Genomic DNA, 56,152 nt, shown 5'->3' with positions numbered 1-56,152 from the left:
GCCAACGCGGCGTTTGCCCGCACGCTAAAAGATCCGTCGCTGGGTTACGTCAGCCGTTACGCCCTGGGGCGTGACTACCACAAACTTCTGCGTAACCGACTCAAAAAACTCGGTGAAACCATCCAGGAGCATTGTGGCTCGCTGAATTTTAGACCCTTTGTCGACTCTGCGCCTATTCTTGAGCGCCCAATCGCCGAAAAAGCAGGCCTCGGATGGACAGGTAAGCACTCACTTATCCTCAGCCGTGATGCGGGTTCATTCTTCTTTCTCGGCGAATTGCTGATCGATTTACCGCTGCCCGTTGATGGCCCGGTTGAAGAAGGTTGCGGGCGTTGCGTGGCCTGCATGACGATTTGCCCGACGGGTGCGATTGTTGAGCCTTACACCGTTGATGCACGTCGCTGCATCTCGTATCTCACTATCGAACTGGAAGGCGCAATTCCGGAAGCGTTTCGACCTCTTATCGGTAACCGAATTTACGGCTGCGATGATTGCCAGCTGATTTGCCCGTGGAATCGCTACTCGCAGCTGACTGATGAAGACGATTTCAGCCCACGAAAAGCCCTGCACGCGCCAAAGCTCATCGAGTTATTCGCCTGGGACGAAGCTTATTTCCTGCGGATAACGGAAGGGTCTGCGATTCGACGCATTGGTCATCTGCGCTGGCTGCGAAATATTGCCGTTGCATTAGGAAACGCCTCCTGGGATGAAGCGAATATTATGGCGCTGGAAAGTCGCAGAGGTGAGCACCCACTTCTCGATGAGCACATAGAATGGGCGATTGCGCAGCAAATCGAGAAGCGAAATGCCTGCGTGGTCGAGGTGCAATTACCGAAGAAACAGCGACTGGTCAGAGTGATCGAAAAAGGGCTTATCCGCGACGCCTGATATATTCACAGCCTGTGAATAAAATTACCAAGCCAGATACCATCAGGCTTTGCAAACAGGTCAAGTGATCTGGATAACATTTTGAAATGAAATTTTATTTATATTATTCATGCAGTTAAAAAATAACCCTTCACCCTGCGAAGCGTTTGGTCGTTTCGCTAAAGCGGTATTAACTGTGGATAACTCTGTTTACAAGAATATTTCAAATACAATAGAAAATGTCCCCAACGAAGGAATTCGCTGTGGATAATCTGGAGACTGGAGAAAAATTTGGAGCGGGAAACGAGACTCGAACTCGCGACCCCGACCTTGGCAAGGTCGTGCTCTACCAACTGAGCTATTCCCGCTTAATCTATGTCTTTTAAGCTGCCGTATGATAGCGACTTAAAATTCTTTGATTGGTTGGTACGTGCTTAAAAGCACTTTCAAATTTTGGAGCGGGAAACGAGACTCGAACTCGCGACCCCGACCTTGGCAAGGTCGTGCTCTACCAACTGAGCTATTCCCGCATAATCTATGTTTTTTAAGCTGCCGTATTATAGCGACTCAAAATTCTTCGATTGGTTGGTACGTGCTTAAAAAGCACTTTTCAAATTTTGGAGCGGGAAACGAGACTCGAACTCGCGACCCCGACCTTGGCAAGGTCGTGCTCTACCAACTGAGCTATTCCCGCAAATTTGCTACTGCTTTTGCTGCTGTCGTAACGCGTAATTCTCTGTCGTTACGGGAGGCGCATTATACGAGAAATCCTTTTAGCTGCAACCCCCCTGAAAGCGATTTTTTTAAAATCACGTTCAAGTGATTAATTAATCGGCAAGCTGGACAATTTAACGGCAAATACCCGGCCGCGCAAGCGTACCGGGCATAAAAATCAAAGCTTAATGAAATTCTCGCGGTAAAACGCCAGTTCGGCCACTGACTCGCGAATGTCGTCCATCGCCTGATGCGTTCCCTGCTTCTTAAAGCCGTCTAAAATTTCCGGCTTCCAGCGACGCGCCAACTCTTTCAACGTGCTCACGTCCAGATAACGGTAGTGGAAATACGCTTCCAGTTCCGGCATGTACTTAAACAGGAAGCGGCGGTCTTGCCCAATGCTGTTACCGCAAATCGGCGATTTGCCTGCTGGAATCCACTGTTTCAGGAACTCAATCGTTGCCAGCTCCGCTTCGCGATCGCCCTGGGTGCTGGCTTTCACTCGCTCCACCAGCCCGCTGCCGGTATGAGTCCGCACGTTCCAGTCATCCATCAGCGCCAGCTGCGCGTCGGACTGGTGCACCGCAATCGTCGGGCCTTCAGCCAGAATATTCAGGTTGGCATCGGTCACCAGCGTCGCGATCTCAATGATGCGATCGCGCTCGGGATCAAGGCCGGTCATTTCCAGATCGATCCAAATCAGGTTGTTTTCATCTGCGCTCATGTTATTTTCCACCCTTCTCGCATAACCGGCTGTAGCTGGTTAACTAGTATTAATTAGTGTGTATCATAGAGGTTTTGCCCGTTATGGGCGACCAGGAGCCAGCACGATTGAGTAAAAATAAACTCTCCAAAGGGCAACAGCGCCGCGTAAATGCCAACCATGAACGCCGTCTTAAAACCACTTCGGAGAAACCCGATTACGACGACAATCTGTTTGGCGAGCCCACTGAAGGCATGGTCATTAGCCGTTTCGGCATGCATGCTGACGTAGAAGCCGCCGACGGTGGCGTTCACCGCTGCAACATCCGCCGCACCATCCGATCGCTGGTGACCGGCGACCGCGTCGTTTGGCGACCTGGAAAAGCAGCCGCTGAAGGCGTCCGAGTAAAAGGAATCGTAGAAGCGGTTCATGAGCGCACATCGGTGCTTAATCGTCCTGATTTTTACGACGGTGTTAAACCTATCGCCGCCAACATCAATCAGATCGTGATTGTTTCTGCGATCTTACCCGAACTTTCACTCAATATTATCGACCGCTATCTTGTTGCCTGCGAAACGCTTGAAGTCGAGCCATTGATTGTTCTTAACAAAATCGATCTGCTCGACGACGAAGGCATGCGTTTTGTGAATGAGCAGATGGATATCTACCGTAAGATTGGCTATCGCGTGCTGATGGTGTCGAGCCATAAGAAAGATGGCCTGAAGCCGCTTGAAGAAGCGCTGACAGATCGTATCAGCATTTTTGCGGGTCAGTCTGGCGTGGGTAAATCCAGCCTGCTGAACAACCTGCTGGGGTTACAGGAAGAGATCCTCACTAACGATGTTTCGGACAACTCGGGTCTGGGCCAGCACACCACCACGGCTTCTCGCCTGTATCATTTCCCGCACGGCGGCGATGTGATCGACTCCCCCGGCGTACGTGAGTTTGGTCTGTGGCATCTTGAACCGGAACAAATCTTCAACGGATTTGTCGAATTCCATGAATATTTAGGCGCTTGCAAATACCGCGACTGCAAACACGACAATGACCCTGGCTGCGCCATTCGTCAGGCAGTTGAAGACGGCAAAATTGCGGAGACACGCTTTTACAACTATCACCACATTCTCGAAAGCATGGATCAGGTAAAAACACGTAAAAACTTTTCTGATTCTGATAACTGACAACTAAGCTAAGCGTCGCTAAAATCGTCCCCTTTTTTCAGGTTCCGGCTGCGTTAAGCCGGATCAGGAACGACAAAACAATGGCCTGGAGGCTACCTTGTTAAACTCATTTAAACTTTCGCTTCAATACATTCTGCCGAAACTATGGCTCACCCGCCTGGCGGGTTGGGGCGCGAGCAAACGAGCGGGTTGGTTAACGAAGCTGGTTATCGATCTGTTCGTTAAATACTACAAGGTCGATATGAAAGAAGCGCAGAAGCCGGATACTGCCAGCTATCGCTCCTTTAACGATTTTTTCGTGCGCCCACTGCGTGATGAAGTTCGCCCGCTGAATACCGATCCCAACGTGCTGGTGATGCCGGCTGACGGCGTTATCAGTCAGCTCGGCAAGATTGAAGAAGATAAAATCCTGCAGGCCAAAGGCCATGACTACAGCATGGAAGCCCTGCTGGCAGGAAACTATCTGATGGCGGATCTGTTCCGTAACGGCTCGTTTGTGACCACTTACTTGTCACCGCGTGACTATCACCGCGTACATATGCCATGCAACGGCATCCTGCGCGAGATGATCTATGTGCCGGGCGACCTGTTCTCCGTCAATCATCTGACCGCGCAAAATGTACCGAACCTGTTCGCCCGTAACGAGCGCGTCATCTGCCTGTTTGATACTGAATTCGGTCCGATGGCCCAGATTCTGGTAGGTGCGACGATTGTGGGCAGCATCGAAACCGTATGGGCTGGCACGATTACGCCACCGCGTGAAGGCGTCATCAAACGCTGGACCTGGCCGGCTGGAGAAAGCGAAGGGTCTGTCGCTCTGCTGAAAGGCCAGGAAATGGGTCGGTTCAAACTCGGTTCAACGGTGATTAACCTGTTCGCACCGGGCAAAGTTAACCTGGTGGAGTCGCTGAAAAGCCTGTCCGTGACTAAGATTGGTCAACCGCTGGCTATCTCTACCGAAACCTTCGTAACGCCGGAAGCAGAACCTGCACCGCTGGCAGAAGAAGAGATCAACGCTGAACACGACGCCAGCCCGCTGGTTGACGACAGTAAAGACCCAGTCTAAAACATACGCATACCCTTCAGGCTGCGCTGAGCCAATCGGCAGCCTGAAGTAAAAAATGTATGAAGGAATCGCTGACGTGCGCCTGATAATTATTTTTCTGATGGCCTGGTGCCTCAGTGTGGGGGCGTATGCAGCAACAGCCCCTGACGCCAAACAAATCACCCAAGAACTGGAACAGGCTAAAGCGGCAAAACCCGCTCAGCCCGAGACCGTTGAGTCGCTCCAGGCCGCCCTGAATGCGCTTGAAGAACGTAAAGGCTCTCTTGAGCGTGCGCAGCAGTATCAACAAGTTATTGATAACTTCCCTAAACTCTCGCAAACGTTGCGTTCGCAGCTGACTAATCTGCGCGACGAGCCGCGTGACGCCCCTTTGGGTATGACGTCCGATGCCCTGAATCAGGAAATCCTGCAGGTCAGCAGTCAGTTGCTGGAAAAAAGCCGTCAGGCCCAGCAGGAACAAGAGCGCGCCCGCGAAATCGCGGATTCCCTGAGCCAACTGCCGCAACAGCAAACCGATGCCCGTCGCCAGCTAAATGAAATTGAACGCCGGATCGGTGCGCAGCCAGGCAACACCCCGCAAAATCTCAGTTTGCAGGCAGAATCAGCCAAACTAAAAGCACAAGTTGATGAGCTCGAACTCGCCCAACTGTCGGCCAATAACCGTCAGGAACTGGCGCGTATGCGTTCAGAACTGGCGCAAAAGCAGAGCCAGCAGCTTGATGCCTATCTGCAAGCCCTGCGTAATCAGTTGAACAGTCAACGCCAGCGTGAAGCCGAGCGCGCGCTGGAGAGCACCGAACTGCTGGCTGAAAACAGCGAAAACCTGCCTGCGGGCATCGTCGATCAGTTCAAAATTAACCGTGAGCTGTCTGCCGCGCTCAACCAGCAGGCTCAGCGTATGGACCTGGTGGCTTCTCAGCAGCGCCAGGCCACCAATCAGACGTTACAGGTCCGACAGGCCCTGAACACGTTGCGCGAGCAATCGCAGTGGCTCGGCTCATCGAATTTACTCGGCGAAGCATTACGTGCGCAGGTTTCGCGTCTGCCGGAAATGCCAAAGCCGCAGCAGCTGGACACCGAAATGGCGCAATTGCGCGTTCAGCGCCTGCGTTTTGAAGATCTGCTCAACAAACAGCCGCAAATTCGCCAGCTTAAGCAGGCGGATGGTAAACCGTTGACCAGCGAGCAAAATCGCATTCTGGAAGCGCAACTGCGCACCCAACGCGAACTGCTGAACTCGCTGTTACAGGGCGGTGATACGCTCATTCTCGAACTGACCAAGCTGAAAGTTTCCAATAGCCAGCTTGAAGACGCGCTGAAAGAAGTCAACGAGGCGACGCATCGCTACCTGTTCTGGACCTCCGATGTTCGGCCCATGACCTTCTCCTGGCCAATTGATATCGTGCAGGATCTGCGTCGTTTGATTTCACTGGATACCTTTGGTCAGGTGGGCAAAGCCGGTGTCATGATTCTCACCAGCAAAGAGACCATCTTCCCGCTGCTGGGCGCACTGATCCTGGTTGGATTTAGTATTTACTCGCGCAGGCATTTCACACGGTTCCTGGAACGTTCCAGCTCCCGCGTCGGTAAAGTGACGCAGGACCACTTCTGGCTCACGCTGCGCACCGTTTTCTGGTCGATTCTGGTGGCGTCACCGCTGCCGGTTCTGTGGATGACGCTGGGATATGGCCTGCGAGAAGCGTGGCCATATCCGCTGGCCGTGGCGATTGGCGATGGCGTAACCGCCACGGTTCCGCTGCTATGGGTGGTGATGATTTGCGCCACCTTTGCTCGCCCCAATGGCCTGTTTATCGCCCACTTTGCCTGGCCGCGCCAGCGTGTGTCGCGCGCGATGCGCTATTACCTGATGAGCATCGGACTGATTGTGCCGCTGATTATGGCGCTGATTATGTTCGATAATCTGAACGACCGTGAATTTTCGGGCTCCCTCGGACGGCTGTGCTTTATGCTGATCTGCGGCGCGCTGGCGATGGTCACACTGAGTCTCAAGCGCGCGGGCATTCCGCTGTATGTCGATAAGACCGGCAGCGGCGACAACATGGTGAACCGCATGCTGTGGAACCTGCTGCTTAGCGCCCCGCTGGCGGCAATTCTGGCTGCCGCCGTGGGCTATCTCGCCACCGCGCAGGCGCTGCTGGCGCGTCTGGAAACGTCGGTCGCGATCTGGTTCCTGCTGTTGGTGGTGTATCACGTTATCCGTCGTTGGATGCTGATTCAGCGCCGCCGACTGGCTTTTGATCGTGCCAAGCATCGCCGAGCCGAAATTCTTGCCCAGCGTGCGCGCGGTGAAGAAGATCCGCATAGCACCAGCAGTACAGAAGGCAATATGGATGTCGATGAAGTCGAGCTGGATCTTGACGCCATCAGTACCCAGTCATTGCGCCTGGTGCGATCCATCCTGATGCTGATCGCGCTGTTGTCGGTCATCGTTCTGTGGTCGGAAATCCACTCGGCGTTTGGCTTCCTGGAGAACATTTCGCTGTGGGATGCCACCTCGACCGTTCAGGGTGTCGAAAGCATTGAACCGATAACCCTCGGTGCAGTGCTGATCGCGATTCTGGTCCTGATTATCACTACCCAACTGGTGCGAAACTTCCCAGCCCTGCTGGAACTGGCGCTGTTGCAGCATCTGGATTTGACCCCCGGCACCGGGTACGCCATCACCACGATCACTAAATATCTGATCTTGCTGTTTGGCGCGCTGATGGGCTTTTCGATGATAGGTATTGAATGGTCGAAGCTGCAATGGCTGGTCGCCGCGCTGGGTGTCGGGTTAGGCTTCGGCTTACAGGAGATATTCGCCAACTTTATCTCGGGTCTGATCATCTTGTTCGAGAAACCAATACGTATTGGCGACACCGTGACGATCCGCGATCTGACCGGCAGCATTACCAAGATCAACACCCGCGCTACGACGATCAGTGACTGGGACCGCAAAGAGATCATCGTGCCGAACAAAGCGTTTATCACCGAACAGTTTATCAACTGGTCCCTCTCCGACTCCGTGACGCGCGTGGTGCTCACCGTGCCTGCGCCGTCGGATGCCAACAGCGAAGAGGTGACGCAGATTCTGTACACGGCGGCGGAGCGCTGCTCGCTGGTGATTGATAATCCAGCGCCGGAAGTGTTTCTGGTGGATTTACAGCAGGGGATTCAGATTTTCGAGCTGCGTATCTACGCTGCTGAAATGGGACACCGTATGCCGCTGCGTCACGAAATCCATCAGCTTATTCTGGCGGGCTTCCGTGAACACGGGATTGATATGCCGTTCCCACCATTCCAGATGCGTCTGGAAACTCTCGATGGGCGTAAAACGGGTAGAACACTGTCGTCGGCAACGCGAAAACGCCCGGCAGGAAGTTTGTAAGGTGTGATGCGGGAAGGTCGGTGCGGTCTGATGCCGTCACACCGGTCATCTCTCACGGAAGAGAGAGAAGACACTAAAAACGGCAACTGAGTTGCCGTTTTGCTTTTGGCTTGTGCGGTCTGATGCCGTCACACTAGCCCTCTCCCACGGGAGAGGGAGAAAATACTAAAAACGGCAACTGAGTTGCCGTTTTGCTTTTGGCTTGTGCGGTCTGATGCCCTCACCCCAGCCCTCTCCCTCGGGAGAGGGAGAAACACTAAAAACGGCAACTGAGTTGCCGTTTTGCTTTTGGCTTGTGCGGTCTGATGCCGTCACACTAGCCCTCTCCCACGGGAGAGGGAGAAAATACTAAAAACGGCAACTGAGTTGCCGTTTTGCTTTTGGCTAGGCCCGATCGACCGTAAAGGCGATCACGTCCGCCAGTTGCTCAGCCCCCAGCGCCAGCATCACCAGACGATCGACGCCCAGAGCCACGCCGGAGCAATCCGGAAGCCCGGCTTTCAACGCTTCCAGTAAATTCGTATCAATAGGCTGCTGCGGCAATCCGCGTGCGGCGCGCTTGCGGTTATCCTGATCAAAACGCTGCTGCTGCTCTCGGGCATCCGTCAGTTCATGGAAACCATTCGCCAGCTCAATACCTTTGTAATACACCTCAAAACGCTCGGCGACGCGGTGATCTTCGGTGCTGATCTGCGCCAGCGACGCCTGGCTTGCCGGGAAGTGATAAACAAAAGTCGGGCGATCTTTGCCAATGTGCGGTTCAACGCCAAAAGCAAACAGCAGCTGCAATAAGGTATCGCGATCTTCTTCCGTGTCCGCGACGTTGCTGAGATCCAGCTTTGCTGCCGCTTCGCGCAGCTGCGTTTTATCTGCCGACAGCGGATCGATTTCCAGATGACGCTGGAAGACCTGCTGATACGACAGAGTTTCTGCTCCAGCGCAATCCAGCACCTGTTGCAGCAAGTCGTCCACTTCGTTCATCAGACGATACATGTCGTAATGCGGGCGATACCACTCCAGCATGGTAAATTCCGGATTGTGGTGACGCCCCATCTCTTCATTACGGAAGCTGCGACACAGCTGATAAACCGGCCCACAGCCCGCCGCCAGCAGGCGTTTCATGTGATATTCCGGGCTGGTCATCATGTAGAGGTTCATCCCCTGCGAGTGGCCAGGCCCCACGAAACGGGTTTCAAACGGCACCAGATGAATATCGGTTACCGTCGCCTGGCTCATGCACGGCGTTTCCACCTCCAGTACGCCACGGTCAGCAAAGAAACGACGGATTTCCGTCATAATTGCCGCGCGTTTTAACAGGTTTGGGATGGATGCGCTCGGCTGCCAGGTGGCCGTTTCGCTCATGAGACTTTCTCCGATTTCAGACAAGGGCACGAAGTCTACTCGTAAGCGTCGGGAGTGACAAATTTTGCACACTAAATTCTCTCGATTCAGCCGACCGCGTGATTTCGTGACGCATTTCATCAATCAAGATGATAAATCCGCGTACAGAACAGCAAAAAAATCGAACACGTCAAATTTCCCCGACATCCATACGGTTATACTGTTTTACCCATAAAGGAGCAGTGGAATCTCTTTCGCAATCGCCCTCGGGCAGGTGAACACCGTTAAGGCATTCGCGTTGCGGAATAACAAAAATCTGGAGGAATGTCGTGCACACTTTTCAAGCCGATCTGGTCGTTATAGGCGCTGGCGGTGCGGGATTACGCGCCGCTATTGCCGCAGCGCAGGCTAATCCGAATGCTAAAATTGCGCTGGTTTCAAAAGTCTATCCGATGCGCAGCCACACGGTTGCTGCAGAAGGAGGATCCGCCGCCGTTGCGCAGGATCATGACAGCTTCGAATACCATTTCCACGACACGGTGGCCGGTGGCGACTGGCTGTGCGAACAGGATGTCGTTGACTACTTCGTTCATCATTGTCCCACCGAAATGACGCAACTGGAACAGTGGGGATGCCCGTGGAGCCGCCGTGAAGATGGCAGCGTCAACGTTCGCCGTTTCGGCGGCATGAAAATCGAACGAACGTGGTTTGCCGCCGACAAAACCGGCTTCCACATGCTGCATACCCTGTTCCAGACATCCCTCCAGTTCCCACAAATTCAACGCTTCGATGAACACTTCGTCCTGGATATTCTGGTCGATGACGGTCATGCGCGCGGTCTGGTGGCGATGAACATGATGGAAGGCACCTTGATGCAAATCCGCGCGAACGCCGTGGTGATGGCAACCGGCGGTGCGGGTCGTGTTTACCGTTACAACACCAACGGCGGGATTGTGACGGGCGACGGAATGGGCATGGCGTTACGTCACGGCGTTCCGCTACGCGATATGGAATTTGTGCAGTATCACCCAACCGGTTTGCCGGGTTCCGGCATTCTGATGACGGAAGGCTGCCGCGGTGAAGGCGGGATTCTGGTCAATAAAGATGGCTATCGCTATCTGCAGGATTACGGCATGGGCCCCGAAACCCCGCTTGGCGAGCCGAAAAACAAATATATGGAACTCGGCCCACGCGACAAAGTGTCCCAGGCGTTCTGGCACGAGTGGCGCAAAGGCAACACCATTTCGACGCCGCGCGGCGATGTGGTTTACCTCGACCTGCGTCATCTTGGCGAGAAGAAATTGCTGGAGCGTCTGCCGTTCATTTGTGAACTGGCAAAAGCCTACGTCGGCGTCGATCCGGTAAAAGAGCCGATTCCTGTTCGTCCAACCGCGCACTACACCATGGGCGGTATCGAAACCAATCAGGAGTGCGAAACCCACATTAAAGGGCTGTTTGCCGTCGGCGAATGTTCTTCTGTCGGCCTGCACGGCGCGAACCGACTCGGATCTAACTCTCTGGCAGAGCTGGTCGTCTTTGGCCGCATGGCCGGTGAAAAAGCGATGGAACGTGCGGCAACAACCGGTGAGGCCAATAGCGCCGCGCTGGACGCACAGGTGGCTGATGTCGAGAAGCGCCTGAAAGCGCTGGTCAATCAGGAAGGTAACGAGAACTGGTCGAAGATCCGCGATGAAATGGGCCTGTCCATGGAAGAAGGCTGCGGTATCTACCGTACGCCAGAGCTGATGCAGAAAACCGTTGATAAGCTGGCAGAGCTGCAGGAGCGCTTCAAGCGCGTGCGTATTACCGATACCTCCAGCGTGTTCAATACCGATCTGCTCTACACCCTCGAGCTGGGCCACGGCCTGAACGTCGCCGAATGTATGGCGCACTCTGCGCTGGCTCGTAAAGAGTCGCGCGGCGCGCATCAACGTCTTGACGAAGGCTGCACCGAACGTGATGACGTCAATTTCCTCAAGCATACCCTCGCTTATCGCGACGCTGACGGCACAACTCGCCTGAGCTACAGCGATGTGAAGATCACCACGCTGCCGCCAGCAAAACGTGTTTACGGTGGAGAAGCGGAAGCAGCCGACAAAAAGGAGACGGCAAATGGCTGAGATGCAAACGCTGAAAATCGAAGTGGTGCGCTACAACCCGGAAGTCGACGCCGCACCGCACAGCGCGTTCTATGACGTACCTTATGACGAGCAAACGTCCCTGCTGGATGCGCTTGGGTACATCAAAGATAACCTGGCTCCGGACCTGAGCTATCGCTGGTCTTGCCGTATGGCAATCTGCGGTTCCTGCGGCATGATGGTCAACAAAGTGCCGAAGCTGGCGTGTAAAACGTTCCTGCGTGAATACACCAAAGGCATGAAGGTCGAAGCGCTGGGCAACTTCCCGATCGAGCGCGATCTGGTGGTCGATATGACCCACTTTATCGAAAGTCTGGAAGCGATTAAGCCGTACATTATCGGTAACCCGCGTACGCCGGATCAGGGTCCAAACACTCAGACGCCTGCGCAGATGGCGAAATACCATCAGTTTTCCGGCTGTATCAACTGTGGTCTGTGCTACGCGGCCTGCCCACAGTTCGGCCTGAATCCGGAGTTTATCGGTCCGGCTGCGATTACGCTGGCGCATCGTTACAACGAAGACAGCCGCGACCACGGTAAGAAAGAACGTATGGCGCAGTTGAACAGTCAGAACGGCGTGTGGAGCTGTACTTTCGTGGGCTACTGCTCCGAAGTGTGCCCGAAACATGTCGATCCGGCCGCCGCCATTCAGCAGGGTAAAGTGGAAAGCTCGAAAGACTTTCTTATCGCCACCCTGAAACCACGCTAAGGAGTGCATGATGACGACTAAACGCAAAGCCTACGTGCGGCCAATGCCGTCCACCTGGTGGAAAAAACTGCCGTTTTATCGCTTCTATATGCTGCGCGAAGGCACTGCGGTTCCGGCGGTCTGGTTCAGCCTTGAGCTGATGTATGGGGTATTCGCCCTTAAACACGGTCCGGAAACCTGGGCGGGTTTTGTGGGTTTCCTGCAAAATCCGGTGGTGGTGATCCTGAACCTGATCGTACTGGCGGCCGCGCTGCTGCATACCAAAACCTGGTTTGAGCTGGCACCAAAAGCCGCGAATATCATTGTTAAAGGCGAAAAAATGGGACCCGAGCCGGTCATTAAAGGGCTTTGGGCGGTGACGGCAGTCGTGACTGCGGTCGTTCTGTTTGTCGCACTGTTCTGGTAAGGAGGCCTGAGTGATTAATCCAAATCCAAAGCGCTCTGACGAGCCGGTATTCTGGGGTCTGTTTGGCGCAGGCGGAATGTGGAGCGCCATCGTCGCCCCGGTCATTATTCTGCTGGTTGCCATTTTGCTGCCGCTGGGGCTGTTCCCTGGCGAGGCACTGGGATACGAGCGTGTACTGGCATTCGCGAGCAGTTTTATTGGTCGCGTGTTTATCTTCCTGATGATTGTTCTGCCGCTGTGGCTGGGACTGCACCGTATTCATCACGCCATGCATGATTTAAAAATCCACGTACCCAACGGTAAATGGGTATTTTACGGTCTGGCGACGATCCTGACCGTGGTAACTTTGGTGGCTATCGTCACTATCTGATATTGTGGTTCTTCATCCGGCCCGCCCTTCCCGGCGGGCTTTTTTATGGAAGAGAATCAGATGAAAAAATCCCTTTGCGCCGTGCTGCTGCTTACCGCTTCATGCTCTGCGCTTGCCGCGCCTCAAACTGAAAAACAGATCGCTGATACCGTCAATCGCATCATGACCCCGCTCATGAAAGAACAGGCGATTCCGGGCATGGCCGTCGCCGTGATTTATCAGGGAAAGACGCACTATTTTGTCTACGGCAAAGCAGATATCGCCGCGAATCAGCCCGTCACTCAGCACACCTTGTTTGAGCTGGGCTCCGTGAGCAAAACCTTTACCGGCGTTCTGGGCGGCGAAGCCATCGCACGCGGTGAAATCAGGCTTGACGATCCCGCCAGCAAATACTGGCCTGCGCTGACGGGTAAACAATGGAAAGGCATTACTCTGATGCATCTGGCTACTTACACCGCAGGCGGTTTGCCGCTGCAAGTGCCGGATGAGGTAACCGATCAGGCGGCGCTTCTGCATTTCTACCAAAACTGGCAACCGCAGTGGACGCCGGGCGCAAAACGCCTGTACGCCAACGCCAGTATCGGTTTGTTCGGCATGCTGGCGGTCAAGCCATCAGGGATGGATTTTGAACAGGCGATGGCCACACGCGTGTTCCAGCCGCTGGAACTCAATCACACCTGGATTAACGTCCCGGCAGCAGAGGAGAAGCATTACGCCTGGGGCTATCGTGACGGTAAACCGGTGCACGTTTCGCCCGGCATGCTTGATGCGGAATCTTACGGCGTCAAAACGACCATTGAAGATATGGCGAGCTGGGTTCGGGCCAATATGAATCCTGCGGGCGTTAAAGATGAAATGCTTAAGCAAGGAATCGAACTGGCACAGTCACGTTACTGGCGTATCGGGGAGATGTATCAGGGCTTAGGCTGGGAAATGCTGAACTGGCCGGTGAAAGCAAAAACCGTCGTCGACGGCAGCGATAACAAAATCGCACTGGCATCGCTGACGGCCGTCGAAGTGAATCCTCCCGCGCCCGCAGTTAAAGCCTCGTGGGTGCACAAGACGGGTTCAACCGGCGGATTTGGGAGCTACGTCGCCTTTATTCCTGAAAAGAACATCGGCATCGTGATGCTGGCGAATAAAAGCTATCCTAACCCTGCGCGTGTCGATGCGGCGTATCGTATCCTGGACACGTTGAAATAACCGATTTACCCCCATTTTCCTTGCTGTCATCTACACTTATCAAAAAAACAGCAAGGAAATGGCTATGCGTATTTTGCCTGTTATCGCCGCGGTGACAGCCGCGTTTCTCGTTGTTGCCTGTAGCTCCCCGACGCCACCTCCGGGCGTCACCGTTGTCACCCCTTTCGATTCGCAACGTTATCTTGGCAAATGGTATGAAATCGCCCGGTTTGACCACCGTTTTGAGCGCGGATTACAGCGCGTGACGGCAACCTACAGTTCCATGGATGATGGCGGAATTCAGGTGGTGAACCGAGGATATAACCCTGAACGCGGAATGTGGCAGCAGGTGGTTGGCCAGGCCTACTTTACCGGCGACCCAAGCAGAGCGGCCCTGAAAGTGTCCTTCTTCGGGCCATTCTATGGTGGCTATAACGTCATCGCGCTGGACAAAGAATATCGCCATGCGCTGGTATGCGGGCCAGATCGCGACTATTTGTGGATACTCTCTCGCACCCCGACCATTTCAGACGAAATGAAACAGCAGATGCTTGATGTCGCGACCCGGCAAGGGTTTGATGCATCGAAATTAATGTGGATTGAACAGCCGCATTAGTGCGTGCTGATTTTTAACCCGATGATCCCTGCAACGATTAACGCGAGGCTGGCGATACGCGCCGGGCTCGCGGACTCACCCAGCAGCAGAATGCCGGTGATCGCCGCACCGACCGCACCGATCCCTGTCCAGACAGCATAAGCGGTCCCTACGGGCAGCGTTCGCATCGCCCACGAGAGCAGCGCAATGCTGACAATCATCGCCGTCACCGTAATGATGCTCGGCGTTAAACGGGTAAAACCGTGGGTGTATTTCAGGCCAATCGCCCACACCACTTCAAGCAAACCGGCAATCAAAAGAATAATCCAGGACATATCAGGCTCCTTAACTTAAATAACAGTATGGGGCCGTCCCCGATGTTCGAAGCGCTTGCAGGTCGTCCCGCAAGGCATAAGCAGAGTGTGTATTTTCCGCAGAAAGCGAATTTATTTCAATCCATTTCTAAAAGACAGGTAATAGCCGGAAATAGCCGCGGTATGTAACGGAGTTCGCTCCTTTATCACTCATCGGACTTGTTTAAGATAGGGGCCTTTCTGATGACAGTCAGCTTATCCCTTTGCCTGATGCGAAAACGACATGTTTAAAATTCTTTTGATTGACCGTTGTCACTTCACCCGTTCAGGGCTTGAAGCATGGCTCAATCATTCAGGTTTGTTCACCGGCGATTTTACGATAACGGGTGTGAATAACCTTTTCCTGGCAAGAGAACATATTCTCCACTGGAAACCGACGCTGGTCATCGCTGATTTAAATAGTTTTATGCAGGATATGAATGATGCGCAGCAATTATCTTCGCTGCTTAACGCGAGCGAGAGGCTGCCGTTTATATTACTGCAATCCAGCGAACAGACAGATATGTCAGGGTATATTAAGCAATACCCGCTGTGGGCCACTCTCTGCAAAAGTGCTCGACTGGAATTGCTGGCGAAAGTCATTAACGAAGCATTAAGCACTCGTGCTCAATGTGCGTCGCCGAGCGTCACGCAACCCCTTCTGACAAGACAGGAAGAGAAAGTCTTAACGCTCTGGATGGAAGGCGCCAGCAATCAGAAGATAGCCGGGCAGCTCAGCATTAACAGTAAAACGGTGTATACCTACAAACGAAATATCCGCGTGAAGCTACATATGGATACCCGTTTTTCACCGTTTTTGTCACTTCAGGACGTACAAAGCTGACGGTACGGCGATCGTTCGTATCCCGTACCGTCCGGATATCACACTGCTTAGTTCTGCGCTTTCGTCGCTGCGCCAGAAATTGCGCTACCGCCGTCCGAAATATCCTCACCTACACCACGCGTGGTGTTACAGGCGGTCAGAACCGAGGAAAGCACCAGAACAGAAAAGATCGCTGCAATTGTTTTCTTAACCATAATATCTTCCTTTTATAGCCAATGTTATTTGTGTATAGCTACTTAAGGATAGACAAAATCCATCCGTTCGACGGAAAAGGGCCGATTTTTAGGAAAATTAGACGTTTTAGCTGGCGGCGTGAGAAATGGCATGGCCGAGGGATTTAATGTCTTCGCCTACACCACGTGCGGTATTGCAGCCAGACAGGATGGCGCTGGAAAGGGTTAGCATCAGCAGAATTTTAATCGTACGTTTCATCATCCCTGCCTGAATATTACAGGCGCAGCGAGCGCTGCGCCTTAAGTCTTTTACATGAATTACTTCACGCGAGATACGTATTCGCCAGAGCGGGTATCGACTTTGATGACTTCGCCAGTCTGTACGAACAGCGGTACTTTAACCACTGCACCGGTAGACAGTTTGGCTGGCTTACCGCCAGTACCAGCAGTGTCACCCTTCAGGCCTGGATCGGTTTCGATGATTTCCAGTTCTACAAAGTTTGGTGGCGTTACAGAGATTGGCTGACCGTTCCACAGAGTCACGATGCACTCTGCCTGATCCAACAACCATTTCGCATTCTCACCCACGGCTTTCTCATCAGCAGACAGCTGTTCGAAAGTCGTGTTGTTCATGAAGTGATAGAACTCACCGTCGTTGTACAGGTAAGTCAGGTTCATATCGACTACGTCTGCGCCTTCGGCAGAGTCAGTAGATTTGAAGGTTTTCTCAACGCGGGTACCGGTCAGCAGGCGGCGCAGCTTAACGCGCGCGAATGCCTGGCCTTTACCTGGTTTAACGAATTCGCTCGCTTCAACCGCATACGGTTCGCCATCCATCATGATTTTAAGACCAGCACGAAAATCGTTGCTATAGTAAGTCGCCATAAGGCCCTCTGAAAATTGTTAACTGGTAGCTAAGCCACAAAATGGCGCATATTGTAACCCTAAATACCCCGTACAGAGAAGATTGGTTATCGCAACTTGCCGATGTCATCACCAGTCCCGATGAACTGCTGCGTCTGTTGAATATAGACTCTGATGAAAATATGCTGGCTGGCCGTGAGGCAAAGCGTCTTTTTGCGCTGCGTGTGCCACGGGCATTTGTCGCACGCATGGAGAAAGGCAATCCTAACGATCCACTGCTAAAACAGGTGCTTACATCGCAAGATGAGTTTGTTACCGCACCCGGTTTTAGCACCGATCCGTTAGAAGAGCAGAACAACGTCGTGCCCGGTTTACTGCACAAATACCGTAACCGCGCACTGCTGCTGGTGAAAGGAGGCTGCGCGGTAAATTGTCGTTATTGCTTCCGCCGTCACTTCCCATACGCCGAAAATCCAGGCAATAAGCGCAACTGGCAGGTGGCGCTGGACTATATTGCGGCCCATCCCGAGCTGGATGAGATTATTTTTTCCGGCGGCGATCCGCTCATGGCGAAGGATCACGAACTTGACTGGCTGCTCACGCAGCTGGAAGCGATACCGCATATTAAGCGTTTGCGTATTCACAGCCGTTTGCCGATTGTCATCCCAGCGCGCATTACTGACGGTCTGGTTTCCCGGTTTGCAGCGTCCCCTTTACAAATCCTGTTGGTCAATCATATTAACCACGCGAATGAAATCGATGAGGCGTTCCGCTCTGCGATGACGCGTCTGCGTAACGTGGGCGTGACGCTGTTGAATCAAAGCGTGCTGCTGCGCGGCGTGAATGATAATGCTCAGACGCTTGCTGACCTGAGCAACGCGCTGTTTGATGCGTCGGTAATGCCCTATTACCTGCACGTTCTGGACAGGGTTCAGGGTGCGGCGCATTTCATGGTGAGCGATGAAGAAGCCCGGCAGATCATGCGGGAGCTGTTGACGCTTGTTTCCGGCTATATGGTGCCGAAACTGGCGAGAGAAATCGGCGGTGAGCCAAGTAAAACGCCGCTAGATTTACAGCTGCGGCAGAATTAATTCCCCAGTCCTCTTCCGCTGGAAGAGGGTGACGAGTCCTGTACCTATTCGACAGAATGTGTTTGCGCCGATCAATCCCCTCTCCCGTGGGAGAGGGTTAAAGTATCAAGGCGCAGCGATCAATTCGGGCACTTATAAACCTGACCGTTCATTGTGCTGGCGGTCGGGACAAAGCTCGACAGCACGCCCTGGGTTGGGCTGCTGACGCCATAAATCACGTTCCCACCCATCGCTGCTGCCTGATTGCGTAGCGCGTTCGCCGCTCCGCGCATTGAACCGCCCTCGTCACCGTGTTGGCCTGACATCCAGTTACTTTGTTCACCGGTCGCCGAGCCTACTAGCTGACATTCGCTGCCCGGCTTATCTTCCACAAAGCGAACGCCCTGACCACCTGCGGATAGCTCGTTACTGGAGCTACAACCCGCCAGCAGCATTGCTGCCCCTACGATCCCTGCACAGACTGTTACGCGCATGTTATTCCTCGTTTTCAATAAGCTGGACAAACGTTGTCCCTGTCTAAACCTTATACTAAAAAGATGACCAAAAGAAAAACCCCCAGACATTTCTGTCTGAGGGTTTTTCAGTTCTGGGACGTGTGCGCCAAAATCATTCTGGTTGCAGGAAGGCGGCAAGTTCGTGAATTCCCAGGAGCTTACTGAAGTAAGTGACTGGGGTTCGCGAACGCAGCCAACGCATCTGCAGCCTGAAGGATGCCGGGCGCGGGCAAATTACATCATGCCGCCCATACCACCCATACCGCCCATACCGCCTGCACCTAAGTCAGGACCGTCGCCTTTCGGCACGTCGGTAATCATGCATTCGGTGGTGATCATCAGACCCGCTACGGACGCCGCATACTGCAGAGCAGAACGGGTCACTTTAGTTGGGTCCAGGATACCCATGTCGATCATGTTGCCGTATTCTTCGGTTGCAGCGTTGTAACCGTAGTTACCGTCACCCGCTTTCACGGTGTTAGCCACTACTGAAGGCTCTTCGCCGCAGTTCAGCACGATCTGACGCAGTGGCGCTTCCATTGCGCGCAGCGCAACTTTGATACCCACGTTTTGATCTTCGTTCTGACCACGCAGTTCGCTCAGTTTAGACGCCACGCGAATCAGCGCTACGCCACCACCTGCAACCACGCCTTCTTCCACTGCTGCACGGGTCGCGTGCAGAGCATCGTCAACGCGTGCTTTTTTCTCTTTCATTTCAACTTCGGTCGCTGCACCGACTTTGATAACCGCAACGCCGCCAGCCAGTTTCGCTACGCGCTCCTGCAGTTTTTCACGGTCGTAATCAGAGGTCGCTTCTTCGATTTGCTTACGAATCTGACCAACACGGCCCTGAATAGCGGCTTCTTCACCCACGCCATCGATGATGGTGGTGGTGTCTTTGTTGATGATGACGCGCTTCGCCTGACCCATATCTTCCAGAGTCGCTTTTTCCAGCTCCATACCGATCTCTTCAGAGATTACGGTACCGCCAGTCAAGGTTGCGATGTCCTGCAGCATAGCTTTACGACGGTCGCCGAAGCCAGGTGCTTTAACGGCAGCCACTTTCACGATACCGCGCATGGTGTTAACCACCAGCGTCGCGAGCGCTTCGCCTTCAACATCTTCAGCGATGATCAGCAGTGGTTTACCTGCTTTCGCAACGGCTTCCAGAACAGGCAGCATTTCGCGGATGTTGGAGATTTTTTTGTCAGCCAGCAGGATGAACGGGCTTTCCAGTTCAACAGCGCCAGTTTCTGGCTTGTTGATGAAGTAAGGAGACAGGTAGCCGCGGTCGAACTGCATACCTTCAACCACGTCCAGTTCGTCTTCCAGGCCGGTACCGTCTTCAACGGTGATCACGCCTTCTTTACCGACTTTATCCATCGCTTCAGCGATCAATTTACCTACGGTTTCGTCGGAGTTAGCGGAGATAGTACCCACCTGCGCAATAGCTTTAGAGTCAGAGCACGGTACGGACAGGGTTTTCAGCTCTTCAACAGCGGCGATAACCGCTTTGTCGATACCACGTTTGAGGTCCATCGGGTTCATGCCCGCAGCGACCGCTTTCAGACCTTCAGTGATGATAGCCTGTGCCAGTACGGTTGCGGTGGTGGTGCCGTCGCCTGCAGCGTCGTTCGCTTTAGAGGCAACTTCTTTCACCATCTGTGCGCCCATGTTTTCGAACTTGTCTTCCAGTTCGATTTCACGTGCTACGGAAACACCATCTTTCGTGATGGTTGGAGCGCCGAAGGATTTATCCAGCACTACGTTACGGCCTTTCGGGCCGAGGGTGACTTTTACTGCGTCTGCCAGTACGTTTACGCCGCGCAGCATTTTCACACGAGCGTCGTTACCGAATTTTACGTCTTTAGCTGCCATTTTATCTTTCCCTTAAATTCGTATGTTCAGTGTCGTTCGCGGATTACGCTTCAACAATTGCCAGAATGTCGCTTTCGGACATGATCAACACTTCTTCATTGTCGATCTTCTCGGATTTCACGCCGTAACCATCGTTGAAAATCACGATGTCGCCCACTTTAACGTCCAGTGGCTGCACAGTACCGTTTTCCAGGATGCGGCCCTTACCGACAGCGATGATTTCGCCACGAGTTGATTTGGTTGCTGCAGAACCGGTCAGAACGATGCCGCCCGCAGATTTGGTTTCAACTTCTTTACGCTTGACGATCACACGATCATGTAACGGACGAATACTCATTGATAGCTCTCCTTCGAGAAAGTCATTATCAGTTATGGAAGACGCCGGGCCGTAAAAGGTTTACCGACTGGTGACCTGAGAGATGGGGGTCGAAAACTGCCCCTTCAAGGGGTTGTCGAAAAAAAATTTACGAAAGTGTTACCATCGCTTCTCTTTTAGCAGTAGCAGGACGAGGTCAATGAGTGGACTAAAACAGGAGTTGGGACTTGCGCAGGGCGTGGGTTTACTCTCAACGTCCTTACTGGGAACCGGCGTGTTTGCGGTGCCCGCACTGGCGGCGCTGGTGGCCGGAAACAACAGCCTGTGGGCGTGGCCAGTGTTGATCGCCCTGGTCTTTCCGATAGCCATTGTCTTCGCGATTCTCGGACGCCATTTCCCCAGCGCTGGCGGCGTGGCGCATTTTGTCGGCATGGCGTTTGGGCCGCGCCTGGAGCGCGTCACGGGCTGGCTTTTTCTGTCGGTGATTCCGGTTGGCTTACCCGCCGCCCTGCATATCGCCACCGGTTTCGGCCAGGCGCTGTTTGGCTGGCACGATGAGCAACTGCTGTTTGCTGAGCTGGGCACGCTGGCGATCGTCTGGTGGGTGGGTTCACGCGGGGCCAGCTCCAGCGCCAATCTGCAAACGCTGGTCGCCATACTGATTGTGGCGTTGATCGCGGCGATCTGGTGGGCGGGTGACATGAGCGTGGGCGAAATTCCGTTCCCGGCCATATCGGACGTGAATCATTCACAACTCTTCGCCGCGCTTTCGGTGATGTTCTGGTGTTTTGTCGGGCTGGAAGCTTTTGCGCATCTGGCCTCAGAATTTAAACAGCCTGAACGTGATTTTCCGCGCGCGCTGATGATTGGCCTGTTGCTGGCCGGGACGGTTTACTGGGCATGTACCGTGCTGGTGCTGCACTTTAACGCCTACGGCTCAGACACGGCTGCGGCCGCATCGCTGCCGGGTATCGTTGTGCAACTGTTTGGAGTGAAAGCGTTGTGGATTGCCTGCGTGATTGGCTATCTCGCCTGTTTCGCCAGCCTGAACATCTACATTCAAAGCTTTGCGCGCCTGATGTGGTCCCAGGCGCAATACAAGCCGAACAGTCGTCTGTCACGCCTGTCGAAGCGCCAGTTGCCGATAAATGCATTAAACGCGGTGCTGGGCTGCTGTGTGTTGAGTACGCTCGGTATTTATTGGCTCAACATCAATCTGGATGCGCTCATTGTCTACGCCAACGGCATTTTCATCATGATTTACCTGCTGTGTATGCTGGCAGGATGTCGATTGTTGACGGGGCGTTTTAAAGTGCTGGCGGTCATCGGTGGCGTGCTGTGTATGCTCCTGCTGGCCATGGTGGGCTGGAAAAGCCTCTACGCGATTATTATGCTGGCGGGGCTATGGTTCTTACTGCCCAAGCGCAGCATCATTAGATAGCAAAACGCCCGGCAAAGCCGGGCGTTGTTGTCTTAGCGCTCGTCGTCTTTATGATCGAGGCGGTCACGCTGATCGTCTTTACGCTGGTATTCCCCTTCGAAGGTGTCTCCATTTCCCGGCCCGGTGCTGAATCCACCGCCGGGCATCCGGTTAAAACGCAAATGGGGCAAAAGGCGCATCGTCAGGAGCTTTTGCACTGGCGGCAGCAGCAGCAACAGGCCCAGGAAATCGGTGAAAAATCCTGGCAGGATCAGCAGCAGGCCAGCAAGAATCAGCGACACGCTTTTGATCATCTCCTCAGCAGGGCTTTCACCGGCCGCCATCTTTTGCTGCATTAACAGGAAATTTTTGAAACCCTGATTACGTACCAGCGACATACCTATTACTGATGTGAATATGACCAGGATCAGCGTCAGCAGGACTCCCATCACATGAGCGACCTGGATAAAAATAGAAATCTCTATGTAAACGTAGAGAAAAATAGCAATAAAAGGTATCCAGCGCACTGGCTTCTCCTGTGTGGCAGACGCCGTCTGGCCCCTGTCTGAATGTGTTTGCGATTCGCGTTTCTTTGAAATGGTGACGGTTAGCCAAATTTCAATCGGTTTGCACGGATATTTTTTTGGAAACATTCAAGCGGTGACTCATTTCACAGATTAATAATTATCATGCCGCGAGGGCGATAATAAGTGATCCAGATTACGGCAATTCGCTATCATCAGCATATCATCTCGGGTATCTGGCTGATTGAGGGAATAATCGTCGGTCAGCAAATATTCAAAACCACATATCTACTGTGTGTTTAGTACAATCCATCGGCAGCTTTAAAAGAAGGTTCACATGTTAAACAACATTCGTATCGAAGAAGATTTGTTGGGTACCAGGGAAGTTCCAGCGGATGCCTATTACGGTATTCACACTCTGAGAGCGATTGAGAACTTCTACATCAGCAACAACAAAATCAGTGACATCCCTGAGTTTGTACGCGGTATGGTGATGGTGAAGAAAGCGGCAGCCCTGGCAAACAAAGAGCTGCAAACCATTCCTAAAAGCGCTGCAAATGCCATCATCGCAGCCTGCGATGAAGTGTTGAACAACGGAAAATGCATGGACCAGTTCCCCGTCGACGTCTATCAGGGCGGCGCAGGCACATCCGTGAACATGAACACCAACGAAGTATTGGCAAACATTGGCCTGGAGCTGATGGGTCACCAGAAAGGTGAGTACCAGTACCTCAATCCTAACGACCACGTAAACAAATGCCAGTCTACTAACGACGCCTACCCGACCGGCTTCCGCATCGCGGTTTACGCTTCTGTTTTGAAACTGATCGACGCGATTAACCAACTGGGCGACGGCTTCCAGCGCAAAGCGGTGGAGTTCCAGGATATTCTGAAAATGGGTCGTACCCAGTTGCAGGATGCGGTGCCGATGACCCTCGGTCAGGAATTCCACGCGTTTAACGTGCTGTTGAATGAAGAGACCCGCAACATTCTGCGTACCTCCGAACTGCTGCTTGAAGTCAACCTCGGCGCAACGGCCATCGGGACTCGCCTCAACACTCCTGACGGTTATCAACAGTTGGCCGTCGCGAAGCTGGCAGAAGTGTCTAACCTCGCGGTTGTTCCAGCCGAAGACCTGATCGAAGCGACGTCCGACTGCGGCGCTTACGTCATGGTGCACAGTGCGCTGAAACGCCTGGCGGTTAAACTGTCCAAAATCTGTAACGACTTGCGCCTGCTCTCTTCCGGCCCGCGCGCTGGCCTGAACGAAATCAACCTGCCAGAGCTGCAGGCCGGTTCGTCCATCATGCCAGCCAAAGTGAACCCGGTAGTGCCAGAAGTGGTGAATCAGGTGTGCTTCAAAGTCATCGGTAACGACATCACCGTCACCATGGCTTCCGAAGCCGGCCAGCTGCAGCTGAACGTCATGGAGCCCGTGATTGGCCAGGCAATGTTTGAATCCATCCATATCCTGACTAACGCATGCTACAACCTGCTGGAAAAATGCATCAACGGCATCACGGCCAATAAAGCCGTGTGTGAAAGCTTCGTCTACAATTCTATCGGCATCGTCACCTATCTGAACCCGTTCATTGGCCATCACAACGGCGATATCGTTGGTAAGATTTGTGCTGAAACCGGTAAGAGCGTGCGCGAAGTCGTACTTGAGCGTGGATTGCTGACAGAGGCCGAACTGGATGATATCTTCTCGGCGCAAAACCTGATGCATCCGGCATATAAAGCGAAACGGTATACCGATGAAAGCGAACAGTAACCGTTCCGGTTAAATTTCCGAAAGGCACGTCACCCGGTGACGTGCCTTTTTGCTTTTATAGGACATCACAAAAATAACATTTATGTATCCAACATCTAACATTCAAGGAAGCGATTATGATTGTCATTGAGCTGATTATCGTTTTAGCGGCGATTTTCATCGGCGCCAGGCTAGGAGGAATTGGTATCGGCTATGCCGGGGGATTGGGCGTACTGGTTCTGGCAGCCATTGGTGTCGCTCCGGGGAAAATCCCTTTTGACGTGATCTCCATCATCATGGCGGTGATTGCGGCCATCTCGGCTATGCAGATTGCAGGGGGTCTGGATTATCTGGTTAATCAAACCGAAAAACTGCTACGCAAAAACCCGAAATACATCACCATTCTCGCGCCAGTCGTCACTTACTTCCTGACGATTTTTGCCGGTACGGGCAACATCTCACTGGCGACGCTGCCGGTTATTGCCGAAGTGGCGAAAGAGCAAGGTATTAAGCCGTGCCGTCCGCTGTCGACTGCCGTGGTGTCTGCGCAGATTGCAATTACCGCCTCGCCGATTTCTGCCGCGGTGGTGTATATGTCATCGGTAATGGAAGGCCATGGCGTCAGCTATATTCATCTGCTCTCCGTGGTGATCCCGTCGACGCTGCTGGCCGTACTGCTCATGTCGTTCCTGGTCACCACGCTGTTTAACTCCAAACTTTCTGACGATCCGGTGTACCTGAAACGTCTGGAAGAAGGTCTGATCGAACTGCGCGGTGAAAATAAAGTTGAGATCAAACCGCGCGCAAAACTGTCGGTGCTGCTGTTCCTGCTGGGGGTGGTCTGCGTGGTGATTTATGCCATCGTCAACAGCCCAAGCCTGGGTCTGGTAGCAACGCCGCTGATGAATACCACCAACGCGATCCTGATTATTATGCTGAGCGTCGCGACCCTGACCACCGTGCTGTGCGGCGTGGAAACGGACAGTATTCTCAGCTCCAGTACTTTCAAAGCCGGGATGAGCGCCTGTATCTGTATCCTCGGCGTGGCGTGGCTGGGTGATACCTTCGTCTCCCACAATATCGACTGGATTAAAGATACCGCAGGCACCGTGATTCAAGGCCATCCGTGGCTGCTGGCGGTGATTTTCTTTGTGGCTTCCGCGCTGCTGTACTCTCAGGCCGCGACGGCGAAAGCGCTGATGCCGATGGCGCTGGCGCTGAACGTGTCGCCACTGACAGCGGTCGCCTCCTTCGCTGCCGTTTCTGGCCTGTTTATTCTGCCAACCTACCCGACGCTTGTCGCAGCCGTGCAGATGGACGATACCGGGACTACGCGCATCGGGCGTTTCGTCTTTAACCATCCGTTCTTTATTCCGGGCACGATGGGCGTAGTGTTTGCCGTGTGCTTCGGTTTCCTCATCGGTAGCGTGATTCTTTAAGCGTTCGATGTTGTAAAATTTGTTAAATTCGGGCCGCTCAGCGGCCCGATTCATTAATGACCTCCGACCCGCCATGATATAGTGATTTTTTCGCGATGAGGAGGTCGACTTGTGAACACGCCTGACGCCGTTGTTGTACTTTGTACCGCTCCCGATGAAGCGACTGCTCAGGAGCTGGCCGCCAAAGTACTGGCTGACAAGCTCGCTGCCTGCGTCACGATCCTGCCTGGCGCCACCTCCCTGTACTACTGGGAAGGCAAGCTTGAGCAAGAGTACGAAGTGCAAATGCTGCTCAAAACCACGGTAGCGCATCAGCAGGCGCTGCTGGATTGCCTCAAATCTCATCATCCCTACCAGACTCCGGAACTGCTGGTGCTCCCAGTGTCCCACGGCGATAACGACTATCTCTCATGGCTCAACGCTTCTTTACGCTGATCCTGCTGCTGTGCAGCACATCAGCCTTTGCCGGGTTGTTCGACGCACCTGGCCGCTCCAATTTTATTCCTGCTGACCAGGCGTTTGTCTTCGACTTCCAGCAAAACCAGCACGATCTCAGCCTCAACTGGCAGGTCAAAGACGGGTACTACCTCTACCGCAAACAGGTCAGCATCACGCCAGCCAATGCGAAAATCGGCGAGCCGCAACTGCCTGCGGGCGAGTGGCACGAAGACGAGTTTTACGGCAAAAGTGAAATCTACCGCCACCAGCTTGTCGTGCCGGTTAGCGTCAATCAGGCCGATAAAGGCGCGACGCTCACCGTGACGTATCAGGGCTGTGCCGACGCGGGTTTCTGCTATCCGCCAGAAACCAAAATTGTGCCGCTCAGTGAAGTGGCTGCGGCTGCTCAGCCTGCTGCGCCGCCGTCCAGTGAGAAGGGGGAAGACAGCGCAGAACTGCCGTTCTCCGCATTGTGGGCGCTACTCATCGGTATCGGTATCGCCTTTACGCCGTGCGTGTTGCCGATGTATCCACTCATCTCAGGCATCGTGCTCGGCGGTAAACAACGTTTATCCACCGGTCGCGCATTGCTGCTGGCGTTCATCTACGTTCAGGGCATGGCGCTCACCTACACCGCGCTCGGGATTGTGGTCGCCGCCGCCGGACTACAGTTCCAGGCCGCGCTTCAGCATCCGTATGTGCTTATCGGCCTGTCAGTGGTCTTTACCCTGTTGGCGCTGTCGATGTTTGGCCTGTTCAACCTGCAACTGCCGTCATCGCTGCAAACGCGTTTAACGCTGATGAGCAACCGTCAGCAAGGTGGCTCCGCTGGCGGCGTGTTTGTGATGGGCGCGATTGCCGGGCTGATTTGCTCGCCGTGTACCACCGCGCCGCTGAGCGCGATCCTGCTCTACATCGCACAAAGCGGGAACATGTGGCTGGGTGGCGGCACCTTGTATTTGTACGCGCTGGGCATGGGTTTGCCGCTGATTCTGGTCACCGTTTTTGGTAACCGTCTGCTGCCGAAAAGCGGGCCGTGGATGGAAACAGTCAAAATCGCCTTCGGTTTCGTCATCCTGGCGCTGCCGGTGTTCCTGCTGGAGCGCGTGATTGGTGACGTATGGGGCCTTCGTCTGTGGGCGCTTCTTGGCGTCGCGTTCTTCGGCTGGGCGTTCATCACCAGCCTGCAGGCACAAAAAGGGTGGATGCGCATCGTGCAAATCATCCTGCTGGCGGCTGCGTTGATCAGCGTGCGACCGCTTCAGGATTGGGCATTTGGTGCACCTGCAGCGCAAAATCAGGCTCATCTTAACTTTATTCAAATCAGCAACGTCGATGAGCTGAACCACGCGCTGGCGCAGGCAAAAGGTAAACCCGTCATGCTCGATCTGTACGCCGACTGGTGCGTCGCCTGCAAAGAGTTCGAAAAATACACCTTTAGCGATCCGCTGGTACAAAATGCGTTAAAAGATACGGTCCTGTTGCAGGCGAACGTTACCGCCAATAACGCGCAGGACAAGGCTTTACTGAAACAACTCAGCGTGCTCGGCCTGCCGACTATTCTGTTCTTCAATGAGCAGGGAGAAGAGCAGCCGAGCGAGCGGGTGACAGGATTTATGGATGCAACAGCGTTCAGCGCGCATTTGCGCGATCGCCAACCGTAAACGACACTGTTAACGGGATAAACCGTTAGCATTGGGAGGAGAAAACCGTGCAACGTGAAGACGTACTGGGACAAGCCCTGCAATTACTTGAGATACAAGGGATCGCCAGCACCACGCTTGAGATGGTCGCCGAACGCATCGATTATCCTCTGGATGAACTGCGCCGTTTCTGGCCGGATAAAGAAGCGCTGCTCTACGATGCGCTCCGCTATCTTAGCCAACAGGTCGATATCTGGCGCAGACAGCTCATGCTGAACGAAGAGCTGACGGCCGAGCAAAAAGTACTGGCGCGCTATACCGCGCTGGCGGATTGCGTGCGTAACAACCGCTATCCAGGCTGCCTGTTTATCGCCGCCTGCACGTTCTACCCGGATCCGGACCACCCGATCCATCAGCTCGCCGATCAGCAAAAACGTGCCGCTCACGACTTTACCCATGAGCTGCTCACAAAGCTTGAGGTCGACGATCCGGCGATGGTCGCCAAACAGATGGAGCTGGTGCTGGAGGGCTGCCTGAGCCGCATGCTGATCAATCGTAGCCTGACTGACGTTGAGACGGCGCATCGTCTGGCAGAAGATATTCTGCGCTTTGCCCAGTGTCGCATGGGCGGCGCGCTAACCTAAGCCAGCATTCCCGCCCACGCGGAGATGAACAGACACAGCGCCATCAGGCGCTGAAAGCGCACCATCGCCACGGTGGTGCGAAACACCCGATTCACCGCTTTTCCCAGCCATGCCCAGCACATCAAACACGCCATCGAAATCATCAGAAACCACAGCGCCATTAACGCCACATCGTGCAGCGCATTCGCGCCTGCGGGTGCAAACAAGCTCACAACCGCCAGCGCCATCATCCATGTTTTTGGGTTGATCACCTGCAATAATGCCGCCGCGCGGGCGGTAAACCGTCGATGTGTTCCTGTCGATAAATTTGCCGCTGGCGCGCTGAAAAGCTGCCAGCTCATCCAACTCAGCCACAGCACGCCGGCCCAACTCATCACCTGACGCACTAGCGGATATTGACGCAAAATCTCCCCTGCCCCCGCACCAGAAATCAACACAATCAGGCTTGCCGCAACACATCCCCCCAGAATCGCAGGCACGGTTTTTATAACGCCAACGTGCTGACTGTTGGTCAAAATGAGAATATTGGTCGGTCCGGGCGTTATCGAGGCGACAAACGCAAACAGCAGAAACGGCATCAGATCCACAGGTGACTCCTTATGTTTGGAGTCCTGACTGTGCCGCTATTTTCTGGAAACGTCTGGAAGGTTTGTGCACAACCGACGGTAATGGGCAGGTGTTATGCGGTAGGCACGCTGGAACCAGCGTCCTAAATGACTTTGATCGGCAAAACCGAGCGCCGCGGCCACCTCGACAGGTTGCTTGCCCATTCCCAACATTTGACGCGCTTTTGCCAGGCGCAGCTGGATAAGCCAGGCGTGCGGTGCCAGGTGGAATTCGCGTTTAAAGCAGCGCGTCAGCGTAAAGCGATCGGTGCCTGTTTCTCGCGCCAGATCGGACAAGCCGATATTGTCTCCCATGTGCGCATACAAATAATCGCGCGCACGATGAGCAACCGCGGCGCTTTGAAGCTGAGAGGGCAATCTTTTGCGCCAGTGACAATGGGACGTGATTTGTGCGAGCAGATTATCCATTGTGCTCTGCTGCACGATCTTCATCTCATCATTGTGAAGCGTGGAAAACGTGTCGCTGATGGTACGCACTAGCTGCGGTTCACGCGTCAGGGTTTGCGCGAAATGCAGCGAGTAACTTCCCGGCGTGGATTCATACAAGCCGTGCAGCGTATTTGTCAGCCACTGCTCATCGAGGTAAAACGTCAGATAGGTAAAGCCACCGTCTACCGGCGCGTCACCGTCGTGAATTTCACCCGGTTCCAGTAAAAACGCATCGCCGGGATGACTGCGATGCCGCTCGCGGCGGCAGTGGAATTGCTGCGTGCCAGACAGAGTAATGCCCACCAGATAGCTGTCGTGCCAGTGCGGATCGAAGGCGTGGCCTTCAAAGTGCGCTTTGATCGTCTCAATACCTGTTTCCGCATGCTGACGCAGCTCAAGCCAGTCGTTTGCCATACTTCCCCCTCATCACAATCAGCATTGCTCGCCCTAGCGTTTTTGTCTGGAAGATTTGTGCAAAATCGACGCGTAGATCGACAGATTGCCGTAAAGTTAAGCAGTTGAACAGCTTTCCCCGAATTAGGGTTGACGACCAAACGGGATTAAGGTTTAATGCGCTCCGTTGCCCGGATAGCTCAGTCGGTAGAGCAGGGGATTGAAAATCCCCGTGTCCTTGGTTCGATTCCGAGTCCGGGCACCACTTTTTAGAAAAACCCGCCTATGGCGGGTTTTTTGCTTTTGAAAGCACACACACGCTCTCAAATCCGCTCAATGACGCGTCATCCATCTCCCATCCCAACAAAATCCACGCACATCTGCATCCTCTTTTGTCGCTACACACCCGCCAGAGCTTTCAGCCACTGTGCAGTCATCCAGAATCCTTTGTTTCGTTTGTTAACATCATGACGCCATGCAGTAAATCAGGATAGCCACAGGCACGCCTGGATATTTTTATATTTGATATCAGCCATTAAGCATTGCTCGATTTTTTCTGCTCATGTTTACTCTGCGCCAAAATGATTCATTCCGGTTCAAACATCATTGTTTTTACAGAAAAAATATTAATATATATTTTCATCATCAACGTAAAAAACCAGTATTTAAATCAAACGAGAAAAAAGCCCCTGTTTCATCACGCTTAATGGCCTATCAAGACTGAAAAATGATTGCGTCAACTTTCCGCGCAGGATATTTAACCCATTGAATATTATATTAATAATGACAATACCATCCTGCTAAGCATTAGCATGGTAAATTTATTTTAGTCAAACAAATCAATCAGATAACTACCAGTCAGACCTTTAATCTCTGCAGGGTTAAAATACAGAATAAATTCTAAAACGCGGTTGCCGATAGTTGAGATGCGGGATGTTGAGAGAAATAACCTTCTGAAAATCATCCTATTCTCTTCTTTATCTATGTGGACCGGAATAATGACCCAGCATCAAAGTAAATTTACTTATTTTGCAAATTTGCGAATCGGTAAAAAATTGAGTCTCGGATTTGCCATCGTGCTGCTTCTGACAGTGATTGTTGCTTTAACCGGTATTCGCGGTTTTGAACAAATTCAGGACAATTCGGCAAAAACAGCGGTGATGGTAAAGTTAATGGATTCGCTCGGGAATGCCCGATCCAGTCGGTTGATTTTCCAGTCTACAAACAATCAAAAGGATCGTGACGTCAACACAGCGGCCATGAATCGAATGGGTGAACTGATCGCACAGCTCCATGAGCAGTTTCAGTGGAGACCTGTAGGGAAAGCGAGTGCTGACAAGGTGGCTGAGCTGTTTAAAACCGATCTCGTGGTTCGCGCCATTTTCCTGGATGCTTTTGACAAGAGAGCTGAACTGGCTCAGACCCTTAACACCACCGATCTGTACAAAAGCTCTGTCGACTTAGATGCGCTTAGCCACCAGCCAGGCTTATCGATTGAAACGTCACGTGATATGGCGCACCTGGCATTTGAATGGAACGACATCGTCACCCGCATTGAGAACTTTACCCTTAATCCGCTCGAGGTGAGCAAACAGGGAATCAGAGAGCAAATTCCCGCCGCTGTCGCGATGGCTGAAAAACTGCGCCCGTCATTATCGACCGACCAGCAGAAAATACTCATTCGCGGTCTTGCCGCATCACAGCGCTATTTAGATGCCCTTGACGCTTACCAACAGGCGCTGAAAAAACAGATAGACACGCAGGCCGAGTTTTCGCGCTTAGGCGTGCAATTGGGCACAGACATCAATAGCTGGTTCACCTACCAGCAAGAACTGTCAAAACAGTTTGTTGGCAATGCCGAATGGATGATGGGAGCCACCGCCCTGACAGTGGTCATCCTCGGGATAATACTGGCCTGGCTCATTACCCGCTCAATTACCGCCCCGTTGAATCAGACGCTGACTCTTGCGCAGCAGATCGCGAAAGGCGATCTCACCGGTACGTTGATCAATAATCGCAAAGATGAAACCGGCCAGCTGATTCAGGCCGTGTCTACGATGAATGAGAATCTGAAAGACATTATTTATAACGTGCGCGACGGCGTAGGAAGCGTGAGCCGGGCATCAACGGAAATCGCTGCCGGTAATATGGATTTGTCTGCCCGCACTGAACAGCAGTCTGCGGCGGTAGTGCAAACGGCTGCCAGTATGGAGCAGCTGACGTCTACCGTGCAGCAGAACGCATCGAATGCGCATCAGGCCCGTCAGCTCTCCGAGCAGGCGTCGCAGAAGGCCAACGATGGCGGCGCAGTGGTCGATGAATTAATCGCCACAATGAAAGATATCCGTGACAGCTCGCAGCGTATTTCAGAAATTATCTCGGTGATAAACGGTATCGCCTTCCAGACCAACATCCTGGCGCTCAACGCGGCAGTTGAAGCGGCGCGTGCGGGTGAGCAGGGGCGTGGTTTTGCCGTGGTTGCTGGAGAGGTGAGAAGCCTGGCGCAACGCAGTTCGCAGTCCGCCAAAGAAATTGAAGCATTGATTAATGAATCGGTATCAAAAGTAGATAGTGGTTTTGTGAAGGTAGAGCACGCCGGTTCTATTATGGGTGAGACGGTGAAATCGGTCATTCAGGTGCGCGATATCATGAGCGAAATTGCTGCCGCCTCCGATGAGCAAAGTCGTGGCATTGCGCAGATTGCACAGGCGATGGCTGAAATGGACACCTCTACCCAACAAAACGCCGCGCTCGTTGAAGAGTCGTCAGCCGCCGCCAGCTCGCTGGAAGATCAGGCGGCGCAACTGGAACAAGCGGTAGCCGTTTTTACTTTACCGAATCATGCCGGAGCCAACACGGTAAAACTCGCCACCGCCGTGAAACCGCAGAGACTGGGGCATTCGTCCGCAGTACGACAATCCGAGGCGCACAGTTTGACCAGTAGCGCTGTCAATAACAGCGACTGGGAAACCTTCTAACGTTTAAAAGGCTGAGCTAAATGCCCATATCGGTCACGATCGATATGGGCATGACGATGGACGGCCCCTTCCCTTCAACTCGCTATCATTTCCTGAGGCACTTCCGCCCTGCGTGGGTTATAAATGTGGGAGGCCAATTCCGGAAGCCCCTCTTATGATGCGATTGATCCTGATTCTGCTCGGCGTTGATTATCTGCGTTCGCACTGGCGCGGACTGCGGCGCTTCGGGTGGGTCACGCTCATCGCCGGGACGGTTATTTTTATCGATGCACTGGACGGCGTACTCTACTTCCCTATCGAACCTTTTGCGTGTCTGCTGCTGGTTGAGGGCGTCGCCACCTTGCTGGTCGCACACAGCGGCATGGGCGGACAGCGCATTTTGCGCTATGTCAAAGGGGCGACGTTTTCGCTGGCCGCCGTGCTCATCCTCGCCGGAAACCACGACGGTAATATTGTGCTGGCAATGATCTTCGGCACGCTGTTCTTGCTGGATGGCGCGCTCCAAATTGCCTCGGCCATCGTGGTGCGCTATCGGCGCTGGCGGCCTGCCCTGGCAGGAGGGATCGTCGAAATTGCGCTGGCGATTTTCTTCTATCAACCGTGGCCTTCCAACTATTCAGGTACCGTTCCGTACTGCCTCGGCCTCGGTCTGGCCTTTGCGGGCTGGAATATGTTTATCCTCGCTAACCGGGTAAAAGTGGCGGCAGCCAACCCTGGTCTGAAAGGCGAAGAGTATATGGAAGAAGCGGAGACGCATCAGCCCGCCGTGGTGGAGTGGGACGGCCCGCCAGAAGACGATGAAAAAGCGCTGACGGTTCACGTCTGGACGCCCGTTGGCTCGGCACCTGGCGAGACGATCTCCCGTCCGGTGATCAGCCGTTACATTGCTGCCGTGGATAAAAATGGCGTCATCTCGACAGGCCACGCGGCGCTGGAATCCCCTGGCGGGGTTTACATCAGTTTATATCCCGCCGTTGAGATCGATCGCTCGCCCGATGCCTTCGCCCGCTTGTTACGCGCAACGCCCGAAAATAACGTGCCGGGTGAATTCCAGTCGGATTACGTCACCGAATCCAGTAAATGGTGTCACTCCACCCGAAAGGTGCGGATTCGCAATTACAGCGAAACGCGTCTGGCGGCGTTTTGGGAAAACTACCGCCAAAATGAATCCTATAATCTGACGCATCGTAACTGTTCCAGCAGCGTGGCAAGAGCGCTGGAAGCCGCGCTTGAAGGCTCCGTCGGCAGGTTGTGGCAAAAGCGCGGCTTTTGGCTCTCGATTGGAAAACTGATATCCACACCTGAGCTGTGGGTCGCGTTGCAGCTGCGAAAACGCGCCGAAACAATGGCCTGGACGCCAGGACTGGTGCTGGATTACGCTCGCGCCATGAGCATGCTGGCCGACCCGCGCCCGACAGGCTGGTTCAATACCCTTGGCCGGGCTTTGAGAAAAATGTTCCATCGCCGCGTCGCATGGGTGAAAGGGAAACATGGCGAAGGAGTGACAGAGGATTAAGAGGCTGGCAGAAAATAAACCTCCCGACCACGCAAATATCCGTCGTCAGAGAGATAACGTTTTTTGCGCGACGTCCTTTCAGACAGGGAAATCAAAGGCAAACACTATTGTGTCATGCCGCTGTCACGACAGATGAACGGGATAACCGTTTTACTCAGGTCTTGGTTTACCGCGACGGGCAGGCGACGACACATAAAGTCTACTTTGGCGAATGTTTAACAGCTCGTGAGCGCACCGCAAAATGCCTTCTCCACCTCACGGCTCGCGCTATACTTGCCCCAGAATCAGCCCTCCTTACAGGCCGCAACATGACGACAAAAACTCTCACACGCGACTGGCGTATTCCTGCGGCAGGACTGCTTTTTCTGCTGGTTCTGTTTAGCGGAATCACCTTGCATGCTCACTGGAGCGCTTTTATTCAATGGTGTCTCGCCACGCAAATCACGCTGCATCGCTATCTGGTAATGTATTTGTTGCAGCTGAATAATCATCAGTACAGCGGTGGGTTATGGTTACTGACGGGCGCGTTCTTTTACGGCGTGCTTCACGCCATCGGGCCGGGGCACGGCAAATTCATCGTCACGACCTATCTCAGCACCAATAAAGAGAGCCAGCTTGCCGCACGCGTCGTGCCATTTCTCGGTAGCCTGATGCAAGGCGTCAGCGCCATACTGTTTGTGTTTATTCTGGCCGTTGGATTTAACCTCGCCTCTGGCGATCTCAGCGCCAGCCGCTGGTACGTAGAGAAAATCAGCGCAGTGCTGATCGGCGCATTCGGTGTATTTATGATTTACCAAACGCTGAAAAGCCTCCGGCCGCGTAGCGTCTCAATTTACAGCGTAAAACCGCTCCATCAGCACGATGAACGCTGCGGTTGTGGGCATCATGGTGTAAATGCAGATGTGGAAAAAGGCGACTGGAAAACGCGTCTGGGGGTGATTCTGGCCATCGGGGCGCGACCATGCAGCGGCGCGATCATGATTCTGATGTTCTCAAATGCGCTGGGAATTGTGACGTGGGGAATGGCGGCGGTGATGACCATGTCGCTCGGTACCGCGCTGTCGATTATGGGACTCTCGTTGGCGGTGCGTTATGCGCGGGAACGAACGGTCGCTTTCTTTGGTGGCGGTTCTACGATGAGCTGGCTGATGCCAGCAGCAAAAATTGCCGGAGGTATCGTGCTGATCTTGTTTGCGACAGTGCTATTCCTGACGGTGATCCCCATCAGTGCCAACGGCGACTATATTGCCGCCGGTTGCTAATAAAAAATCCCCCGACGTGAGATTTAAAAATTATATACGCCAGCAATGATTGATATATTCCATCGATAATTTAAGCTTTTATTTTTATATTTTAGTCTTAATTAACAAGAATATATTAATTTACATCTCTCCTTCCACGCCTATACTCGCCAAATACACACAAGGAATGGAGGGTAAAATAATGGCTATTCCAGCCTATTTATGGCTCAAGGACGATGGCGGTGCAGCGATAAAAGGTTCCGTTGATATACGGGATCGCGAAGGCAGCATCGAGGTGCCTGGCTTCGCGCATGGTCTGTTTCTGCCCACGGATAACACGACAGGAAAAATCACCGGTACACGGGTACATAGCGCCCTGACCTTCGAGAAAGAATTCGATTCAGCGAGTCCCTATCTCTATAAAGCCGTCGCCACAGGCCAAACTCTCCACAGTGCAGAGTTTAAATGGTATCAAATTAACGACGCCGGACAGGAAGCTGAATACTTCAACATGTTACTGGAAAACGTCAAAGTGGTTTCCGTTTGCCCCGTCATGCACGACGTTAAAAACCCCGCAATGGAAAAGCATAATCATCTCGAGGCAATATCCCTTCGTTACGAGAAAATTACCTGGAAGTATTGCGACGGGAATATCCTTTTCACCGATTCATGGAATGAAAGATGATCCGATGTACTTTCAGACTCAACGGCGCAGGAATGAGCGTTTTAAGCTGCCCAGGCGTGGGATTTTTTAGAGCATATTCAGGTTATGCCGGAACGAGCAGAAATAATCCCAATGATATCAAAGTGCCTGATGCTGGGCCGCTCCCGACTGGGCGTTATTATATCGTTAACCGACCACAAGGAGGGCGTTTAGGTTACGTTAATGATTTGGCCGCATCTATTATCAGCGGGTCTGACCGCGATGTCTGGTTTGCCCTGTTTCGAGATGACGGCAGTATTGATGATTTGACGTTCATTGATAAGGTACAGCGTGGAAATTTCCGATTGCATCCAGCAGGTTATAAAGGGATTAGTGAGGGTTGCATTACCTTCCCCAGCAAATCCGACTACGCCATTTTTAGAACTGCTCTTTTGCAAACAGCCACAATGATGGTGACTGCTTCACTCACAGCTTACGGCACGGTACAGGTGTATTAATGACAGCAACCAAATTTGCTCTGGCATGGCTGTTCTTCTCAGTGGTTTATGTGATTATTTTCGCAGTGATATTCGCGTGGTTTCCGGAGATGGGATTTTGGAGCCTAATCCGTCGGCATTATCATGAATTTATTCCCGAAACGAAATGGAATGATTTTTACACCAGTGTCCTTCTGGTCGTTTCTCTGATTTTAAATATCGCCTTTATCTATCTGGTGTTTGCCGTTCGACGTTTCATCAAAAAAACGCCCCCAGCAGTTCCATAAACGTAGAGCAATAAAAAACCCGCCGAAGCGGGTTTTCGTTTTACTCGTTAATGCGCGGATGCTGATCCACCAGTCGAGAGCGCTTTTTCTGCAGCTCTTCAATCTCTACGTCAATATCGTCAATCTTTTGCTCAACATTGTCGTAGTGTTCGCGCAGAATCTCTTTCGCTTCCTGAAGGTCAGACGCCGCAGGCGTTGCCCCTTTCAGAGGGCGATTCGCGGTCTCCTTCATGGTGAGGCCGGTGATCAAACCAATCACCGCAATCACCATCAGATAATACGCTGGCATCATCAGGTTCTGCGTGCTTTCTACCAGCGAGGCCGCAATGGTCGGCGTCAGGCCGGCAACCAGCACCGAAATGTTAAACGCCGCCGCCAGCGCGCTGTAGCGAATATGCGTCGGGAACATTGCCGGAAGCGTTGACGCCATCACCCCGATAAAGCAGTTCAGGATCACCGCCAGCATCAGCAGACCGGCGAAAATCAGGCCCAGCACATTGCTGTTAATCAGGATAAAGGCCGGGATCGCCAGCAGTAAGAGCGCAACGCTGCCCAGAATAATGAACGGACGGCGACCGTAGCGGTCACTCAGCAGGCCCATAATCGGCTGCACAAACAGCATCCCCACCATGATGGCGATAATAATCAGCACACCGTGATCTTCGGAGTAATGCAGGTTATGCGACAGGTAGCTCGGCATGTAGGTGAGCAACATGTAATAGGTCACGTTGGTCGAGATGACCAGACCGACACAGGTCAGCAGGCTACGCCAGTGTTTGGTCGCAATCTCTTTAAAGGAGACTTTCGGTCCTTCCTGCAGCCCTTCGCGATCGCCCTGCTCCAGTTTTTCAACATGCTGCTGGAACGCAGGTGTCTCTTCTAAAGCATGACGCAGGTATAGACCTATCAGACCCAGAGGCAGCGCCAGGAAGAACGGAATACGCCAGCCCCACTCAAGGAAGTTATCTTCGCCGACGACGGTGGAAATCAGCACCACGACGCCCGCACCCAGCACAAACCCGGCAATAGAGCCAAAGTCCAGCCAGCTTCCCATAAAGCCGCGTTTACGGTCCGGAGAATACTCAGCGACAAAGATCGAGGCACCGGTATATTCACCGCCGACCGAGAAGCCCTGCGCCATTTTACACAGCAGCAACAATATAGGTGCCCAGATGCCAATCGACGCATACGACGGAATCAAGCCGATACAGAACGTGCTGACCGACATAATCACAATCGTAATGGCGAGTATCTTCTGGCGACCATATTTGTCGCCCAGCATCCCGAAGAATAAGCCGCCCAGCGGGCGAATCAGGAAGGGTACGGAGAAAGTACCTAAAGCCGCGATCATCTGCAGGCTCGGATCGGCACCCGGGAAGAAGACTTTACCTAATGCGTAGGCAACGAAACCATATACACCAAAATCAAACCACTCCATCGCGTTACCAAGCGACGCGGCGGTAATGGCTTTACGCAACTTGCCGTCATCAATGATAGTGACGTCGCGCAGTGTAATGGGTTTTACTTTTTTCCTTTTAAGCATTGCTATCCTCGTAGACTCAGCCCTGTCCATACCACAGATCTTCTTGCGGTCTGTGAACCTCGAATTCGCCTCATGCGACTCTTCTTATTCAAGCGTAGCAGGTTTACTTACATTGACGTTTCTCGTCGATACAACCGAACCTGTTGACGCCTGTCTGGGCAGTTAGTGACGTCTTTACCCTACCAGCCTTTAAATTAGTGATCAACTTCACAGATATTTACGTGGGGTGTCAGATGTTGTCAGAAAACGTAAACGCCCTTCTTTAACCTTGAACGTTCTGTGTCCTTTAGAATTCACTTTCTCAGGTTATTACTTTCATCAAAACTCGAAAAACCACTCACCTTTATTCACATTAAATTCACAGCAATTTTAATTACTAATAATGTAGACACGCGTTTACAGAAATATGTGATCCAGATAACTAAAACATTGTTTTATTTTCATTGAATCATAATTCCAAAGATCAGATGATAAGCCCGACCACGCCGCTCCGGGTGCATTTCACCAGCCGTAAACAAAGTAAAACTGATTACGGCTTCTGGTTAAACAGACGGTTCGCCAGACAGTAAAAATTCACAATAAGTTGAATTTAATACGAATTTACACCCGACTTGTCCGCCAGAAACGCGAGATAAGATGTGAGGATTTATCATGAAAATCAAAGCCACAATTGAACGCATCCCTGGCGGGATGATGTTGGTCCCCCTGGTGCTTGGCGCAATCTTAAATACCCTGGCGCCGAATACTGGTGCTTATTTTGGCGGTTTTACCAAAGGAATGATTTCCGGCACTGTGCCTATTCTGGCGGTGTGGTTTTTCTGTATTGGCGCATCCATTAATTTACGTGCAACCGGAACCGTTTTACGCAAATCCGGTACGTTAGTGCTCACCAAAATTGCGGTTGCCTGGGTTGTCGCCATGGTCTGTGCGATATTCATTCCTGAGAATGGCATTCAAACCGGTTTCTTCGCCGGTCTCTCGGTTCTGGCAATCGTGTCTGCCATGGACATGACCAACGGCGGCCTCTACGCCAGCCTGATGAATCAGTACGGCACGAAAGAAGAGTCCGGCGCATTCGTGCTAATGTCTCTGGAATCTGGCCCGCTGGTGACCATGTTAATCCTCGGCTCCGCTGGACTGGCATCGTTTGAACCGCACCACTTCGTTGGCGCGGTCCTGCCGTTCCTGATTGGTTTTGCCCTGGGCAACCTGGACACCGATCTGCGCGATTTCTTCAGCAAAGCAACGCCGGTTCTGATCCCCTTCTTCGGCTTCGCGCTGGGTAATACCATCAACCTGAACGTGATAATGGATACCGGCCTGCTGGGTATCGTGCTGGGTGTTGCGGTTATCGCTATCACCGGTATCCCGCTGATTATTGCCGACCGCATGATTGGTGGAGGGAATGGTACCGCCGGTGTCGCCGCGTCGTCAGCCGCAGGCGCTGCGGTGGCGAACCCGATGATCATTGCGCAGATTAACCCGTCATTCGAGCCTGTTGCGGCTTCTGCGACGGCACTGGTGGCCGCGTCAGTCATCGTGACCGCAATTCTGGTGCCTATCATCACTGCACTGTATGCGAAGCGCTACGGCAATATCCCGAAAGCCGACGTCGAGCCACAGCCAGTCGAATCGTTGCACCACTAAGCTTCTCACATAAAAAAACCTCTCATCTGAGAGGTTTTTTTGTTGTAACAACGCGCGCTGTTATTCACCAAATATCTCGCCCACCATCGCATCCGCCAGCCTTTTCGCCGAACACAATCGCGGCATGCCAAGCGACACCGTTTGCCAGCTCTGCGTCACCGACCAACTCACCGGGTGACGGTCTGCATGGCACCAGTCCCCCAGCCAGCCCAGCATATCTTTATGATCCATTAAGCCCGGCGATACCGGCGTTGCAAGCCATTGATGATAAAAATGACGTGTTGTTGGCGAGGCATTAATGCCCTGGGCAAGGTAGTTAGCCGTCAGGCTGCGCAAATTATCCTTCAGCATCGCCGCGACATCATCATTCGCCAGACGGCAGGCATCGCCAAATGCGCCCCAGCGCAGCTCTTCCAGCGCGACGTAGCACCGTCCCGCCAGCGACCAGCCATCGTATTGTCCCGCTCGCCAGTGGGTAAAGATTTGCTCGCTGTGTTCGCCCGCCTGCACCGTTAAGCCACGCTGTGACAACGCTTTTTCTTTATAGGCCGCGCGCTGGTGAAAATAAGAGGAGAGAGCGTCATATTGCTGCATCAATCCCAGAGAGTGTTGCTTGGGACGGTTAGTTTGCTGGCGCAAAGAGGCTAATTTGTCGGTCATACGCGTTAAGGCCAGATGCCCGGGATCGAACATGCCGGCCAGTTTTTCCGCCAGACCCAGCCGCAGCGCAGCATTTTCGCTGAACATTCCCGTCATCGCCCAGGGTCGAAGCTTCGTCTGAGTCATGATCTCCTGGGCTAAACGCTCACGAAACTGCTGCTGCTGAGGTACCAGCGGAGTGAGACGCACCGCATCCACTCCTTGCACCAAATCAACCATAAATTTGGGATGAATACACTCTAGCGTCCGCCCGGGACCGTCCAGCAATGGGGTTGTCATGGTTGCTCTGCCGCGAATAAGGTTTGAATATCATCGCGTAACAATCGGGTATCTTCCTGAATCCACGTCGCAGTTGTAATACTTTGCTGCAACAGCTGGCTGAGCGCTCGGGTTGAATGCTCATTTTGCTGTCGCACTGCGAGGCTATCACGCAAGCTTTCCTGTAATCCGGTGAGGCACAGCGAGAATTCCGCAAAAAACGTTGCCATACCTGCCGTAACAGAAACATCGACCTGCGCCACCAAAGCTTTATAGATTTGTTCACAAAATTGATCAATATGTTCTTTAATTCGCGTATGAAGCTGCGCCACGTCAATAACGTATCGCGTACGCGTCACCACGCAATCCTCCCAACCCCAACCCGGATTGTTTAGCCAGCGGGAAACCGTTTCGCGCACGCTGCTCGCACCAGCGACCTCACCGGCAGGACGATTTTCTGAGGCAATCGCATCGTTAAACAACCCGCGCGTGTTGAAGTTGAGCTGACTGGCCTGGAAGGCCGGGAAGCTGATCCGCGCCCGGAATCCAGCGTGGCTTAGCTCTTCCTTGATGCGTTTCTCGATCGGACGCATTGCCTCGTTCAGGGAACGCGCCAGCGTCGACTCAAGCTGATCAAAACGCAGCGCCAGCTCGCGGCTAATTTTGCCCTGCGCAGCCAGCATGACCAGCTCACAGGATGAACGGATTTTGCTCAGCACAATCTGCGCCTGGCCTTCGTCATCAAGCACCAGTTGCCCCATTTCATGCTGCGCCCCGTTTCGCAAACTCATGCGATCAATACCCGCCAAATCGAGAACGTTATCACCGTTGAAAATCTGGCTAATCGACTGCTGAATCTGGTTTTGCTGATGCGTGATAAACGTATGTGCCGCATCAAGCGCCTGCTTCACTTCGTGTCCGACTTCGTCGCTCACCACATCCTGACGCGTCTGAAGCAGTGCCATATCCTCTTCGAGACGCGAAATATTCAACTCCAGCTCATCAAACGCGACCGTCAGCCCCTGATAGCGGAAATCCAGATATTCACGGGCGTTCTGCGCATAGTTGAGTAGTTTGTGGGACGCCGAGCGCAGCGCATACAGCGACGCATTGGCATACGCGGCATAGATCAGTTTGCGAATCGGCTGTTCAAACAGTGAATCTTCCCACAGCAGATCGGCGGCATGGCGAATATGTTCGACATCATCCAGATCTGCCGTGCGCCAGCGGCGGCCCAGCGCGGCTTCCGCAAAATCTTGCACCCAGCGCTGCTCCTGATGGTCCGGCAGACGCCCATGGTTGGCGATTTCAAAGCGCGCACGATTCGCCAGATAAGCCCACATCGAAGAGACAGGATAAATCTGCCCCGGCGAAATATTGCCTTTCATCAGCGTGCCGGAAATCATCGCCCGCACCTGCTCTTCATCATCGCTATTGCGGTCTTTCTGATCGAATTTATTCACCAGCGCGTACAGCGGCACCGATTTGCCCACCGCCGAAATCGCCTGTCGTACTTCTTCATCGGAGATCGATTTAAGCTGGGTGTAGTCCATCACCGCCAGCACCGCCGAGGAGCGCGCCAGCTGTTCGTTAAGCATTTTTTGCAGATGCGGCTGCCCGGCTTCATTCGGCCCCGGCGTGTCCAGCAGCGTCAGCTGCCCCAGGTGAGAGTCCATGCCGGCGAGGTGGACAAACTCCACTTCAATCACCGGAATATGCTCAATCGCGGTGTACTCAGTAAACGGGAAATCAACGCCTAACGCCTGAGAAAGCCGCACTAAATCATTCAGGCTTTTCAGACACTGGAAAATAGGCTCCGCGCCAAGGTAGTGTTTTTCGAAGGCTTTACCTTGCTCAATGCGCCCGAGCAACGCATTCATATCTTTATCAATTTCGAGGCGCTGCGTCAGTTGACCGCGATCGTGATTACACAGCGTTTCCTGCAATTGTTTTATCAGCGTGTCGATCGGTGAAACGTGGGCAAAATGCAGCACCGGCTCTTTTTGCCCGGGCGTATGGCGGATCATCGTCGGCAGGGCGGTCATTGGACGATTACGGTTGGGTAAAACTTCCGTTCCGACAATCGCATTAATCGTGGTCGATTTCCCGGCCTTCATCGTGCCAACAATCGCCAGCACCATCTCAAGACGGGTTATTTTACGTAATTCGTTATTCAGCATCGACAGCTGGGTTTCAACACCGCGGGTGCTGAAGTGCAAAGGCAGCACATTATTGCTAACACCGGTTATTGCCGCCGTGGTGCTATCAAGTGCCGCAATCGGCATTGATTTCAGGGCATCAAGATTCTGTAAAGCAAGTTGTAGCAGACGCTCTGCTTCCTGGCTCAATTCAAATATTGTTTGTGTGTGCATGATAAAAGCCTTTCCTTAACGCAAATTTATTACTTTTATTAAGCCAGATAGTTTTAATAATGAAATTTCGGCTTTTTTGATTACGCGTGGAAATTAGGTTCATTGAATATAAGCGTCTGATGACAAACCAAATATAATCTGTTTGCAGCGTAGAGCGCTCGTACACTCCTCTCGGCCAGAAAAGGCGAAAGATAATGAGCGTAGACCATTTTTATGGAGCTATAGGATATATCAACGTAATTTACCCACCTAAAAAGAGAGGTAATTCCCGGTCACCCAAGTAGAAGTGGCAAACCCGGTTGCCGTTGATAAATAACAACAGCGCACCTCACCTTATCCGAAATATCTGTACCTGGCAATTTGCGCAATAAAATATTCTATATATTTCATCGCGATGTTTATCTCTTAAGCACGCTGTTAGCATCGCTTAACTGACTGACAGGAAATGTCACTCCAGTTGCGGTGTTTTATTTATTTTTTAAAAAAAGAATATCACCGACAAAAGTGGGGACTTACGCTATACTTGACGCCTTTTTCGGCAAACTGCCGTGTTTTTGGCTGGCGCTTTCCAGCCCCGTTCGCACTTTTAGAGGATACCGATATGTCTCTTCCACACTGTCCAAAATGTAATTCCGAATACACCTATGAAGATAATGGCATGTTCATTTGCCCTGAATGCGCCCATGAATGGAATGACGCCGAAACGTCGCAAGATAGCGATGCGCTGATCGTGAAAGACGCCAACGGTAATCTGTTGGTCGATGGCGATAACGTCACCGTCGTAAAAGACCTGAAAGTGAAAGGCAGTTCTTCCATGCTGAAAATCGGCACTAAGGTAAAGAATATTCGTCTGGTTGAAGGCGATCATAATATTGACTGCAAAATTGACGGCTTTGGCCCAATGAAGCTCAAATCAGAATTCGTCAAAAAGAACTGATTTGCCTGCCCGGTAGCGCTTAGCTTACCGGGCTGACTGGAACTACACTTATCGAGCTTCTCTTACCTGAGGTAATGATTATGCCGTTAAGTCCCTATATCTCTTTTGCCGGAAACTGTGCAGAGGCCACCGCCTTTTATCAGCAAACGCTCGGCGCAGAACTCCTCTACAAAATCACCTTCGGTGAAATGCCCAAAGACGAGCACAGCGAAGACGGCTGCCCTTCCGGCATGTCGTTCCCTGACTCCGCCATTGCTCACTCCAACGTTCGTATCGCCGGTAGCGATATTATGATGAGCGACGGCCTGCCCGGAGAAAAAGCCCATTACGCAGGCTTTACGCTGGTGCTCGACACGCAGGATGTGTCAGAAGGCAAACGCTGGTTCGATAATCTCGCCGAAGGCGGCAATATCGACATGGCGTGGCAAGAAACCTTCTGGGCGCACGGCTTCGGTAAAGTCACCGACAAATATGGCGTGCCATGGATGATCAACGTCGTGAAACAGCAGTAGCATTCTGGCGGAGGCCGCGTGCTTCCGCCTGTCATCGCTTTCGCCTCAACTCTTCAAACTCCCGCAACCAATACTTAACCCAAATGTCACAATAATCCGCCAGCATGAGGCCACATTTATCGTGAGGCCCAGCACATGCAAACTGTCATCCGCGTCGTGAAACTGAGCAAGACCTTTCATCACAATAAGGCCCTGCATGCCGTTGATCTGACCGTCGAGAAAGGCGAAATGGTGGCGCTGTTAGGGCCTTCCGGTTCAGGAAAATCCACGCTTCTGCGCCATCTTAGCGGCTTAATCACGGGTGATAAAACCCCTGAAAGCCACGTCGAACTGCTGGGAAATACCGTGCAGCGCGCGGGCCGTCTGGCGGGTGACATCCGTAAAAGCCGCGCGCAAACCGGCTACATCTTCCAGCAGTTCAACCTGGTAAACCGCCTGACGGTGCTGGAAAACGTACTGATTGGCGCGCTCGGCAGCACCCCTTTCTGGCGCACCTTTCTGCGCTGGTTCTCACCCGCCCAAAAACAACAGGCTCTTCAGGCGCTGACCCGCGTCGGGATGGCGCATTTTGCCCACCAGCGCGTCTCCACGCTGTCCGGCGGACAACAGCAGCGCGTGGCGATTGCCCGGGCGCTGATGCAAAAAGCCAACGTCATTCTGGCCGATGAACCCATTGCCTCTCTCGATCCGGAATCTGCCCGCATCGTGATGGAAACCCTGCGCGACATTAACCAGAACGACGGCATCACCGTGGTAGTGACGCTGCATCAGGTGGATTACGCCCTGCGCTACTGCGAGCGCATCGTCGCCCTGCGTCAGGGACATGTTTTTTACGACGGTTCAAGCCAGGCCTTTGATAACGACCGCTTTGACCATCTCTACCGCGGCATTAACCGCGTCGAAGAGAAGGCACAGGCTGCTTAACGCACACAAAAAGACCAGGTTTGCCAATGAAATAGCCTGGAACAATGTCAACGTGAGGAAAGTACATGAGCTATAAAGCCGTTGCCGCGCTGGCTTTCACCAGCATGTTCAGTATCAGCACCCTGTTAAGCCCGGCGTATGCCGAAGAACAGGAAAAAGCGCTGAACTTTGGCATCATTTCGACCGAATCACAGCAAAACCTGAAGCCCCAGTGGGAACCGTTCCTGAAAGATATGGAAACCAAACTGGGGATCAAAGTGAATGCCTTCTTCGCGCCGGATTACGCGGGCATTATCCAGGGCATGCGCTTTAACAAAGTAGATATTGCCTGGTACGGCAACCTCTCCGCCATGGAAGCGGTGGATCGCGCTAACGGTCAGGTCTTTGCACAGACCGTCGCCGCAGACGGTTCTCCGGGTTACTGGAGCGTACTGATCGTCAACAAAGACAGCCCAATCAATAACCTCAATGACATGCTCGCCAGGCGCAAAGATCTGACGTTTGGTAACGGCGATCCGAACTCAACGTCCGGCTTCCTCGTCCCAGGCTATTACGTCTTCGCCAAAAACAATATCTCCACCAGCGAATTCAAACGCACCGTTAATGCGGGGCATGAAACCAACGCGCTGGCTGTCGCCAATAAACAGGTCGATGTTGCCACCAACAACACTGAAAACCTCGACAAGCTGAAAACCTCCGCACCCGAAAAACTGAAACAGCTGAAGGTTATCTGGAAATCGCCGCTGATCCCTGGCGACCCGATCGTGTGGCGTAAAAACCTCTCCGAAGGCACCAAGGACAAGGTGTACGACTTCTTTATGAATTACGGCAAAACGCCGGAAGAGAAAACGGTGCTGGAACGTCTGGGATGGGCACCGTTCCGCGCCTCCAGCGACCTGCAACTGGTGCCGATTCGCCAGCTCGCGCTGTTTAAGCAGATGCAGAGTGTAAAAGATAACAAAGGTCTGAGTGCGGAAGAGAAGACCAGCAAAGTCTCTGGATTGCAGGCGCAGCTGGAAGATCTCGACCGTCTGACCGCCGCCCTGAGCGCGATGACCAGCGTGAATAAAGTAGTGCAATAACCTTTTTCTCCCTCTCGCTGAGGGAGGAAAAGAACAGCCCCCTCTGCCTTGAGGGTGAGGGGGAAATGCACACGCTGATGCCCTCACCCCGGCCCTCTCCCACAGGGAGAGGGAGAAAAGGCGTACCAGATAGCAGCCTCTCTCACGGGAGAGCGAGAAAAGCCGCACCAGGTAGCGACCTCTCTCAGGGAGAGCGAGAAAAGTCGTACCAGATAGCGACCTCTCTCACGGGAGAGGGAGAAAAGCCGTACCAGATAGCAGCCTCTCTCAAAGATGAGGAGGAAAATACCGGAGCTAAACATGCAAACCATCACCGTTCCACCGCCGAAGCGTAGCTGGTTCTCGCTGATCAGCTGGGCGATTTTGCTGGCGGTTCTGATCGTCTCCTGGAAGGGCGCGGAAATGAACCCGCTGATGCTCATTCAGGACTCCGGCAACATGGCGACCTTCGCCGCCGACTTCTTCCCACCGGACTTTAGCCAGTGGCAGGATTACCTCAGCGAAATGGCGGTCACCATGCAAATCGCCGTCTGGGGCACCGCGCTCGCGGTGATTCTCTCGATCCCGTTTGGCCTGATGAGCGCCGAAAACATCGTGCCGTGGTGGATTTACCAGCCCATGCGCCGTCTGATGGACGCTTGCCGCGCCATCAATGAAATGGTGTTCGCGATGCTGTTCGTGGTCGCCGTCGGCCTTGGCCCTTTCGCGGGCGTGATGGCGCTGTTTATCCACACCACCGGCGTGCTCTCGAAGCTACTTTCTGAAGCGGTCGAAGCCATTGAACCCGGTCCGGTCGAAGGTATCCGCGCAACGGGTGCCAATAAAATCGAAGAAATTCTCTACGGCGTGTTGCCCCAGGTGATGCCGCTGCTGATCTCCTACTCCCTGTACCGTTTTGAATCCAACGTGCGCTCCGCCACGGTGGTCGGCATGGTCGGCGCGGGCGGAATTGGCGTCACTTTATGGGAAGCGATTCGCGGCTTCCAGTTCCAGCAAACCTGCGCGTTGATGGTGTTAATCATCATTACCGTCAGCCTGCTGGATTTCCTGTCTCAACGTTTGCGTAAGCACTTCATCTAAGAAGCGAGGCATTGATTGTTATGCACTTATCCAGACATCCGACCAGTTATCCAACCCGCTGGCAAGAGATTGCCGCAAAGCTCGAAGTTGAGCTGCGCACCCACTATCGCTGCGGGGATTTTTTGCCCGCCGAGCAACAGCTCGCCGACCGCTATGAAGTGAATCGCCATACCCTGCGCCGCGCCATTGACCAGCTGGTTGAGCGTGGATGGGTACAGCGCCGTCAGGGCGTGGGCGTGTTGGTGCTGATGCGCCCGTTCGACTACCCGCTGAATGCGCAGGCGCGTTTTAGCCAGAACTTGCTCGATCAGGGCAGCCACCCGACCAGCGAAAAACTGCTCTCGGTGCTGCGCCCGGCCTCCAGCCATATCGCCGATGCGCTGGGGATTCAGGAGGGAGAGAACGTGGTGCATCTGCGCACCCTGCGACGCGTCAACGGTGTGGCGGTCTGTCAGATCGACCACTACTTTGCCGACCTCACCCTGTGGCCGGTGCTGCAAAATTTCTCCAGCGGTTCGCTGCATGATTTTCTGTTTGATTCGACCGGGATCGCGCTCAAACGCACCCAGACGCGGATCAGCGCCCGTCGCGCGCAGGCCAAAGAGAGCAAAGTGCTGGAGATCCCCAACATGGCGCCGCTGCTCTGCGTTCGCACCCTTAACCATCGTGACGGCGAGATCAACGCGACGGAATATTCCGTCAGCCTGACCCGCGCCGACATGATCGAATTCACCATGGAGCACTGAATGCATTTCACTCCCTCCATTCGCCAGCGCTGGATGAGCGTGCTCGCGCACAGCCAGCCCGCCGCGCTGCAGGCACACATGCATCGGCTGAATATCACTGCGGACTATACGCCGATCCGCGCACCCGAAATCGGTCTGGTACAGATCCAGGCGCGAATGGGCGGCACAGGTAACCGTTTTTTTGCCGGTGACGCCACGCTGACCCGCGCGGTAATTCGTCTTGCCAGCGGGACGCTCGGCTACAGCTATCTGCTCGGGCGCAATAAAGACCACGCCGAGCGGTGCGCCGTTATCGACGCATTGCTGCAAGAACCACCTCATTTTCAAACCCTAATGGAAACCTTAATTGCCCCGCTGGAAGCCGATCGCGCCGCACGTCTCGCCGCGCGTCAGGCCGAAGTGAACACCAGCCGGGTCGACTTCTTTACGCTCGTTCGCGGAGATAACGCATGACTCTCAAACCCGCTTTTACGCTGCCCGTGCAGGATGCCCAACACAGTTTTCGTCGTCTGCTCAAAGCCATGAGCGAGCCGGGCGTGATTGTCTCCCTGCATCAACTCACCCACGGCTGGCAGCCGCTGAATCTCGCCACCACCAGCGTGCTGCTGACCCTTGCTGACAGCGACACGCCCGTGTGGCTTTCAGCCAGCCTGCAAAATGATATTGCCAGCCAGAACCTGCGTTTTCACACCAGCGCACCGCTGGTCGATCAGCCGCAGCAGGCGTTGTTCGCCGTCGCGGATGAAAAAATCAGCCACGAGCAACTGAACGCGCTTTCCGAAGGCACAGCCGTCGCGCCGGAAACCAGCGCTACGTTGATTTTGCAGGTCTCAAGCCTGAGCGGCGGCCGCATGCTGCGCCTGACGGGTGCCGGGATTGCCGATGAACGCATGGTCGCGCCGCAGCTGCCGGAATGCATCATTAATGAACTCACCGAGCGTCCGCATCCGTTCCCGCTGGGTATCGATCTGATCCTCACCTGCGGCGAGCGCCTGCTGGCGATTCCGCGGACCACGCATGTCGAGGTGTGCTGATGTACGTCGCCGTCAAAGGGGGCGAGAAGGCGATAGCCGCCGCCCATGCGTTGCAGGAATCCAGACGACGCGGCGATGAACAGCTGCCCGAGCTGGACGTCGCCCAAATAGAACAGCAGCTTAATCTCGCCGTCGACCGCGTGATGACCGAAGGCGGCATTGCCGACCGCGAACTGGCAGCACTGGCGCTGAAACAGGCCAGCGGCGATAACGTCGAAGCCATTTTCCTGCTGCGCGCCTATCGCACGACGCTGGCAAAACTGGCGGTTAGCGAGCCGATTAACACCGCCGAGATGCGCCTGGAGCGCCGGATCTCGGCGGTCTACAAAGATATTCCTGGCGGCCAGCTGCTTGGCCCAACCTACGATTACACCCATCGCCTGCTGGATTTCACCCTGCTGGCAAACGGCGAAGTGCCTGCGCTGCACACCCGCGACGCCGAGCACGAGTCGTCCCCGCACGTATTTAGCCTGCTGGCGAATCAGGGGCTGGCGAAAGCGGAAGAAGACTCAGGAGCCACGCCCGATGATGTGACCCGCACGCCGCCGGTTTATCCGTGCTCACGTTCGTCGCGGCTGCAACAGCTGATGCGGGGTGACGAGGGTTATCTGCTGGCGATGGCTTATTCCACGCAGCGCGGCTACGGGCGCAATCACCCGTTCGCGGCGGAAATTCGCAGCGGCCATGTGGAGATCGAAATCGTGCCGGAAGAGCTGGGTTTTGCCGTGAACGTCGGCGAACTGCTGCTCACCGAGTGCGAAATGGTCAACGGATTCGTCGCGCCCGCGCAGGAAGAACCGCATTTTACGCGCGGCTACGGGCTGGTGTTTGGCATGGGCGAACGCAAAGCGATGGCGATGGCGCTGGTAGACCGCGCGCTACAGGCCCCTGATTACGATGAGAACATTGCGGGCCCGGCGCAGGACGAAGAGTTTGTGCTGGCGCACGCGGATAACGTCGAGGCGGCGGGTTTTGTCTCGCACCTCAAACTGCCTCACTACGTCGATTTCCAGGCCGAGCTGGAACTGCTGAAACGTCTGCAACGGGAGCGCAAAAATGGCTAACCTCAGCGGATATAACTTTGCTTATCTGGATGAGCAAACCAAGCGCATGATCCGCCGCGCCATCTTAAAAGCGGTGTCGATTCCCGGCTATCAGGTGCCGTTTGGTGGCCGTGAAATGCCGATGCCATACGGCTGGGGAACCGGCGGAATTCAGCTTACCGCCAGCGTGATTGGCGAGGAGGACGTGCTGAAGGTGATCGACCAGGGCGCAGACGACACCACCAATGCCGTGTCGATCCGCAGCTTCTTCACACGCGTGACGGGCGTGCACACCACCGAACGCTCCGAAGACGCCACGCTCATCCAGACCCGCCACCGCATCCCCGAAACGCCGCTCACCGAAGACCAGATTTTGATTTTCCAGGTGCCGATTCCGGAACCGCTGCGTTTTATCGAGCCACGCGAAACGGAAACCCGCACCATGCACGCTCTGGAAGAGTACGGCGTGATGCAGGTGAAACTGTACGAAGATATCGCCCGCTTCGGCCATATCGCCACCACCTACGCCTATCCGGTGAAAGTGAACGGACGCTACGTCATGGACCCGTCGCCCATCCCAAAATTCGATAACCCAAAAATGGACATGATGCCCGCGCTCCAGCTGTTTGGTGCCGGACGCGAAAAGCGCATCTACGCCGTGCCACCGTATACCCGCGTGGAGAGTCTCGACTTTGACGATCATCCGTTCACGGTGCAGGAGTGGGACGAGCCGTGCGCCATCTGCGGCTCAAGACACAGCTATCTCGACGAAGTGGTGCTGGACGATACGGGCAAACGGATGTTTGTCTGCTCCGACACCGATTTCTGTCGCCAACAGAGCGAGGCGAACGGCCAATGAAACCGCTGCTTTCGGTGAATAACCTGACCCATTTATACGCGCCAGGAAAAGGCTTTAGCGATGTGTCGTTTGATCTGTGGCCGGGCGAAGTGCTGGGCATTGTCGGTGAGTCCGGCTCCGGCAAAACCACGCTGCTGAAATCCATTTCCGCGCGCTTAACGCCGCAAAACGGCGAAATCCGCTATCAGGATCGGTCGCTGTACGGCATGAGTGAGGCCGAGCGCCGCCGCCTGCTACGCACCGAATGGGGCGTGGTACATCAGCATCCGATGGACGGTCTGCGCCGCCAGGTGTCGGCGGGGGGAAACATCGGTGAACGGCTGATGGCTACCGGCGCGCGCCATTACGGCACGATCCGCGCCACCGCCCAGCAGTGGCTGGAAGAGGTAGAAATCCCCGCGTCGCGCATCGACGACCTGCCGACCACGTTTTCCGGCGGCATGCAGCAGCGCCTGCAAATTGCCCGCAATCTGGTGACCCATCCCAAACTGGTGTTTATGGATGAGCCGACCGGTGGGCTGGACGTTTCGGTCCAGGCGCGGCTGCTGGATTTGCTGCGCGGTCTGGTGGTGGAACTGGATCTGGCGGTGGTGATTGTCACCCACGATTTAGGCGTGGCGCGTCTGCTGGCGGATCGTTTGCTGGTGATGAAGCAGGGCCAGGTGGTGGAAAGTGGTTTAACCGACCGCGTGCTCGACGATCCGCATCACCCCTACACGCAGCTGCTGGTGTCGTCCGTTTTACAGAATTAAGAGGTCAACATGATCCGCGTAGAAAATGTCAGTAAAACGTTTGTGCTCCACCAGCAAAACGGCGTGCGCCTGCCGGTCCTGCAAAACGCCTCGCTCGAGGTAAACGGCGGCGAATGCGTGGTGCTGCACGGTCATTCCGGCAGCGGAAAATCGACGCTTTTACGCTCGCTGTACGCCAACTATTTGCCCGACGAAGGCCATATTCATATTCGTCATGGTGATGAATGGGTGGATCTGGTGCAGGCCCCGGCGCGCAAAGTGCTGGAAGTGCGTCGGGCGACGATCGGCTGGGTGAGTCAGTTCCTGCGGGTGATCCCGCGGATCTCCGCCCTTGACGTGGTGATGCAGCCGCTGCTCGATCTGGGCGTGCCGCGCGAAGCGTGCGCCACAAAAGCCGCGAATTTGCTCACGCGCCTGAACGTACCGGAACGCCTGTGGCATCTTGCGCCATCGACCTTTTCCGGCGGGGAGCAGCAGCGCGTGAATATCGCGCGCGGGTTTATCGTCGATTACCCGATTTTACTGCTCGATGAGCCGACCGCCTCGCTGGACGCCAAAAACAGCGCCGCCGTCGTCGAACTGATTGAACATGCCAAAACGCGGGGTGCTGCAATCGTCGGGATCTTCCACGACGCTGCGGTGCGCGATCGCGTGGCGGATCGTCTGCATACGATGGGAGTCGCGCCATGATTATCAATAACGTCAAGCTGGTGCTGGAAAACGACGTCGTCGAGGGATCGATTGACGTGCAGGGCGGCGAAATCCGTGCCTTTGCCGAGACGCAAAGCCGCTCACCGGAGGCAATGGACGGTGAAGGCGGCTGGCTGTTGCCAGGGCTTATCGAACTGCACACTGATAACCTCGACAAATTCTTTACCCCTCGCCCGAAAGTAGACTGGCCGGCCCACTCGGCGATGAGCAGCCATGACGCGCTCATGGTCGCCAGCGGGATCACCACCGTGCTGGACGCGGTGGCGATTGGCGATGTGCGCGACGGCGGTGATCGTCTCGAAAACCTCGAGAAGATGATTAACGCGGTGGAAGACACCCAGAAACGCGGTCTGAATCGCGCCGAGCACCGCCTGCATCTGCGCTGCGAACTTCCGCATTTCACCACGCTTCCGCTGTTCGAAAAGCTGGTGGGTCGCGAGCCGGTATCGCTAGTGTCGCTGATGGATCACTCGCCGGGCCAGCGCCAGTTCGCCAATATTGAAAAGTATCGTGAATATTATCAGGGCAAATATTCGCTCAGCGATGACGAAATGGCGCGTTATGAAGAGGAACAGCTGGCGCTGGCCGCGCAGTGGTCGCAGCCGAATCGTCTGTCGATTGCCGGGATATGCCGCGAGCGCAACATTGCCCTCGCGAGCCACGACGACGCCACGCACGATCATGTGCTCGAATCCCATCAGCTTGGTAGCGTGATCGCCGAATTTCCCACCACGTTCGAAGCGGCAGAAGCCTCACGCAAGCACGGAATGAACGTCCTGATGGGCGCGCCGAATATCGTGCGCGGCGGATCGCATTCCGGCAACGTTGCCGCCAGCCAACTCGCCTCGCTCGGGCTGCTGGATATTCTCTCGTCCGACTACTATCCCGGCAGCCTGCTGGATGCCGCTTTCCGCGTCGCCGACGACGCAGGTAACAGCTTTACCCTGCCGCAGGCGATTCGTCTGGTGACCAAAAACCCGGCGGATGCGCTGAACCTCCGCGATCGCGGCGTCATCGGCGAAGGCAAACGGGCCGACCTGGTACTGGCGCATCGTAAAGGCGAGCATGTTCATATTGACCACGTCTGGCGTCAGGGAAAACGGGTGTTCTGATGGGAAAACTGATCTGGCTAATGGGGCCGTCCGGCTCCGGTAAAGACAGCCTGCTGACGGCGCTACGCCAGCAGGAACATACGCGGCTGTTAGTGGCGCATCGTTACATAACGCGGGCAGCAAATGCAGGCAGCGAGAACCATATCGCCCTGAGCGAGCAGGAATTTTTTACCCGCGCCGGGCAAAATTTACTGGCACTGAGCTGGCATGCGAACGGCTTTTATTACGGCGTCGGCGTAGAGATCGACCTGTGGCTGCACGCGGGATTTAACGTGCTGGTGAACGGTTCTCGCGCCCATTTGCCACAGGCGCACGCCCGATACGGCGACGCGTTGTTGCCGGTTTGTTTGCAGGTCTCGCCTGACGTGCTGCGTCATCGCTTGCAAAACAGAGGACGGGAAACCGCGCGTGAGATTGACGAACGGCTGGCGCGCGCCGCGCGCTATACGCCATCCGAATGCCATCTCCTCAATAACGACGGAAGTTTGCTACAGTCTGTCGATAACTTGATCGCGCTTATTCGTCAGAAGGAAAAATGCCATGCCTGCCTGTGAACTCCGCCCCGCCACACCTGAAGATGCTCAGGCCGTTTACGGCCTGATATGTGAACTCAAACAGGCGGAATTTGATCGTGACGCGTTTCTGGCGGGTTTTCTCGCCAATCTTCAGGATCGCCACATGCATTATCAGCTGGCGGATCTGGACGGGCAGACCGTCGGCATGATTGGTCTGCATCTGCAATTTCACCTCCATCACGTTAACTGGATCGGTGAAATTCAGGAGCTGGTGGTTCTGCCGCAGGCGCGCGGTCTGAAGGTCGGTAGCCAGCTGTTGGCCTGGGCCGAGGATGAAGCGCGAAAAGTGGGCGCGGAGATGACGGAGCTTTCCACAAGCGTGAAGCGCGTCGATGCCCACCGTTTTTATATTCGCGAAGGATATGCCCAGAGCCACTATAGATTCACCAAACCTCTGTAAGGAGGCGCTATGTGTTTGACCATTACGCTGACGGGAACGGGTGGCGCGCAGCTGGTGCCGGTCTTTGGCTGCGACTGCGCGGCGTGCCGTCGGGCGAGGTTACAGGAGGCGCATCGCCGTCGCCCGTGCAGCGCGGCGGTCAAATTCAACGACGCAGTGACGCTGCTGGACGCGGGCATTCCGCATCTGATGGATGACTGGCCGGCGGGCAGTTTTCAACAGTTTTTGCTGACGCATTACCATATGGATCATGTCCAGGGGTTGTTCCCGCTGCGCTGGGGCGTGGGCGCGACCATTCCCGTTTACGGCCCCCCGGACGACGCGGGCTGCGACGATCTGTTCAAACATCCCGGCATTCTGGATTTTAGCCGGACGGTTGAACCCTTTGTGATGTTCGAACTCCAGGGTTTGCGAGTGACGCCGCTGCCGCTGAACCACTCTAAGCTGACGTTTGGCTATCTGCTGGAAAGCGCGCACAGCCGTGTGGCGTGGCTGTCTGACACCGCCGGGCTACCGGAAAAGACGGTGAAATTCCTGCTCAACAACCAACCGCAGGTCATCGTGATCGATTGCAGCCATGCGCCGCGCGAAGAAACGCCGCGTAATCATAGCGATCTCAACACGGTTATCGCACTCAATAAGGTGATTGGGTGCCCGCAGGTGATTTTGACCCACATCAGCCACCAGTTTGACGTATGGCTGATGGATAACCCGCTGCCAGACGGGTTTGAAGCCGGATACGACGGGATGGTTTTGATGCT

At 54.0% G+C, this 56,152-nt stretch carries 56 protein-coding genes and 4 tRNA genes (2 of these 60 running past the window's edge); 42 read left to right on the top strand and 18 right to left on the bottom strand.

Translation table 11 applies throughout. The features are described 5' to 3' along the window. A protein-coding gene (gene queG / locus I6L74_RS10505) for a tRNA epoxyqueuosine(34) reductase QueG (protein ID WP_059179923.1) crosses the window boundary here: on the top strand, positions 1-888 show its 3' portion. Its footprint begins 252 nt before the window's first position; 888 of the gene's 1,140 nt are visible here — the last part of the coding sequence; the start codon falls outside the window, past its left edge; its stop codon occupies positions 886-888. A gap of 271 nt (positions 889-1,159) precedes the next feature. Here queG and I6L74_RS10500 read toward each other — a convergent pair. The 4 genes from I6L74_RS10500 to orn form a co-directional block, all read right to left on the bottom strand. Next, positions 1,160-1,235, bottom strand: a tRNA-Gly gene (locus tag I6L74_RS10500). A gap of 86 nt (positions 1,236-1,321) precedes the next feature. Further along, positions 1,322-1,397: transfer RNA gene (locus I6L74_RS10495), tRNA-Gly, on the bottom strand. A gap of 88 nt (positions 1,398-1,485) precedes the next feature. Continuing rightward, positions 1,486-1,561 (bottom strand) — tRNA-Gly (locus I6L74_RS10490). A 198-nt stretch (positions 1,562-1,759) separates the two neighbouring features. Next, a complete protein-coding gene (gene orn / locus I6L74_RS10485) occupies positions 1,760-2,305 on the bottom strand; it encodes an oligoribonuclease (RefSeq protein ID WP_011915609.1) in 546 nt (181 codons plus the stop codon). 107 nt (positions 2,306-2,412) lie between these two features. Between orn and rsgA the strand changes: the two genes are divergently transcribed. The 3 genes from rsgA to mscM all read left to right on the top strand — a co-directional run bounded on the left by rsgA (position 2,413) and on the right by mscM (position 7,919). Then, positions 2,413-3,465 (top strand): small ribosomal subunit biogenesis GTPase RsgA, encoded by a 1,053-nt coding sequence (gene rsgA / locus I6L74_RS10480; protein ID WP_072241920.1) that lies wholly within the window; start codon positions 2,413-2,415, stop codon positions 3,463-3,465. 97 nt (positions 3,466-3,562) lie between these two features. After that, positions 3,563-4,531, top strand: coding sequence for an archaetidylserine decarboxylase (asd, locus tag I6L74_RS10475; RefSeq protein WP_059179921.1), 969 nt, complete (start codon positions 3,563-3,565; stop codon positions 4,529-4,531). A 76-nt stretch (positions 4,532-4,607) separates the two neighbouring features. After that, a complete protein-coding gene (gene mscM / locus I6L74_RS10470; RefSeq protein WP_059180039.1) occupies positions 4,608-7,919 on the top strand; it encodes a miniconductance mechanosensitive channel MscM in 3,312 nt (1,103 codons plus the stop codon). A gap of 384 nt (positions 7,920-8,303) precedes the next feature. On the opposite strand, the gene epmA is transcribed toward mscM, so the two are convergent. Further along, positions 8,304-9,281 carry an elongation factor P--(R)-beta-lysine ligase gene (gene epmA, locus I6L74_RS10465; protein WP_059179920.1) on the bottom strand — a complete coding sequence of 326 codons (978 nt, stop codon included), beginning with the start codon at positions 9,279-9,281 and terminating at the stop codon, positions 8,304-8,306. A gap of 308 nt (positions 9,282-9,589) precedes the next feature. Here epmA and frdA point away from each other — a divergent pair, with 308 nt between their 5' ends. The 6 genes from frdA (at position 9,590) to I6L74_RS10435 (ending at position 14,681) form a co-directional block, all read left to right on the top strand. Further along, positions 9,590-11,380: a fumarate reductase (quinol) flavoprotein subunit gene (gene frdA / locus I6L74_RS10460; RefSeq protein ID WP_059179919.1), complete on the top strand. Its 1,791-nt coding sequence runs from the start codon at positions 9,590-9,592 to the stop codon at positions 11,378-11,380. Next, positions 11,373-12,107, top strand: coding sequence for a fumarate reductase iron-sulfur protein (gene frdB / locus I6L74_RS10455; protein ID WP_059179918.1), 735 nt, complete (start codon positions 11,373-11,375; stop codon positions 12,105-12,107). Before frdA ends, frdB begins: the two co-directional genes overlap by 8 nt. A 10-nt stretch (positions 12,108-12,117) precedes the next feature. Beyond that, on the top strand, positions 12,118-12,513 hold the full coding sequence (gene frdC, locus I6L74_RS10450; protein WP_059179917.1) for a fumarate reductase subunit FrdC: 396 nt from the start codon (positions 12,118-12,120) through the stop codon (positions 12,511-12,513). 10 nt (positions 12,514-12,523) lie between these two features. Next, the gene (gene frdD, locus I6L74_RS10445) at positions 12,524-12,883 is read left to right on the top strand and encodes a fumarate reductase subunit FrdD (RefSeq protein ID WP_011915601.1); all 360 of its coding nucleotides are present in this window, start codon (positions 12,524-12,526) and stop codon (positions 12,881-12,883) included. Between the two features lie 60 nt (positions 12,884-12,943). Next, entirely contained in the window at positions 12,944-14,086 is a 1,143-nt protein-coding gene (gene blaLAQ, locus I6L74_RS10440; protein ID WP_059180038.1) for an LAQ family class C beta-lactamase, read from the top strand. A gap of 64 nt (positions 14,087-14,150) precedes the next feature. Continuing rightward, the gene (locus I6L74_RS10435; protein ID WP_059179916.1) at positions 14,151-14,681 is read left to right on the top strand and encodes a lipocalin family protein; all 531 of its coding nucleotides are present in this window, start codon (positions 14,151-14,153) and stop codon (positions 14,679-14,681) included. Here I6L74_RS10435 and sugE read toward each other — a convergent pair. Next, complete coding sequence (sugE, locus tag I6L74_RS10430; protein WP_011915598.1) at positions 14,678-14,995, bottom strand: quaternary ammonium compound efflux SMR transporter SugE; 318 nt, start codon at positions 14,993-14,995, stop codon at positions 14,678-14,680. The two genes, I6L74_RS10435 and sugE, sit on opposite strands and share 4 nt — an antisense overlap. A 262-nt stretch (positions 14,996-15,257) precedes the next feature. Between sugE and I6L74_RS10425 the strand changes: the two genes are divergently transcribed. Continuing rightward, positions 15,258-15,857 (top strand): response regulator transcription factor, encoded by a 600-nt coding sequence (locus I6L74_RS10425; RefSeq protein WP_059179915.1) that lies wholly within the window; start codon positions 15,258-15,260, stop codon positions 15,855-15,857. A 47-nt stretch (positions 15,858-15,904) separates the two neighbouring features. Here the strand turns inward: I6L74_RS10425 and ecnB are convergent, their stop codons facing one another. The 3 genes from ecnB to efp all read right to left on the bottom strand — a co-directional run bounded on the left by ecnB (position 15,905) and on the right by efp (position 16,915). Continuing rightward, a complete protein-coding gene (gene ecnB / locus I6L74_RS10420) occupies positions 15,905-16,051 on the bottom strand; it encodes a lipoprotein toxin entericidin B (protein ID WP_006178941.1) in 147 nt (48 codons plus the stop codon). Positions 16,052-16,157: 106 nt separating this feature from the next. Further along, entirely contained in the window at positions 16,158-16,289 is a 132-nt protein-coding gene (locus I6L74_RS10415) for an entericidin A/B family lipoprotein (protein ID WP_059179914.1), read from the bottom strand. 59 nt (positions 16,290-16,348) lie between these two features. Next, positions 16,349-16,915, bottom strand: a complete 567-nt coding sequence (efp, locus tag I6L74_RS10410) for an elongation factor P (protein ID WP_011915594.1) — start codon at positions 16,913-16,915, stop codon at positions 16,349-16,351. Between the two features lie 41 nt (positions 16,916-16,956). Here efp and epmB point away from each other — a divergent pair, with 41 nt between their 5' ends. After that, positions 16,957-17,985 (top strand): EF-P beta-lysylation protein EpmB, encoded by a 1,029-nt coding sequence (gene epmB, locus I6L74_RS10405; protein ID WP_059179913.1) that lies wholly within the window; start codon positions 16,957-16,959, stop codon positions 17,983-17,985. Positions 17,986-18,104: 119 nt separating this feature from the next. On the opposite strand, the gene I6L74_RS10400 is transcribed toward epmB, so the two are convergent. The 3 genes from I6L74_RS10400 to I6L74_RS10390 form a co-directional block, all read right to left on the bottom strand. Continuing rightward, on the bottom strand, positions 18,105-18,458 hold the full coding sequence (locus tag I6L74_RS10400) for a DUF4156 domain-containing protein (RefSeq protein WP_059179912.1): 354 nt from the start codon (positions 18,456-18,458) through the stop codon (positions 18,105-18,107). A gap of 255 nt (positions 18,459-18,713) precedes the next feature. Beyond that, the gene (gene groL, locus I6L74_RS10395; protein WP_059179911.1) at positions 18,714-20,357 is read right to left on the bottom strand and encodes a chaperonin GroEL; all 1,644 of its coding nucleotides are present in this window, start codon (positions 20,355-20,357) and stop codon (positions 18,714-18,716) included. 43 nt (positions 20,358-20,400) lie between these two features. Further along, positions 20,401-20,694, bottom strand: a complete 294-nt coding sequence (locus I6L74_RS10390; protein WP_011915590.1) for a co-chaperone GroES — start codon at positions 20,692-20,694, stop codon at positions 20,401-20,403. A gap of 178 nt (positions 20,695-20,872) precedes the next feature. Between I6L74_RS10390 and yjeH the strand changes: the two genes are divergently transcribed. Beyond that, a complete protein-coding gene (gene yjeH / locus I6L74_RS10385) occupies positions 20,873-22,114 on the top strand; it encodes an L-methionine/branched-chain amino acid transporter (protein ID WP_059179910.1) in 1,242 nt (413 codons plus the stop codon). Between the two features lie 32 nt (positions 22,115-22,146). On the opposite strand, the gene I6L74_RS10380 is transcribed toward yjeH, so the two are convergent. After that, the gene (locus I6L74_RS10380) at positions 22,147-22,620 is read right to left on the bottom strand and encodes an FxsA family protein (protein ID WP_059180037.1); all 474 of its coding nucleotides are present in this window, start codon (positions 22,618-22,620) and stop codon (positions 22,147-22,149) included. A 334-nt stretch (positions 22,621-22,954) separates the two neighbouring features. On the opposite strand from I6L74_RS10380, the gene aspA reads away from it, so the two are divergent. From aspA to I6L74_RS10355, 5 genes are all read left to right on the top strand, one after another. Next, positions 22,955-24,391, top strand: a complete 1,437-nt coding sequence (gene aspA, locus I6L74_RS10375) for an aspartate ammonia-lyase (RefSeq protein ID WP_059179909.1) — start codon at positions 22,955-22,957, stop codon at positions 24,389-24,391. A gap of 116 nt (positions 24,392-24,507) precedes the next feature. Next, positions 24,508-25,809: an anaerobic C4-dicarboxylate transporter gene (locus tag I6L74_RS10370; RefSeq protein WP_059179908.1), complete on the top strand. Its 1,302-nt coding sequence runs from the start codon at positions 24,508-24,510 to the stop codon at positions 25,807-25,809. A gap of 111 nt (positions 25,810-25,920) precedes the next feature. Beyond that, positions 25,921-26,244, top strand: coding sequence for a divalent cation tolerance protein CutA (cutA, locus tag I6L74_RS10365; protein ID WP_059179907.1), 324 nt, complete (start codon positions 25,921-25,923; stop codon positions 26,242-26,244). Then, positions 26,220-27,911, top strand: a complete 1,692-nt coding sequence (locus I6L74_RS10360; protein WP_059179906.1) for a protein-disulfide reductase DsbD — start codon at positions 26,220-26,222, stop codon at positions 27,909-27,911. The genes cutA and I6L74_RS10360 overlap by 25 nt, the downstream gene beginning before the upstream one ends. 47 nt (positions 27,912-27,958) lie before the next feature. Further along, positions 27,959-28,534, top strand: coding sequence for a transcriptional regulator (locus I6L74_RS10355; RefSeq protein ID WP_059179905.1), 576 nt, complete (start codon positions 27,959-27,961; stop codon positions 28,532-28,534). Here the strand turns inward: I6L74_RS10355 and I6L74_RS10350 are convergent. Next, positions 28,531-29,121, bottom strand: coding sequence for a LysE family translocator (locus I6L74_RS10350; RefSeq protein ID WP_059179904.1), 591 nt, complete (start codon positions 29,119-29,121; stop codon positions 28,531-28,533). The two genes, I6L74_RS10355 and I6L74_RS10350, sit on opposite strands and share 4 nt — an antisense overlap. A gap of 36 nt (positions 29,122-29,157) precedes the next feature. Then, on the bottom strand, positions 29,158-30,003 hold the full coding sequence (locus I6L74_RS10345; protein ID WP_059179903.1) for an AraC family transcriptional regulator: 846 nt from the start codon (positions 30,001-30,003) through the stop codon (positions 29,158-29,160). Positions 30,004-30,171: 168 nt separating this feature from the next. Between I6L74_RS10345 and I6L74_RS10340 the strand changes: the two genes are divergently transcribed. The 7 genes from I6L74_RS10340 to I6L74_RS10310 all read left to right on the top strand — a co-directional run bounded on the left by I6L74_RS10340 (position 30,172) and on the right by I6L74_RS10310 (position 37,144). Next, positions 30,172-30,247, top strand: a tRNA-Phe gene (locus I6L74_RS10340). Positions 30,248-30,980: 733 nt separating this feature from the next. Next, positions 30,981-32,960: a methyl-accepting chemotaxis protein gene (locus tag I6L74_RS10335; RefSeq protein ID WP_059179902.1), complete on the top strand. Its 1,980-nt coding sequence runs from the start codon at positions 30,981-30,983 to the stop codon at positions 32,958-32,960. A gap of 154 nt (positions 32,961-33,114) precedes the next feature. After that, a complete protein-coding gene (locus I6L74_RS10330) occupies positions 33,115-34,476 on the top strand; it encodes an HdeD family acid-resistance protein (protein ID WP_059179901.1) in 1,362 nt (453 codons plus the stop codon). Between the two features lie 308 nt (positions 34,477-34,784). After that, complete coding sequence (locus I6L74_RS10325) at positions 34,785-35,738, top strand: nickel/cobalt transporter (RefSeq protein ID WP_059179900.1); 954 nt, start codon at positions 34,785-34,787, stop codon at positions 35,736-35,738. A 181-nt stretch (positions 35,739-35,919) separates the two neighbouring features. Next, complete coding sequence (locus I6L74_RS10320; protein WP_059179899.1) at positions 35,920-36,402, top strand: Hcp family type VI secretion system effector; 483 nt, start codon at positions 35,920-35,922, stop codon at positions 36,400-36,402. Further along, positions 36,399-36,878, top strand: coding sequence for a DUF2778 domain-containing protein (locus tag I6L74_RS10315; protein WP_059179898.1), 480 nt, complete (start codon positions 36,399-36,401; stop codon positions 36,876-36,878). The genes I6L74_RS10320 and I6L74_RS10315 overlap by 4 nt, the downstream gene beginning before the upstream one ends. Continuing rightward, positions 36,878-37,144: a hypothetical protein gene (locus I6L74_RS10310; protein ID WP_059179897.1), complete on the top strand. Its 267-nt coding sequence runs from the start codon at positions 36,878-36,880 to the stop codon at positions 37,142-37,144. The genes I6L74_RS10315 and I6L74_RS10310 overlap by 1 nt, the downstream gene beginning before the upstream one ends. 40 nt (positions 37,145-37,184) lie before the next feature. Here I6L74_RS10310 and proP read toward each other — a convergent pair whose 3' ends face one another. Continuing rightward, positions 37,185-38,687 carry a glycine betaine/L-proline transporter ProP gene (gene proP / locus I6L74_RS10305; RefSeq protein ID WP_059179896.1) on the bottom strand — a complete coding sequence of 501 codons (1,503 nt, stop codon included), beginning with the start codon at positions 38,685-38,687 and terminating at the stop codon, positions 37,185-37,187. A 651-nt stretch (positions 38,688-39,338) separates the two neighbouring features. Between proP and kdgT the strand changes: the two genes are divergently transcribed. Then, positions 39,339-40,334, top strand: coding sequence for a 2-keto-3-deoxygluconate transporter (kdgT, locus tag I6L74_RS10300; protein ID WP_059179895.1), 996 nt, complete (start codon positions 39,339-39,341; stop codon positions 40,332-40,334). A 60-nt stretch (positions 40,335-40,394) separates the two neighbouring features. Here kdgT and I6L74_RS10295 read toward each other — a convergent pair whose 3' ends face one another. Then, positions 40,395-41,273 (bottom strand): diguanylate cyclase regulator RdcB family protein, encoded by an 879-nt coding sequence (locus tag I6L74_RS10295; RefSeq protein ID WP_059179894.1) that lies wholly within the window; start codon positions 41,271-41,273, stop codon positions 40,395-40,397. Then, entirely contained in the window at positions 41,270-43,624 is a 2,355-nt protein-coding gene (crfC, locus tag I6L74_RS10290) for a clamp-binding protein CrfC (RefSeq protein ID WP_059179893.1), read from the bottom strand. The genes I6L74_RS10295 and crfC overlap by 4 nt, the downstream gene beginning before the upstream one ends. Before the next feature lie 601 nt (positions 43,625-44,225). Here crfC and I6L74_RS10285 point away from each other — a divergent pair. The 16 genes from I6L74_RS10285 to phnP form a co-directional block, all read left to right on the top strand. After that, entirely contained in the window at positions 44,226-44,561 is a 336-nt protein-coding gene (locus tag I6L74_RS10285; RefSeq protein WP_011915573.1) for a zinc ribbon domain-containing protein YjdM, read from the top strand. Between the two features lie 80 nt (positions 44,562-44,641). Further along, positions 44,642-45,073: a VOC family metalloprotein YjdN gene (yjdN, locus tag I6L74_RS10280; protein WP_059180036.1), complete on the top strand. Its 432-nt coding sequence runs from the start codon at positions 44,642-44,644 to the stop codon at positions 45,071-45,073. A 135-nt stretch (positions 45,074-45,208) separates the two neighbouring features. After that, on the top strand, positions 45,209-45,997 hold the full coding sequence (phnC, locus tag I6L74_RS10275; protein ID WP_059179892.1) for a phosphonate ABC transporter ATP-binding protein: 789 nt from the start codon (positions 45,209-45,211) through the stop codon (positions 45,995-45,997). Between the two features lie 65 nt (positions 45,998-46,062). Further along, positions 46,063-47,079 (top strand): phosphonate ABC transporter substrate-binding protein, encoded by a 1,017-nt coding sequence (gene phnD / locus I6L74_RS10270; RefSeq protein ID WP_059179891.1) that lies wholly within the window; start codon positions 46,063-46,065, stop codon positions 47,077-47,079. A gap of 300 nt (positions 47,080-47,379) precedes the next feature. Further along, positions 47,380-48,159, top strand: coding sequence for a phosphonate ABC transporter, permease protein PhnE (gene phnE, locus I6L74_RS10265; protein WP_059179890.1), 780 nt, complete (start codon positions 47,380-47,382; stop codon positions 48,157-48,159). Positions 48,160-48,179: 20 nt separating this feature from the next. Further along, positions 48,180-48,905 carry a phosphonate metabolism transcriptional regulator PhnF gene (phnF, locus tag I6L74_RS10260; protein ID WP_059179889.1) on the top strand — a complete coding sequence of 242 codons (726 nt, stop codon included), beginning with the start codon at positions 48,180-48,182 and terminating at the stop codon, positions 48,903-48,905. After that, positions 48,906-49,358, top strand: a complete 453-nt coding sequence (gene phnG, locus I6L74_RS10255) for a phosphonate C-P lyase system protein PhnG (RefSeq protein ID WP_059179888.1) — start codon at positions 48,906-48,908, stop codon at positions 49,356-49,358. Further along, positions 49,355-49,939, top strand: coding sequence for a phosphonate C-P lyase system protein PhnH (phnH, locus tag I6L74_RS10250; protein WP_059179887.1), 585 nt, complete (start codon positions 49,355-49,357; stop codon positions 49,937-49,939). Before phnG ends, phnH begins: the two co-directional genes overlap by 4 nt. Next, positions 49,939-51,003: a carbon-phosphorus lyase complex subunit gene (locus tag I6L74_RS10245; protein ID WP_059179886.1), complete on the top strand. Its 1,065-nt coding sequence runs from the start codon at positions 49,939-49,941 to the stop codon at positions 51,001-51,003. The genes phnH and I6L74_RS10245 overlap by 1 nt, the downstream gene beginning before the upstream one ends. Beyond that, positions 50,996-51,841 (top strand): alpha-D-ribose 1-methylphosphonate 5-phosphate C-P-lyase PhnJ, encoded by an 846-nt coding sequence (locus I6L74_RS10240; RefSeq protein WP_059179885.1) that lies wholly within the window; start codon positions 50,996-50,998, stop codon positions 51,839-51,841. Before I6L74_RS10245 ends, I6L74_RS10240 begins: the two co-directional genes overlap by 8 nt. Then, a complete protein-coding gene (phnK, locus tag I6L74_RS10235) occupies positions 51,838-52,593 on the top strand; it encodes a phosphonate C-P lyase system protein PhnK (protein WP_059179884.1) in 756 nt (251 codons plus the stop codon). The genes I6L74_RS10240 and phnK overlap by 4 nt, the downstream gene beginning before the upstream one ends. Positions 52,594-52,602: 9 nt before the next feature. Continuing rightward, a complete protein-coding gene (gene phnL, locus I6L74_RS10230; RefSeq protein ID WP_059179883.1) occupies positions 52,603-53,283 on the top strand; it encodes a phosphonate C-P lyase system protein PhnL in 681 nt (226 codons plus the stop codon). Beyond that, positions 53,280-54,416 carry an alpha-D-ribose 1-methylphosphonate 5-triphosphate diphosphatase gene (gene phnM, locus I6L74_RS10225; RefSeq protein WP_059179882.1) on the top strand — a complete coding sequence of 379 codons (1,137 nt, stop codon included), beginning with the start codon at positions 53,280-53,282 and terminating at the stop codon, positions 54,414-54,416. Before phnL ends, phnM begins: the two co-directional genes overlap by 4 nt. Then, positions 54,413-54,970 (top strand): ribose 1,5-bisphosphokinase, encoded by a 558-nt coding sequence (phnN, locus tag I6L74_RS10220; protein ID WP_096759563.1) that lies wholly within the window; start codon positions 54,413-54,415, stop codon positions 54,968-54,970. The genes phnM and phnN overlap by 4 nt, the downstream gene beginning before the upstream one ends. Next, positions 54,957-55,391, top strand: a complete 435-nt coding sequence (phnO, locus tag I6L74_RS10215) for an aminoalkylphosphonate N-acetyltransferase (protein WP_059179880.1) — start codon at positions 54,957-54,959, stop codon at positions 55,389-55,391. The genes phnN and phnO overlap by 14 nt, the downstream gene beginning before the upstream one ends. Positions 55,392-55,400: 9 nt before the next feature. Then, a protein-coding gene (gene phnP / locus I6L74_RS10210) for a phosphonate metabolism protein PhnP (RefSeq protein WP_059179879.1) crosses the window boundary here: on the top strand, positions 55,401-56,152 show its 5' portion. 7 nt of this gene lie beyond the right edge of the window; 752 of the gene's 759 nt are visible here — the first part of the coding sequence; its start codon is at positions 55,401-55,403; its stop codon lies beyond the right edge, outside the window.

The sequence above is a fragment of the Lelliottia amnigena genome (assembly GCF_019047465.1).
GTDB lineage: Bacteria > Pseudomonadota > Gammaproteobacteria > Enterobacterales > Enterobacteriaceae > Enterobacter > Enterobacter amnigenus.
Note: the sequence above shows the minus strand (reverse complement) of the source record. Positions and strands in the feature narration are given on the sequence as shown.

What these genes read in the sequence shown, in the direction of transcription:
- orn (WP_011915609.1), bottom strand. Translation starts at nt 2,305, where the DNA reads ATGAGCGCAGATGAAAACAACCTGATTTGGATCGATCTGGAAATGACC.
- epmA (WP_059179920.1), bottom strand. Translation starts at nt 9,281, where the DNA reads ATGAGCGAAACGGCCACCTGGCAGCCGAGCGCATCCATCCCAAACCTG.
- frdB (WP_059179918.1), top strand. Translation starts at nt 11,373, where the DNA reads ATGGCTGAGATGCAAACGCTGAAAATCGAAGTGGTGCGCTACAACCCG.
- frdC (WP_059179917.1), top strand. Translation starts at nt 12,118, where the DNA reads ATGACGACTAAACGCAAAGCCTACGTGCGGCCAATGCCGTCCACCTGG.
- blaLAQ (WP_059180038.1), top strand. Translation starts at nt 12,944, where the DNA reads ATGAAAAAATCCCTTTGCGCCGTGCTGCTGCTTACCGCTTCATGCTCT.
- I6L74_RS10435 (WP_059179916.1), top strand. Translation starts at nt 14,151, where the DNA reads ATGCGTATTTTGCCTGTTATCGCCGCGGTGACAGCCGCGTTTCTCGTT.
- sugE (WP_011915598.1), bottom strand. Translation starts at nt 14,995, where the DNA reads ATGTCCTGGATTATTCTTTTGATTGCCGGTTTGCTTGAAGTGGTGTGG.
- I6L74_RS10425 (WP_059179915.1), top strand. Translation starts at nt 15,258, where the DNA reads ATGTTTAAAATTCTTTTGATTGACCGTTGTCACTTCACCCGTTCAGGG.
- ecnB (WP_006178941.1), bottom strand. Translation starts at nt 16,051, where the DNA reads ATGGTTAAGAAAACAATTGCAGCGATCTTTTCTGTTCTGGTGCTTTCC.
- I6L74_RS10415 (WP_059179914.1), bottom strand. Translation starts at nt 16,289, where the DNA reads ATGAAACGTACGATTAAAATTCTGCTGATGCTAACCCTTTCCAGCGCC.
- efp (WP_011915594.1), bottom strand. Translation starts at nt 16,915, where the DNA reads ATGGCGACTTACTATAGCAACGATTTTCGTGCTGGTCTTAAAATCATG.
- epmB (WP_059179913.1), top strand. Translation starts at nt 16,957, where the DNA reads ATGGCGCATATTGTAACCCTAAATACCCCGTACAGAGAAGATTGGTTA.
- I6L74_RS10400 (WP_059179912.1), bottom strand. Translation starts at nt 18,458, where the DNA reads ATGCGCGTAACAGTCTGTGCAGGGATCGTAGGGGCAGCAATGCTGCTG.
- groL (WP_059179911.1), bottom strand. Translation starts at nt 20,357, where the DNA reads ATGGCAGCTAAAGACGTAAAATTCGGTAACGACGCTCGTGTGAAAATG.
- I6L74_RS10390 (WP_011915590.1), bottom strand. Translation starts at nt 20,694, where the DNA reads ATGAGTATTCGTCCGTTACATGATCGTGTGATCGTCAAGCGTAAAGAA.
- yjeH (WP_059179910.1), top strand. Translation starts at nt 20,873, where the DNA reads ATGAGTGGACTAAAACAGGAGTTGGGACTTGCGCAGGGCGTGGGTTTA.
- aspA (WP_059179909.1), top strand. Translation starts at nt 22,955, where the DNA reads ATGTTAAACAACATTCGTATCGAAGAAGATTTGTTGGGTACCAGGGAA.
- I6L74_RS10370 (WP_059179908.1), top strand. Translation starts at nt 24,508, where the DNA reads ATGATTGTCATTGAGCTGATTATCGTTTTAGCGGCGATTTTCATCGGC.
- I6L74_RS10360 (WP_059179906.1), top strand. Translation starts at nt 26,220, where the DNA reads ATGGCTCAACGCTTCTTTACGCTGATCCTGCTGCTGTGCAGCACATCA.
- I6L74_RS10345 (WP_059179903.1), bottom strand. Translation starts at nt 30,003, where the DNA reads ATGGCAAACGACTGGCTTGAGCTGCGTCAGCATGCGGAAACAGGTATT.
- I6L74_RS10335 (WP_059179902.1), top strand. Translation starts at nt 30,981, where the DNA reads ATGACCCAGCATCAAAGTAAATTTACTTATTTTGCAAATTTGCGAATC.
- I6L74_RS10330 (WP_059179901.1), top strand. Translation starts at nt 33,115, where the DNA reads ATGATGCGATTGATCCTGATTCTGCTCGGCGTTGATTATCTGCGTTCG.
- I6L74_RS10325 (WP_059179900.1), top strand. Translation starts at nt 34,785, where the DNA reads ATGACGACAAAAACTCTCACACGCGACTGGCGTATTCCTGCGGCAGGA.
- I6L74_RS10320 (WP_059179899.1), top strand. Translation starts at nt 35,920, where the DNA reads ATGGCTATTCCAGCCTATTTATGGCTCAAGGACGATGGCGGTGCAGCG.
- I6L74_RS10315 (WP_059179898.1), top strand. Translation starts at nt 36,399, where the DNA reads ATGATCCGATGTACTTTCAGACTCAACGGCGCAGGAATGAGCGTTTTA.
- I6L74_RS10310 (WP_059179897.1), top strand. Translation starts at nt 36,878, where the DNA reads ATGACAGCAACCAAATTTGCTCTGGCATGGCTGTTCTTCTCAGTGGTT.
- proP (WP_059179896.1), bottom strand. Translation starts at nt 38,687, where the DNA reads ATGCTTAAAAGGAAAAAAGTAAAACCCATTACACTGCGCGACGTCACT.
- kdgT (WP_059179895.1), top strand. Translation starts at nt 39,339, where the DNA reads ATGAAAATCAAAGCCACAATTGAACGCATCCCTGGCGGGATGATGTTG.
- I6L74_RS10295 (WP_059179894.1), bottom strand. Translation starts at nt 41,273, where the DNA reads ATGACAACCCCATTGCTGGACGGTCCCGGGCGGACGCTAGAGTGTATT.
- crfC (WP_059179893.1), bottom strand. Translation starts at nt 43,624, where the DNA reads ATGCACACACAAACAATATTTGAATTGAGCCAGGAAGCAGAGCGTCTG.
- I6L74_RS10285 (WP_011915573.1), top strand. Translation starts at nt 44,226, where the DNA reads ATGTCTCTTCCACACTGTCCAAAATGTAATTCCGAATACACCTATGAA.
- yjdN (WP_059180036.1), top strand. Translation starts at nt 44,642, where the DNA reads ATGCCGTTAAGTCCCTATATCTCTTTTGCCGGAAACTGTGCAGAGGCC.
- phnC (WP_059179892.1), top strand. Translation starts at nt 45,209, where the DNA reads ATGCAAACTGTCATCCGCGTCGTGAAACTGAGCAAGACCTTTCATCAC.
- phnD (WP_059179891.1), top strand. Translation starts at nt 46,063, where the DNA reads ATGAGCTATAAAGCCGTTGCCGCGCTGGCTTTCACCAGCATGTTCAGT.
- phnE (WP_059179890.1), top strand. Translation starts at nt 47,380, where the DNA reads ATGCAAACCATCACCGTTCCACCGCCGAAGCGTAGCTGGTTCTCGCTG.
- phnF (WP_059179889.1), top strand. Translation starts at nt 48,180, where the DNA reads ATGCACTTATCCAGACATCCGACCAGTTATCCAACCCGCTGGCAAGAG.
- phnG (WP_059179888.1), top strand. Translation starts at nt 48,906, where the DNA reads ATGCATTTCACTCCCTCCATTCGCCAGCGCTGGATGAGCGTGCTCGCG.
- phnH (WP_059179887.1), top strand. Translation starts at nt 49,355, where the DNA reads ATGACTCTCAAACCCGCTTTTACGCTGCCCGTGCAGGATGCCCAACAC.
- I6L74_RS10245 (WP_059179886.1), top strand. Translation starts at nt 49,939, where the DNA reads ATGTACGTCGCCGTCAAAGGGGGCGAGAAGGCGATAGCCGCCGCCCAT.
- I6L74_RS10240 (WP_059179885.1), top strand. Translation starts at nt 50,996, where the DNA reads ATGGCTAACCTCAGCGGATATAACTTTGCTTATCTGGATGAGCAAACC.
- phnK (WP_059179884.1), top strand. Translation starts at nt 51,838, where the DNA reads ATGAAACCGCTGCTTTCGGTGAATAACCTGACCCATTTATACGCGCCA.
- phnL (WP_059179883.1), top strand. Translation starts at nt 52,603, where the DNA reads ATGATCCGCGTAGAAAATGTCAGTAAAACGTTTGTGCTCCACCAGCAA.
- phnM (WP_059179882.1), top strand. Translation starts at nt 53,280, where the DNA reads ATGATTATCAATAACGTCAAGCTGGTGCTGGAAAACGACGTCGTCGAG.
- phnO (WP_059179880.1), top strand. Translation starts at nt 54,957, where the DNA reads ATGCCTGCCTGTGAACTCCGCCCCGCCACACCTGAAGATGCTCAGGCC.